This is a genomic window from Exiguobacterium sp. s143, from assembly GCF_018618895.1.
In the GTDB taxonomy this organism is placed as follows: domain Bacteria; phylum Bacillota; class Bacilli; order Exiguobacteriales; family Exiguobacteriaceae; genus Exiguobacterium_A; species Exiguobacterium_A abrahamii.
Window position 1 is genome coordinate 502,244 of the sequence record NZ_JACSMX010000001.1, and the last position, 57,671, is coordinate 559,914.

The 57,671-nt window shown below is 45.0% G+C and carries 59 protein-coding genes and 1 tRNA gene (2 of these 60 running past the window's edge); 16 read left to right on the forward strand and 44 right to left on the reverse strand.

Translation table 11 applies throughout. The features are described 5' to 3' along the window. A protein-coding gene (locus KNQ03_RS02905) for a putative bifunctional diguanylate cyclase/phosphodiesterase (protein ID WP_371743233.1) crosses the window boundary here: on the reverse strand, positions 1–861 show its start. 981 nt of this gene lie to the left of the window's left edge; the window shows 861 of its 1,842 coding nt (coding positions 1–861); it begins with the start codon at positions 859–861; the stop codon falls past the left edge of the window. Between the two features lie 145 nt (positions 862–1,006). On the opposite strand from KNQ03_RS02905, the gene KNQ03_RS02910 reads away from it, so the two are divergent. Beyond that, positions 1,007–1,636, forward strand: a complete 630-nt coding sequence (locus tag KNQ03_RS02910; RefSeq protein ID WP_214723505.1) for an FMN-dependent NADH-azoreductase — start codon at positions 1,007–1,009, stop codon at positions 1,634–1,636. Here KNQ03_RS02910 and KNQ03_RS02915 read toward each other — a convergent pair. From KNQ03_RS02915 to KNQ03_RS02940, 6 genes are all read right to left on the reverse strand, one after another. Further along, positions 1,633–2,508, reverse strand: coding sequence for a helix-turn-helix domain-containing protein (locus KNQ03_RS02915; RefSeq protein WP_214723507.1), 876 nt, complete (start codon positions 2,506–2,508; stop codon positions 1,633–1,635). The two genes, KNQ03_RS02910 and KNQ03_RS02915, sit on opposite strands and share 4 nt — an antisense overlap. Before the next feature lie 28 nt (positions 2,509–2,536). Continuing rightward, positions 2,537–3,403: a helix-turn-helix domain-containing protein gene (locus KNQ03_RS02920; RefSeq protein ID WP_214723509.1), complete on the reverse strand. Its 867-nt coding sequence runs from the start codon at positions 3,401–3,403 to the stop codon at positions 2,537–2,539. 38 nt (positions 3,404–3,441) lie between these two features. Next, positions 3,442–4,323 (reverse strand): helix-turn-helix domain-containing protein, encoded by an 882-nt coding sequence (locus KNQ03_RS02925; protein ID WP_214723511.1) that lies wholly within the window; start codon positions 4,321–4,323, stop codon positions 3,442–3,444. Positions 4,324–4,406: 83 nt separating this feature from the next. Further along, positions 4,407–5,291: a helix-turn-helix domain-containing protein gene (locus KNQ03_RS02930; RefSeq protein ID WP_214723514.1), complete on the reverse strand. Its 885-nt coding sequence runs from the start codon at positions 5,289–5,291 to the stop codon at positions 4,407–4,409. Positions 5,292–5,304: 13 nt separating this feature from the next. Beyond that, on the reverse strand, positions 5,305–6,192 hold the full coding sequence (locus KNQ03_RS02935; RefSeq protein ID WP_214723516.1) for a helix-turn-helix domain-containing protein: 888 nt from the start codon (positions 6,190–6,192) through the stop codon (positions 5,305–5,307). 89 nt (positions 6,193–6,281) lie between these two features. Next, a tRNA-Thr gene (locus KNQ03_RS02940) sits at positions 6,282–6,352 on the reverse strand. A 437-nt stretch (positions 6,353–6,789) separates the two neighbouring features. Between KNQ03_RS02940 and KNQ03_RS02945 the strand changes: the two genes are divergently transcribed. After that, on the forward strand, positions 6,790–7,965 hold the full coding sequence (locus KNQ03_RS02945; RefSeq protein ID WP_214723518.1) for a MalY/PatB family protein: 1,176 nt from the start codon (positions 6,790–6,792) through the stop codon (positions 7,963–7,965). 260 nt (positions 7,966–8,225) lie between these two features. Then, positions 8,226–9,698 carry a sodium/proline symporter PutP gene (gene putP, locus KNQ03_RS02950; RefSeq protein WP_214723520.1) on the forward strand — a complete coding sequence of 491 codons (1,473 nt, stop codon included), beginning with the start codon at positions 8,226–8,228 and terminating at the stop codon, positions 9,696–9,698. Between the two features lie 56 nt (positions 9,699–9,754). Here the strand turns inward: putP and KNQ03_RS02955 are convergent, their stop codons facing one another. After that, complete coding sequence (locus KNQ03_RS02955; protein ID WP_214723522.1) at positions 9,755–10,546, reverse strand: class I SAM-dependent methyltransferase; 792 nt, start codon at positions 10,544–10,546, stop codon at positions 9,755–9,757. A 41-nt stretch (positions 10,547–10,587) separates the two neighbouring features. After that, the gene (locus KNQ03_RS02960; protein ID WP_023468579.1) at positions 10,588–10,902 is read right to left on the reverse strand and encodes a hypothetical protein; all 315 of its coding nucleotides are present in this window, start codon (positions 10,900–10,902) and stop codon (positions 10,588–10,590) included. 204 nt (positions 10,903–11,106) lie between these two features. Between KNQ03_RS02960 and KNQ03_RS02965 the strand changes: the two genes are divergently transcribed. The 3 genes from KNQ03_RS02965 (at position 11,107) to KNQ03_RS02975 (ending at position 12,829) form a co-directional block, all read left to right on the forward strand. Next, on the forward strand, positions 11,107–11,589 hold the full coding sequence (locus KNQ03_RS02965; RefSeq protein ID WP_064299696.1) for a GNAT family N-acetyltransferase: 483 nt from the start codon (positions 11,107–11,109) through the stop codon (positions 11,587–11,589). Positions 11,590–11,715: 126 nt separating this feature from the next. Continuing rightward, positions 11,716–12,414, forward strand: a complete 699-nt coding sequence (locus tag KNQ03_RS02970; RefSeq protein WP_029341956.1) for a queuosine precursor transporter — start codon at positions 11,716–11,718, stop codon at positions 12,412–12,414. A 58-nt stretch (positions 12,415–12,472) separates the two neighbouring features. Then, the gene (locus tag KNQ03_RS02975) at positions 12,473–12,829 is read left to right on the forward strand and encodes a PilZ domain-containing protein (RefSeq protein WP_195864839.1); all 357 of its coding nucleotides are present in this window, start codon (positions 12,473–12,475) and stop codon (positions 12,827–12,829) included. 236 nt (positions 12,830–13,065) lie between these two features. Here KNQ03_RS02975 and KNQ03_RS02980 read toward each other — a convergent pair whose 3' ends face one another. Next, on the reverse strand, positions 13,066–14,736 hold the full coding sequence (locus KNQ03_RS02980) for a glycoside hydrolase family 13 protein (RefSeq protein ID WP_214723524.1): 1,671 nt from the start codon (positions 14,734–14,736) through the stop codon (positions 13,066–13,068). Positions 14,737–14,960: 224 nt separating this feature from the next. Here KNQ03_RS02980 and KNQ03_RS02985 point away from each other — a divergent pair, with 224 nt between their 5' ends. From KNQ03_RS02985 to KNQ03_RS02995, 3 genes are read left to right on the forward strand one after another with little or no spacing between them, the layout of a single operon-like run. Beyond that, complete coding sequence (locus tag KNQ03_RS02985; RefSeq protein ID WP_064299693.1) at positions 14,961–15,578, forward strand: hypothetical protein; 618 nt, start codon at positions 14,961–14,963, stop codon at positions 15,576–15,578. 48 nt (positions 15,579–15,626) lie between these two features. Further along, entirely contained in the window at positions 15,627–16,421 is a 795-nt protein-coding gene (locus tag KNQ03_RS02990; RefSeq protein WP_214723526.1) for a thymidylate synthase, read from the forward strand. Further along, on the forward strand, positions 16,418–16,894 hold the full coding sequence (locus KNQ03_RS02995) for a dihydrofolate reductase (protein ID WP_064299692.1): 477 nt from the start codon (positions 16,418–16,420) through the stop codon (positions 16,892–16,894). Before KNQ03_RS02990 ends, KNQ03_RS02995 begins: the two co-directional genes overlap by 4 nt. 51 nt (positions 16,895–16,945) lie before the next feature. Here KNQ03_RS02995 and KNQ03_RS03000 read toward each other — a convergent pair whose 3' ends face one another. Together KNQ03_RS03000 and fumC are read right to left on the reverse strand one after the other, a co-directional pair. Continuing rightward, positions 16,946–18,463 (reverse strand): GGDEF domain-containing protein, encoded by a 1,518-nt coding sequence (locus tag KNQ03_RS03000; protein ID WP_214723528.1) that lies wholly within the window; start codon positions 18,461–18,463, stop codon positions 16,946–16,948. Between the two features lie 80 nt (positions 18,464–18,543). Further along, positions 18,544–19,938, reverse strand: a complete 1,395-nt coding sequence (gene fumC / locus KNQ03_RS03005) for a class II fumarate hydratase (RefSeq protein ID WP_214723530.1) — start codon at positions 19,936–19,938, stop codon at positions 18,544–18,546. 117 nt (positions 19,939–20,055) lie between these two features. On the opposite strand from fumC, the gene KNQ03_RS03010 reads away from it, so the two are divergent. Then, positions 20,056–21,360 carry a hemolysin family protein gene (locus KNQ03_RS03010; RefSeq protein ID WP_055968472.1) on the forward strand — a complete coding sequence of 435 codons (1,305 nt, stop codon included), beginning with the start codon at positions 20,056–20,058 and terminating at the stop codon, positions 21,358–21,360. A gap of 22 nt (positions 21,361–21,382) precedes the next feature. On the opposite strand, the gene KNQ03_RS03015 is transcribed toward KNQ03_RS03010, so the two are convergent. The 3 genes from KNQ03_RS03015 to KNQ03_RS17255 are packed head-to-tail and all read right to left on the reverse strand — an operon-like array spanning position 21,383 to position 23,938. Next, the gene (locus tag KNQ03_RS03015; RefSeq protein ID WP_064299690.1) at positions 21,383–21,784 is read right to left on the reverse strand and encodes a reverse transcriptase-like protein; all 402 of its coding nucleotides are present in this window, start codon (positions 21,782–21,784) and stop codon (positions 21,383–21,385) included. After that, positions 21,777–22,736, reverse strand: coding sequence for a CobW family GTP-binding protein (locus KNQ03_RS03020; RefSeq protein ID WP_023468590.1), 960 nt, complete (start codon positions 22,734–22,736; stop codon positions 21,777–21,779). Before KNQ03_RS03020 ends, KNQ03_RS03015 begins: the two co-directional genes overlap by 8 nt. Positions 22,737–22,747: 11 nt before the next feature. Then, positions 22,748–23,938 carry an HD domain-containing protein gene (locus KNQ03_RS17255; protein WP_214723532.1) on the reverse strand — a complete coding sequence of 397 codons (1,191 nt, stop codon included), beginning with the start codon at positions 23,936–23,938 and terminating at the stop codon, positions 22,748–22,750. Positions 23,939–24,078: 140 nt separating this feature from the next. On the opposite strand from KNQ03_RS17255, the gene KNQ03_RS03030 reads away from it, so the two are divergent. Then, on the forward strand, positions 24,079–24,564 hold the full coding sequence (locus KNQ03_RS03030) for a hypothetical protein (protein WP_064299688.1): 486 nt from the start codon (positions 24,079–24,081) through the stop codon (positions 24,562–24,564). Positions 24,565–24,833: 269 nt separating this feature from the next. Here KNQ03_RS03030 and KNQ03_RS03035 read toward each other — a convergent pair whose 3' ends face one another. The 11 genes from KNQ03_RS03035 to yvfG form a co-directional block, all read right to left on the reverse strand. Continuing rightward, a complete protein-coding gene (locus tag KNQ03_RS03035) occupies positions 24,834–25,400 on the reverse strand; it encodes a deoxycytidylate deaminase (RefSeq protein ID WP_064299687.1) in 567 nt (188 codons plus the stop codon). A 47-nt stretch (positions 25,401–25,447) separates the two neighbouring features. Next, on the reverse strand, positions 25,448–26,656 hold the full coding sequence (locus KNQ03_RS03040) for a toxic anion resistance protein (protein ID WP_149427564.1): 1,209 nt from the start codon (positions 26,654–26,656) through the stop codon (positions 25,448–25,450). Then, positions 26,643–27,386, reverse strand: a complete 744-nt coding sequence (locus KNQ03_RS03045; protein ID WP_050677413.1) for a 5-bromo-4-chloroindolyl phosphate hydrolysis family protein — start codon at positions 27,384–27,386, stop codon at positions 26,643–26,645. Before KNQ03_RS03045 ends, KNQ03_RS03040 begins: the two co-directional genes overlap by 14 nt. A 251-nt stretch (positions 27,387–27,637) precedes the next feature. After that, positions 27,638–28,981, reverse strand: a complete 1,344-nt coding sequence (locus KNQ03_RS03050) for a sodium-dependent transporter (protein WP_214723534.1) — start codon at positions 28,979–28,981, stop codon at positions 27,638–27,640. Between the two features lie 170 nt (positions 28,982–29,151). Continuing rightward, on the reverse strand, positions 29,152–30,024 hold the full coding sequence (locus tag KNQ03_RS03055) for a diacylglycerol/lipid kinase family protein (protein WP_149427566.1): 873 nt from the start codon (positions 30,022–30,024) through the stop codon (positions 29,152–29,154). Further along, positions 30,021–31,538: an ABC transporter permease/substrate-binding protein gene (locus KNQ03_RS03060; RefSeq protein ID WP_214723536.1), complete on the reverse strand. Its 1,518-nt coding sequence runs from the start codon at positions 31,536–31,538 to the stop codon at positions 30,021–30,023. Before KNQ03_RS03060 ends, KNQ03_RS03055 begins: the two co-directional genes overlap by 4 nt. After that, positions 31,535–32,266 (reverse strand): ABC transporter ATP-binding protein, encoded by a 732-nt coding sequence (locus KNQ03_RS03065; protein WP_050677660.1) that lies wholly within the window; start codon positions 32,264–32,266, stop codon positions 31,535–31,537. Before KNQ03_RS03065 ends, KNQ03_RS03060 begins: the two co-directional genes overlap by 4 nt. Before the next feature lie 183 nt (positions 32,267–32,449). Next, positions 32,450–33,085, reverse strand: coding sequence for a 3D domain-containing protein (locus KNQ03_RS03070; protein WP_251140230.1), 636 nt, complete (start codon positions 33,083–33,085; stop codon positions 32,450–32,452). A gap of 685 nt (positions 33,086–33,770) precedes the next feature. Next, the gene (locus tag KNQ03_RS03075; RefSeq protein WP_023468601.1) at positions 33,771–33,980 is read right to left on the reverse strand and encodes a hypothetical protein; all 210 of its coding nucleotides are present in this window, start codon (positions 33,978–33,980) and stop codon (positions 33,771–33,773) included. 60 nt (positions 33,981–34,040) lie between these two features. Next, positions 34,041–34,652: an NUDIX hydrolase gene (locus tag KNQ03_RS03080; protein WP_133207477.1), complete on the reverse strand. Its 612-nt coding sequence runs from the start codon at positions 34,650–34,652 to the stop codon at positions 34,041–34,043. Continuing rightward, positions 34,649–34,870, reverse strand: a complete 222-nt coding sequence (yvfG, locus tag KNQ03_RS03085; RefSeq protein WP_023468603.1) for a protein YvfG — start codon at positions 34,868–34,870, stop codon at positions 34,649–34,651. The genes KNQ03_RS03080 and yvfG overlap by 4 nt, the downstream gene beginning before the upstream one ends. Positions 34,871–34,958: 88 nt before the next feature. Between yvfG and KNQ03_RS03090 the strand changes: the two genes are divergently transcribed. Both KNQ03_RS03090 and KNQ03_RS03095 read left to right on the forward strand, forming a co-directional pair. Beyond that, the gene (locus KNQ03_RS03090; protein WP_214723540.1) at positions 34,959–36,533 is read left to right on the forward strand and encodes an FAD-dependent monooxygenase; all 1,575 of its coding nucleotides are present in this window, start codon (positions 34,959–34,961) and stop codon (positions 36,531–36,533) included. Between the two features lie 33 nt (positions 36,534–36,566). After that, positions 36,567–36,884 (forward strand): hypothetical protein, encoded by a 318-nt coding sequence (locus KNQ03_RS03095; RefSeq protein WP_023468605.1) that lies wholly within the window; start codon positions 36,567–36,569, stop codon positions 36,882–36,884. A 44-nt stretch (positions 36,885–36,928) separates the two neighbouring features. On the opposite strand, the gene KNQ03_RS03100 is transcribed toward KNQ03_RS03095, so the two are convergent. The 7 genes from KNQ03_RS03100 to recU form a co-directional block, all read right to left on the reverse strand. Then, entirely contained in the window at positions 36,929–37,483 is a 555-nt protein-coding gene (locus KNQ03_RS03100) for a hypothetical protein (protein WP_149427570.1), read from the reverse strand. 130 nt (positions 37,484–37,613) lie between these two features. Beyond that, complete coding sequence (gene gpsB, locus KNQ03_RS03105; RefSeq protein ID WP_023468607.1) at positions 37,614–37,928, reverse strand: cell division regulator GpsB; 315 nt, start codon at positions 37,926–37,928, stop codon at positions 37,614–37,616. Between the two features lie 5 nt (positions 37,929–37,933). Beyond that, the gene (locus KNQ03_RS03110) at positions 37,934–38,494 is read right to left on the reverse strand and encodes an SLOG family protein (RefSeq protein WP_149427571.1); all 561 of its coding nucleotides are present in this window, start codon (positions 38,492–38,494) and stop codon (positions 37,934–37,936) included. Next, positions 38,491–39,675, reverse strand: coding sequence for a ribonuclease H-like domain-containing protein (locus KNQ03_RS03115; RefSeq protein WP_251140231.1), 1,185 nt, complete (start codon positions 39,673–39,675; stop codon positions 38,491–38,493). Before KNQ03_RS03115 ends, KNQ03_RS03110 begins: the two co-directional genes overlap by 4 nt. A gap of 17 nt (positions 39,676–39,692) precedes the next feature. After that, a complete protein-coding gene (locus KNQ03_RS03120) occupies positions 39,693–41,957 on the reverse strand; it encodes a DEAD/DEAH box helicase (protein ID WP_050677424.1) in 2,265 nt (754 codons plus the stop codon). Positions 41,958–42,060: 103 nt separating this feature from the next. Continuing rightward, positions 42,061–44,727 (reverse strand): PBP1A family penicillin-binding protein, encoded by a 2,667-nt coding sequence (locus tag KNQ03_RS03125; protein ID WP_214723544.1) that lies wholly within the window; start codon positions 44,725–44,727, stop codon positions 42,061–42,063. Between the two features lie 20 nt (positions 44,728–44,747). Continuing rightward, positions 44,748–45,374, reverse strand: coding sequence for a Holliday junction resolvase RecU (recU, locus tag KNQ03_RS03130; protein WP_035396916.1), 627 nt, complete (start codon positions 45,372–45,374; stop codon positions 44,748–44,750). Between the two features lie 74 nt (positions 45,375–45,448). On the opposite strand from recU, the gene KNQ03_RS03135 reads away from it, so the two are divergent. After that, entirely contained in the window at positions 45,449–45,751 is a 303-nt protein-coding gene (locus KNQ03_RS03135; RefSeq protein ID WP_023468613.1) for a DUF1798 family protein, read from the forward strand. A 175-nt stretch (positions 45,752–45,926) separates the two neighbouring features. Continuing rightward, positions 45,927–46,841 carry a DUF3800 domain-containing protein gene (locus KNQ03_RS03140; RefSeq protein WP_023468614.1) on the forward strand — a complete coding sequence of 305 codons (915 nt, stop codon included), beginning with the start codon at positions 45,927–45,929 and terminating at the stop codon, positions 46,839–46,841. Between the two features lie 188 nt (positions 46,842–47,029). Here the strand turns inward: KNQ03_RS03140 and nth are convergent, their stop codons facing one another. The 10 genes from nth to panB all read right to left on the reverse strand — a co-directional run bounded on the left by nth (position 47,030) and on the right by panB (position 56,528). Further along, entirely contained in the window at positions 47,030–47,686 is a 657-nt protein-coding gene (nth, locus tag KNQ03_RS03145) for an endonuclease III (protein WP_149427574.1), read from the reverse strand. A 4-nt stretch (positions 47,687–47,690) separates the two neighbouring features. Next, a complete protein-coding gene (locus KNQ03_RS03150; RefSeq protein WP_023468616.1) occupies positions 47,691–48,269 on the reverse strand; it encodes a DnaD domain-containing protein in 579 nt (192 codons plus the stop codon). Between the two features lie 75 nt (positions 48,270–48,344). Further along, entirely contained in the window at positions 48,345–49,634 is a 1,290-nt protein-coding gene (asnS, locus tag KNQ03_RS03155; protein ID WP_174316766.1) for an asparagine--tRNA ligase, read from the reverse strand. Positions 49,635–49,663: 29 nt separating this feature from the next. Then, positions 49,664–50,845, reverse strand: a complete 1,182-nt coding sequence (locus tag KNQ03_RS03160; protein ID WP_214723546.1) for a pyridoxal phosphate-dependent aminotransferase — start codon at positions 50,843–50,845, stop codon at positions 49,664–49,666. Positions 50,846–50,859: 14 nt separating this feature from the next. Next, on the reverse strand, positions 50,860–51,327 hold the full coding sequence (locus KNQ03_RS03165) for a hypothetical protein (RefSeq protein ID WP_214723548.1): 468 nt from the start codon (positions 51,325–51,327) through the stop codon (positions 50,860–50,862). Further along, a complete protein-coding gene (locus KNQ03_RS03170; protein WP_012370646.1) occupies positions 51,324–51,494 on the reverse strand; it encodes a YpmA family protein in 171 nt (56 codons plus the stop codon). The genes KNQ03_RS03165 and KNQ03_RS03170 overlap by 4 nt, the downstream gene beginning before the upstream one ends. Positions 51,495–51,556: 62 nt before the next feature. Next, the gene (gene dinG, locus KNQ03_RS03175; protein WP_149427575.1) at positions 51,557–54,370 is read right to left on the reverse strand and encodes an ATP-dependent DNA helicase DinG; all 2,814 of its coding nucleotides are present in this window, start codon (positions 54,368–54,370) and stop codon (positions 51,557–51,559) included. A 105-nt stretch (positions 54,371–54,475) separates the two neighbouring features. Continuing rightward, on the reverse strand, positions 54,476–54,859 hold the full coding sequence (gene panD / locus KNQ03_RS03180; RefSeq protein ID WP_029341994.1) for an aspartate 1-decarboxylase: 384 nt from the start codon (positions 54,857–54,859) through the stop codon (positions 54,476–54,478). A 2-nt stretch (positions 54,860–54,861) separates the two neighbouring features. Next, on the reverse strand, positions 54,862–55,692 hold the full coding sequence (gene panC / locus KNQ03_RS03185; RefSeq protein WP_149427576.1) for a pantoate--beta-alanine ligase: 831 nt from the start codon (positions 55,690–55,692) through the stop codon (positions 54,862–54,864). Next, positions 55,689–56,528 (reverse strand): 3-methyl-2-oxobutanoate hydroxymethyltransferase, encoded by an 840-nt coding sequence (panB, locus tag KNQ03_RS03190; protein WP_050677432.1) that lies wholly within the window; start codon positions 56,526–56,528, stop codon positions 55,689–55,691. The genes panC and panB overlap by 4 nt, the downstream gene beginning before the upstream one ends. Before the next feature lie 88 nt (positions 56,529–56,616). Here panB and KNQ03_RS17160 point away from each other — a divergent pair, with 88 nt between their 5' ends. Beyond that, positions 56,617–56,739 carry a hypothetical protein gene (locus KNQ03_RS17160; RefSeq protein ID WP_256429275.1) on the forward strand — a complete coding sequence of 41 codons (123 nt, stop codon included), beginning with the start codon at positions 56,617–56,619 and terminating at the stop codon, positions 56,737–56,739. Between the two features lie 37 nt (positions 56,740–56,776). Here the strand turns inward: KNQ03_RS17160 and KNQ03_RS03195 are convergent, their stop codons facing one another. Next, on the reverse strand, positions 56,777–57,671 hold the 3' portion of the coding sequence (locus KNQ03_RS03195) for a biotin--[acetyl-CoA-carboxylase] ligase (RefSeq protein WP_149427577.1). The gene runs 77 nt beyond the window's last position; 895 of the gene's 972 nt are visible here — the last part of the coding sequence; the start codon falls outside the window, past its right edge; the stop codon is at positions 56,777–56,779.

Here is a 57,671-nt window from a genome sequence, read left to right on the forward strand (position 1 = left end):
ACAAAGAGTTCGTGCATCGTAATGGTTTGGAGCATGCAGTAAAAAAGCACTTCCGCTCGCTTTCGCAATCGTACAATCCGGAAAGCGATTCATTAACCGACGACCAATGATGTGCAAAGTGCGGTCACCTGTCCGGTAACCAAAAGCATCATTGACGGTTTTAAAATCATCCAGATCAACAAGACAAATCATGTCGCCTTCTCGTTTTTTCTTGTCCACTTCTATGACAAAAGAAGAACGGTTCGACAAACCTGTCACAGTATCCGTAAATGCTTGTTCTTGTAAACGTGCTAAGTAGTCAATATTACGTTCAAGACGGGTGACGTATTGATTATGGATCAATAAACTGATGATCGTCGCAATTAAGATAAGTCCAATTCGTGCGATATGATCAGATGCAAACATCGTAACGTTTTCTAATGAAGGAGTTTGATACCAGATATAGAGTAGGGAGATCGTCGTGATGCTCGTTGCGTATAACAACATCGTTCGGTTAATAACAACAAGAGACGCTAAAATGAAAAGTAGTGCGCATGCCCAAACGGACTGAACGCCTCGATCAATGAATGGATAATAAATATAAGGAATCAATAAAAAAATACTCGACATCATATGTGGCTTCAATCGATCCGACAATGTACTTTTACCAATGAAATATTGCACGATTCCAGCACTTGCAATGACGATTGCTCGCACCCAATCGGCTCCATCTAAACCGGAGCGACTAAATATATTCGCCACAATGTATAAAACGGCACCACAACTCGTCAACACAAAAATGATCATCCCGAACAACTGATAATTTGCCCGAATTTCTCGATGATATTGCAGACTATCGGAAGAACGTCGCTGTGTATTCACCGCCATCCCCTCTTTCTAGTTCCTGTCGTTTATTTTCCTTATCAGAACCAAAATAAAACCTGAATTTTCTAAAAATAATAAAATGTGGAGAAGTCATGATTTTGAGCAGAATGGGAATAGATAAGTATAGAAAGGAGTAATGTTTATGTCACATTTACTATTCATTGAAGCGAACGATAGCACACATCAAAAAAAAGGCATTAGCTCTGAATTGAACGATGCCTTTTTGAACGCGTATCGCGAATCACATCCGGATGATACAGTTACGGTTTTGAATTTATTCGAAGAACGTCTTCCCTTCTTCGACTTGAAACTGGCGAGCGCAGCAGGTCGTCTCTTTAAAGGCGAGGAATTAACTGGAGAGGATGCGACACATGCTCAGCGACTTCAGGAATATTTAAACGGGTTTTTAGACGCCGACAAGGTCGTCTTCTCGTTTCCAATGTGGAACTTGACGGTTCCAGCACCACTGCACAATTATATGGATTACCTTGCCCAAGCTGGTCAAACGTTTCGTTATACGGCAGAAGGTTCGATCGGACTTGTTGAAGACAAACAAGTGCTGTTGATTCATTCACGTGGTGGTGATTATTCGACGAAAGAGAAAGCATCGAGTGAACACGCTGTTCGCTACATGCTCGATCTATTAGCATTCTTTGGCATTGAAGATGTATCGACTGTCATTCTCGAAGGACATCAGCAATACCCGGAACGTGCAGCTGAATTAATCGAACAAGCACTGCAAGAGTGCCAACAATTCGGTCGTGAATTTTAAGTTGGGAAGAGAATGTACTCTGCATGTTCTTCAAGAAGCAGTTTTTCATGAAGTGGCATATCAAATGCACGAAATACGGAATAGGCCATCGTAAAATCACGTTGGATAGCAGAAAGATCTCCATTCAATTGTTGAGTGAAATATCCTCGCTGATAATAAAAGTGACCTAAGAAATGAGCATCTTCTATTTGAAGACTCTCTTGAATACCTTGTTCGGTGATTTTTAGACCGGCAAGGTATTTTTTTTGCATTAATAATTGTTGTCCATAATTATATAAAATCTTGATGCGAACTTTTTTCAATTCAACGGATGGATAATTCGAATGAATCAATGTTTGAAAGATACTCTCCGCTAAATCGAAGTCACCGTGTTCAACATACAAATTTGCTATCGCCATCTGAATTCTTACATACAGAGTAGCTGATTCAAACCAAAGGTGTTCTTTTTTGAGTAATCGTCCGAGCGATTGAATGGCTTTTAGGTAGTGAAGTTGACCACTTTTTTCCTGAACGATGACTTGATAATATGCTACTAAATCACGAACTTCCTCAAAATCAACCGTTGAAAGAACATGTTCGATCATCTTTAAAGCATCAACGTATTGATTAGTCCGCAATAGTTCTGCTAATTGCTCGTCATACGTTTGAAAAACATCACTTCGTAAATGATCTTGAAACAACATCGACAATGGTACCTTTAATCGTTTTGCGACTTGTTGTAGCAAATCGATGGTGGGTGAATTTTTACCATTTTCGATTTTACTGATTTCAGCTTGGCTACAAATGCCCTCACACAATTCTGCTTGTGTAATCTTTTTTTCTTTTCGAAGCCGCTTGATTTCATAACCAATCGAGACGGGTAAGTGATCCATTATATCATCCTTTCTTTCACTTCCGTCCTCACATTTGAAAGTGGAGAAATTGTTTTTTACCTTTTAAGACTAACGCGGCATGATTCTCATTGCCGAAGGCAGTAAAAAGTGAATAGGCATGAGTAAACGCATCATGGATATCACACTTTGGATAATTCAATTCTTCATAGAAACATCCTCTTTGATAAAAGAAATGTCCTAACATCGCTGTATCTTTTCGTTCGACGGATAAACGAATTCCTTGTTCAGTAACCTGTAATCCTGTTTTAAAGTCATTTTGAAAATACAACTGTTGCGCATGATTATATATGATTTTACACTGTAATTTTTTAAGTGCATATGTCGAATAATCATACGATAATAATCCTTCATAGATTTTTCGCGCATATGGATATTGACCGTTCAAGTAATAATAGTTCGCAACCGACATTCGAATACGTAAATAAAGAACAGGATACTCTATTTCCATTTGGTGTTCATCCGATAAGCGAAGCAATTGGGAGATACATGTCCGGTAATCAATATCTTTTTTACCTTCGCGAGCGACCCATTCAAAATAATGAATCAATAATTGAACGGAAGGAGGAAGACTAGGTGGTAAACGTTTCATAAATTCTAGCATTTCATCATAACGACGTTGCCTAGAAAAGTCCGACAGTTGTACGTCATAGTCATGAAATAGCTTTACTTCATTTGAATCGATGAAGATTTGTCCCATTGAAATATGTAACTTTTGAGACAAACGTTGAACAAGATCGATTGTTGGCATTATTTTTCCATTTTCAATCTTACTTAATTCCGCTTGACTACATACATCCTTTGCCAATTCTTTTTGTGTTAAATTTTTCTCGATTCGTAGTTGTTTTATCTGTTTACCAAATGACTCGATACGCAACCTTTCCTCCTCCTTTCTTGTATTTTTTAGTCATGATCTTAGTCCAGTACAGATTGTAAATATGAACCTTTCGTTTTTAGAACGATAGTAGCGTATTGTTTCATCTGAAAAGCAGAGAATAATTCATACGCCATCGTATAATCATGTTTCATCTGCATAAAATTCGTATCCATCCGTTCATGAAACTCGCCACGTTGATAATACAAGTGTGCTAAGTAGGAAGTCTGTCTCAATTGTCGACTGAGCTGTATGCCTTCCTCGATGATACGAAGACCCTTTTGAGGCTGATCCATTTTATATAATAATTTTGCATAGTTATAAAGAATCTTTAGTCGTTCACTCTTTAGACCGCTGATTTCTGTAGTAATGCGTAATACTTCATCATATATTTTTTCTGCTTGTTGGTACTGTCCGCATTCCGCATATAAAATGGATAATGCCATCTTGATTCGAAAGTAAAGCACCGGATCTTTCACCCATAAATCCTCTTGATCCATCCATCGCGTAAATAAAACGGAGGTCGTTCGATAATCAACTTGTTTTTTTCGATATGCAATCACAATTTCATAGTAGGTCATTAATCGTCTTATTTCATCAGAAGATTCACTTACTGAGATTTTTTTCATTTCATGAAAACATTCATCGAAAGCATTCTCGCGTAGTAAGGTACTAAGTTTTTGATCAAGGATATTTACCTGCTCCAATTGATGTTCAGAATTGCTCTTTAATAATTCTGATATAGGAATACGAAGTACTGTTGCGAGTTGTTGTAATAATTCCACAGTCGGCATCGTCTTTCCGTTCTCGATCTTACTAATTTCAGCTTGACTACAAATCCCTGCACTCAGTTCTTTTTGCGATAACCCCTTCAATTGTCGAAAAAATTTGAGTTTCTTACCAATAGAATGTTCGTCCTTCATCTCATCACCTCTTTAAAATAAACGAGTTGCACTTTTCATGAAAAAACCTCCTTGTTTACCAAGAAGGTCACGTATCCTTTTTATTAATTCTCAAAAGTGAACAACATATACGACTCCTTCATGCGAAGAATCATTTTCTTTCGAACGTCGTGCTCAAATGCATGAAATAGTGCATAGGCGACTGAATATTGTTTTTGGAGTGACTTCTCATCCTCACCTAAGTATTCATCATAGTGAGCGAGTTGATAATAAAAATGACCGAATAGAAATGTATGATTATGCAACAAGCATAACTCATATCCTTTTTTGGCGATGACGATACTTTCCTCAGACTTCCCTTGGTACTCAAGGATCTGACAATGATTGAAGTAAATTTTCAATAGCGCATTTAGATGGGTAGTGGACTGAAGAACTTCGATTTCATTTTCTAATTCCTGATACACGGATTCCGTTAAATGAAATAAATCCTGCTCTGAATACATATTCGCAATTGCCATTTTGATTCGAATGTACAATTGAATGGACTGAGACCAGACTTCTTTTTCAATCAACAAGTTGCTGAGTAGGCTTGCTGCTGCCCGAAAATCGATTCGATTTTGCTTTAATTCAATGATCGTCTTGATGTAGCTTTTTAAAATGTCGATTTCGACGATGCTATCCTTTTCTTGCTGGTGAATTCGCTCTAACGCCTCTTTGTATTTCTCTTCTCGAAGCAAATCGGATAAGAAGCGATCTAGTTGAAAGAACTTTTCCTCATCGGTATGTTCTTGAAACAACAAAGAGATGGGAACTTGCAACCTTACAGCAAGTTGTTTTAATAATTCCACAGTCGGAGAATTTAACCCGTTTTCAATTTTACTAATTTCAGCTTGACTACATAAATCAACACATAGTTCTTTTTGAGTCATTTGCTTTTCGATACGAAATTGTTTGATTTTTGTACCAATCGATGAAGTTAAAGTATTCATCTCCATCGTTTATTCACTCACTTTCATTAATCGGAAATAAGAGGTGTTCAGAAAAATAGGTTTCAAGGATTTTTAGATAAGAGTGACTCTGAGTAGCAATGAAAAAAGAATAAGCGGTCGTATACGCTTCCTTTGTTTCTGATTCAGATCCTTTTAACGCCTCTAATAAAATTCCTTTTTGAAAATAAAACTGTCCAAGATACGTTAAATCCTGCAATTGTTTTGTCTCTTCGATGACCTTTTCAACTTCCTGCAGCCCTTCTTCGAATCGTTCAAACTCTACTAAATTACGTATGAAATTATACATGATCTTCATTCGAATTTTTTTATATTCTCTTGTTTGATAAGGTAAGCCTAATAGTTCCTTATAAATTTGATGGGCACGACTATATTCTTCGTGGTTCGTATACAGAACAGCAATCACCATCTGAATTCGTGTATAAAGAAGAAAGGATTTGTCTTTGACCTGTTCCTGTCTGACAACTTGTAATAAGGAGGCGATACATGTCCGAAAATCAATATTTCCTCTTTCATAGTCTAGTAATTCTTGGTGGTAGCGAATTAAAATTTGAGTTTCAACCGCATTATTAACGTTCTCATATTTTGCTAAGTCTTTTGCCATATCTGAATACGTTTTTTCACGCAAATGCCGAATCATTCGTTGGTCTATCTCATTTAACTTTTGTGATACGATTTCATCTTCAAAAAACAATGAAATCGGGATGCGTAATCTTCGACAAATCAGCTGTAACAAATCAATCGTTGGGGAATTTCGACCATTTTCGATTTTACTGATTTCAGCCTGACTACAAATTCCTTCACAAAGTGCTTTTTGTGTCATTCCTTGTTTTTTTCGTTCTTGCTTGATCTTATCACCAACAGAATGAATGACTGGATGCATAGAGGTCACTCCTCAAATCAAAAATATCGAACTCATGAAAAAAGTCTTCCGTTTCAAGTATATATCACTTGAGACGGAAGACGTGTCTATGCTTCCGGCGAGAATCGAACTCGCACTGCAGCATTACCATTGCTGAGGTCTGCCATTAACCTACGGAAGCTTGTAAAACCTAATTCTAGTATAACTTATAGAAAAAGACAAAACAAGAAGTCGATGCTTTTCAGCTCAACTTCTTGTCACTAATTTACAGTGTAGTTTTCGTTAGCGAGTTATCATAGACGACTAAAACTGAATAATGTTCATCCGCTTTAGACGCAACAAATGTTGAAAATTTTAATGTAATGATGGCGTTTGATCCGACCCCATTATTTTCAAAAAATTCATTTAGTCTCTCCTCTAATTCCTCAGGCGATCGCCCGACGACTACTTTAGAATGCAACATGATCATCACTCCGTTTCATTATGGTAGGTTCGAGTTTATTAATTGCCTGATCATATAAATGTTAAACCTTTATTTTTTCGACTTGCCCCACTCTCTCTCTATCCGCTATGGTGAAATGGAGTCATTCAACTATTGAAGAACAGGAGTGAAGTCTGATGGAACAAATCAATTTTGATGAAACGATCGAGAAACGAAATACAGGATCCGTCAAGTGGGACGGGCTCCCTTCGCTATATGGATCAGATGAGCTGATTCCGATGTGGGTCGCGGACATGGACGTCCGTCCACCCCACCATTTGACAGAACGATTGACTAGACGTGCTGCTACAGGTCATTTCGGTTACTCGATGTTTGAAGACGAAGCAAAACGAGCGATTCAACAATGGTTTCAAAAGCGATATGACGTCACAATCACTACTGATTCCATTCTCTACTCAAGTGGTGTTGTTCCAGGACTTGCACATACGGTCCTCGCACTGACGGAACCGAGTGATGAAATCATCATCCAGACACCTGTCTATCCTCCATTTCATCAAATCATTCAGTCTAATCAACGACAACTCATTGAAAATCCGCTTCTTTTAGACGGTGAGACGTACCAGACTGACTTTTCACTTCTCGAACGACAAATGCGAACAGCACGTATGATGATTCTTTGTAGCCCGCATAATCCAAGCGGTAAAGTCTATCCGAGAGAAGAATTACAACAAATCGTCGAACTCGCGAAGCAACATGATGTTTATCTTGTATCCGATGAGATTCATGCGGACCTCGTCTATACAGGTTCCGTGCACACGCCCATTCTCGGTTTGGATTATGAAAAACTCATTTTAGTGAGTGCACCATCCAAAACGTTCAATATTCCGGGTCTCTATGCGTCTTATCTAATCGTACCTGACATCTCGATTCGTCAACAGATCGAACGTGTCCAACAACGTCATTTCGTTCACCCGAATGCATTGGCTTCGACTGCGATTTCAGTAGCGTATGGTGATGCTATGAGTGAGCAATGGCTGTCACAATTACTTGTGTATTTAGAAGGAAATCGTGACCATGCCATCCGTCGGATTCGCCAAGAGATGCCAAAATTAGACGTTGTCATTCCAGAAGCAACTTTCCTGTTGTGGATCAACTTCAAAGCACTCGAACTAGATAGTAAAACACGAGCAGATTGGCTCGTCAAGGAGGCAAAAATCGCTCTAACGCACGGTTCTTCGTTCGGATCTGGTGGAGAAACATTTGAACGTTTAAATATCGGGTGTCCTCGTGCACAATTAGATCAGGCATTAGACCGTTTAAGCGCCGCATACCAACGGTTTTGGACCAATTAACATCACATAAATGATCCTAATTTATTAGGATCATTTATGTTTTATTAAATTATTCAGAACATTTCGAGTAGTAGAACTTTAACAGGGACTAAAACCGTCCCGACCCCTTAAGGCACTAGGCGTGGCGGCACTTTTCATGAAAATGAAGTGACTTGCAAAGTCGTTTTATCCCCTGTAAGGTGGGGAACATATCATTTGGCGAACAAGTCAATACATGCTTGATCGCTGAAAAAACTATTGCATTTGGAGGATTTAACTTTATGACGCAAGAATGGATTTCGATCATCCTGTATCTTGTTCTCATGTTGGCAATCGGTTATTTTGCCTACAAGCGAACGACGAATACAGAAGATTACATGTTAGGCGGACGCGATCTCGGTCCAGGTGTCACAGCACTCTCTGCTGGTGCATCGGATATGAGTGGATGGATGCTCATGGGACTTCCCGGCGCCATGTATGCAACAGGTGTATCAGCCCTTTGGCTCGCACTCGGTTTATTGATTGGATGTTACGTAAACTATATCGTACTCGCACCACGTTTCCGTCTCTATACGGAAATGGCAAACGACTCAATTACGATCCCTGATTTCTTAGAGAATCGCTTTGAAGACAAATCACGCGTGCTTCGTACCGTATCGGCACTCGTTATCATCATTTTCTTCACGTTCTACACATCAGCTGGAATCGTATCTGGCGGAAAATTGTTCGTCAGCTCATTTGGATTTGATTACCACTATGGTATGCTCTTGACGATTGCGGTCGTAATCGCCTACACACTTTTCGGCGGTTTTCTCGCAGTTAGTTGGACCGATTTCGTCCAGGGCTGTATCATGTTCATCGCACTCGTTCTCGTACCAATCGTCGCATTGACAGACGTTGGTGGAATCGATGGTGCCTACAATTACGCTGAAAAATTAGACCCTTCGTTGTTTGATCCACTTAAAGGAACAACGATTCTTGGAATCATCGGTTTCCTAGCTTGGGGACTTGGTTACTTCGGTCAACCCCATATCATCGTCCGCTTTATGGCGATTCGTTCTGTTAAAGATTTAAAAAGTGCCCGTCGCATCGGGATCGGTTGGATGTTCGTCTCTATCATCGGTGCGATGATGACTGGTCTTGTCGGGATCGCTTATTTCGAAGGACAAGGCAATGGACTCGGTGATCCGGAAACAGTCTTCATCCGTTTCTCGGATGTCCTATTCCACCCGTATATCACAGGATTCTTGATGGCTGCGATTCTTGCAGCGATCATGTCGACGATTTCATCACAATTGCTCGTTACTTCGAGTGCGTTGACAGAAGATTTTTATAAGACGTTCTTGAAAAAAGACGCATCGGATAAAGAACTCGTCCTGACAGGTCGAATTGCCGTTCTTGTCGTTGCCGTCATCGCAAGTATTCTCGCGTGGAACCCATCAGCGACGATTCTTGCACTTGTCGGTTATGCATGGGCTGGATTCGGTTCTGCCTTTGGTCCAATCATCTTGCTTTCTCTTTACTGGAAACGGATGACGAAACAAGGCGCACTAGCTGGTATTATCTCAGGTGCCTTGACTGTCATCATCTGGGTTCAACTCGGACTCAGTACGACGCTTTATGAAATGGTACCTGGATTCTTCACAAGCTTGATCTTTACGGTCGTTGTCAGCTTGATGACGAAACAACCGGTCAATGCCGTTCAGGAAACGTTTGAAGAGATGGAAGACGAATTAAAAGACGCAGTTCAATAATCAGCGAATTACAAAAAAGACCTCTGCCGAAACATCGGCAGAGGTCTTTTTTTGACTTACAATTCAATTACGCCATAATGCAACTTCGACGTCTTCCGCTTTGTTCGTTCGAACCCAAACCGTTCAAACAAGGGACTTTCATAATGTGCTTTTAAAACGATGCGCTGACGTGCCACACGCTTCGCCTCCACCATCGCTTCCTCGGATAAGGCTTCATAATTCGCAAGCGTTCGTAAAGCGTCGAGATGCGTCGATTCTTCGACGGTCTGTTCGAACATAGGATCAAAGTAGATGACATCAAAGGAATTATCCGGACATTCTTTCAAATAGGCGAGATGGTGTTTGACTCTCACTTCAATTCGTCGCATCGCTTGATTGATCGGTTCGTAGGATTCTTCCCACCGTTTTAATCCGTTCTTGACGACAAATGCTGTCTCAACCCGACTTTCTAACCCGATGATCCGCCCCCGCTCTCCGATGGCATGACTCATGACGATGGCATCTGCTCCAAGACCAAGTGTGCAGTCAAGCACACGCATCCCTTCCGATAAGCGTCCGATCGCAATGAGAGGGTCGCCTCCACCTGCATCAATTTGTTTGATGCGAAACACCGCACTCGAAGGATGGAAAAAGAACGATGTCGTCTCGCCTAATGGATATAAATCAAGCCGTTGTTTATCGACGACAAGCACCGGTAATCCTGTCTCCTGTTGCAAGTGTTCTATGCTTTTTTTCTGACGCACGACGTAGATAAAATGTATCGTCTCATCCGCTAACAACTGCTTCACACGATGATGCACGTCGTCAGTCGGACGAAGACATGTCGTCAGTCCAATGGTTGGTTTCATAATGTGTTCCTCCACAAAAAAATAAGCTAGCCGGAGCTAGCTCATTTCTTTTTCTTCAATAATCCTTCGATATCTTCAATCAATGCTTTTTTCGAAATCAGGTCTTCTTGCTTTTCCTGTTCGACTTTTGCATCGACCGTCGTCCGCTTCATGAGTGCCTGAAGCGTCTCATCAATGCTTGACTTCAAATGATCTCGGTCTTCTTTATTAAGGGAAAGATCATGTTGAACTTCATCCCCTTGTTCATCTAATTGGCGTAAGCGTTCCGTCAATTGTTTCGCTTCACGATTCAAGTCCGAATACAATCGTTCGATTTGCTCTAGACGCAATTTGATTCCGTCACGTTCTGTGAACACGTTTTCCAGCCCCTTCCAGTATGCAGTTGTCTACATCATTACTTTACCATATTCCGAGGTAATTAAAACAATCACAAGATGATTACAGAATGACTTTTTTTAGATTTCTTCCTGCGGATCGATTCCAGTTAATTTTTGCAATTGCACGGAGGGTATCGCTATAATGTAAACGAAGCATCAATTGGGATGAGGGAGGATTTTGTGATGGAATTGAGACGTCGAACATTACGTCATGTCGATCAAGCTGAGTATGATCATTTCTTGAAGTATGGCGAGCAAGCATATGGACTGACTCCGCAAGAAATCAAAGGGTATGACCATGAGCTTGGAGAAGAGCGGGCTTTTGATTCCGTCGAGCACAGTTATCCTGAAGATTATTACTTTGATATCGTTGAAGCAGATACGATCGTGGGGCGGGTTCTGCTCTTAAAAATGGGTCACTACTTCCAACTCGACTTCATGGTGTTTGATCCCTATACGCGTCGGGGTCTAGCTACTCAAGCAGTTGCTGAAGCATTGACGTATTCCGGGGTACTAGATCGTCACGAAGTACGCGCGCGCGTCCTTGAACAATCTCCACACGCTTCGTTTGCAAAACGCATTTTGGAAGCGAATGATTTTACGTCGACAGAGAACTATTACGTCAAAGGAAGACGTCGTCGGTACTCTCTGCAACGAATGGGCTAAAGACCGTCCGAAAGACCATGAAACTTATGGTCTTTTTTTAATGCCCCTCATCTCTTCATCACCTTTGACAGTTGATGAATTTCAGCGTACAATTTTCATCTGTATGAACAGAAAGGAGTACATCTCATGAACGAATGGTTATGGATCCCTTCCATTTTTTTAACGATGGGATTATTGATTTTCAGTTATTATTTATTTGGTAAGACAGGATTGTTGATGTGGATTGCCATCGCAACAATCATTGCAAACATCCAAGTTACACAAACCGTTGATATTTTCGGTTTCGTCTTTACGTTAGGGAACGTCGTGTATGGCAGTTGTTATCTAGCGACAGATATCCTCAATGAAAAATACGGAAAACAGGTCGCTCGTAAAGGCGTCTATATGGGGTTCTTCTCCCTGATCACGACGACCGTTCTCATGCAGTTCAGTCTCTTATATACACCACTTGCTGATAAGGCTGCACTCGAAACATCCGATTCCTTGCATTTATTGTTTGGACTTTTACCATGGATTGCTGTCGGTAGTCTTGCCGCTTATCTTGTCTCGCAACTATTCGATGTCTTTATTTATTCAAAAATCCGTCAGAAGACAGGCGAACGTAAGCTTTGGTTACGGACGACAGGGTCAACTGTATTAAGTCAATTGCTTGATACGTTGACGTTTTGTGCGATTGCCTTTCACGATATGCCCTTCTCCATCTGGTGGCAAATCTTCATTACGACGTATCTCGCGAAATTCGTTGTCGCTTGGTTCGCGACACCATTCATGTATTTAGCAAAACGTATCCATCCGACGAAACAATCGACAGACGCTGCTGCATGACCAAAAAAAACTAGAAGACTTGACGAAATTGTCGGATAATGGGATTGGAGGTGCCTACATGAAAATCAAACGGAATGAACCCTTTCGATATACGCTGAAAAAACCAATAACAGGTGAATTTCATTTATTGAAAAATGATCAGCGTACTCCTAATGGACTGATGAAAATTCATAATATCTCACCGAACGGACTAGCAATCAGCACAGAACTAAAACTTCCACTCCTCAAATCAATGAAAATCGTTGTTGAGTTCTCATTGATCGAGGGTCAAGAACCTTTGTGCATCGAAGGTCAGTTATTGCATGAGAAGCCAGTGGGGCCCGAAAGACTGTATGGCATCCGCCTCAATCCGTCAACGACTGATCGTGATACGATCATCGCTCAGGTTAAACAAGTCGCTCAATTGGAGCGATAATTTATAAGGAAAAGGTGGCAGATCATCATTCTGCCACCCTTTCCTTGTAAAAAAATGACGCGTCACACGCAACTTCTATAGGAACAGCGCATTTATGCGCTTCAAAGACAAACAAGACCCGCTTTCCTGCTTGAATGAAGCAGGAAAGCGGGTCTTGGTGTCTCGCCTGAGAAAGGGGCGTGAAAAGACGCGTCATTCTTTTTTTGAGTCAGCCCTCTGTTTTATGCCTAGATGAATCAACCTTCAAACGTACGGAAGACGATGGCCTCATAAGGTCGAAGTGTGAGTTCGTCGGTAACAACGGCCCCATCATAGTTTCCGATGACGCGGTCTGACGTATCATGCGTAGACGGAATATTCACATCATGATCCGCAAACGAACAGTAGACATACCATGTCTCCCCTTCAAGCGTTCGTGAGTAGGCGTATACTTCTGGATGATCTTCGAGTAAGAGTTCATAGCGACCATAGACGACGAGCTCATGGTCATGTCGTAGACGAATCAACTGTTGATAGTAATAAAAGATGGATTGCTCATCTGCAAGCGCCTGTTCGACGTTGATTTCCGGATAGTTCGGATTGACCTTCAACCATGGTGTTCCCGTTGAGAAACCAGCGTTCTCCGACGCATCCCACTGCATCGGTGTCCGCGCATTGTCACGTCCTTTGACATGGATGGAACGTAGTAGTTCAGCCGGTGATGCTCCTTGTTCCGTACGTTCTTTCCACATGTTCCGAATTTCGATATCTTCATAGTCCGCAATGTCTTCAAAAGCGACGTTCGTCATGCCGATTTCCTCGCCTTGATAGATATATGGCGTCCCTTTTAACAAATGCAATAATGTAGCAAGCATTTTAGCTGACTCGACGCGGTACGTCGTGTCATTTCCGAATCGACTGACGACGCGGGGTTGATCGTGGTTGTTCCAATAGAGCGAGTTCCAACCCGTCTCATGTAAGGCCGTCTGCCATTTTGTGAAGTTTTGCTTGAGTTTGAGTAAATCAAACGGAATGACGTCCCATTTCCCGTTCGGACCTGAATCGAGATCCATATGTTCGAACGTAAAGACCATGTTGACCTCTTTACGTGCCGGATCCGTGTAAAGGATGGCATCATCCGTCGTCGCTCCTGGCATCTCACCGACTGTCAGGACATCGTATTTACCGAAGGAAGCTTCGTTCATCTCGTGTAAAAACTCATGGACACGTGGTCCATTGATATAATGTTCTCCACCATCTCCATACAGTGCTCCTGGATGGACCGTCGCATCTGGTAAGCCGGGTGTCTTCGAAATCAAGTTGATGACATCCATTCGGAAACCATCAATCCCTCGATCCAACCAACGACGAATCATCCCGTACACATCGTGACGCATCTGCTCATTTTCCCAGTTCAAGTCAGGCTGCTTCTTCGAGAATAAGTGTAAGTAATACTCATTCGTTGTTTCATCATATTCCCAGGCAGGTCCAGAGAAAATCGATCCCCAGTTGTTTGGTAGCGAACCGTCTGGATTTGCCGGGCGCCACATATAATAATCCCGATATGGATTGTCCTTGCTTTGACGCGACTCCGCGAACCACTGATGTTCATCTGACGAATGATTGATGACGAGGTCCATGACGATTTTGATATCTCGTGCATGTGCCTCATCTAGAAGACGATCAAAATCATCCATCGTCCCGAATTCCTTCATGATGGCTTCATAATCACGAATATCATAGCCATTATCGTCATTCGGTGAATCATAGACAGGACTTAGCCAAATGACGTCGATACCAAGTGTCTTCAAATAATCCAACTTTTCGATGATTCCGTTCAAGTCACCGATTCCATCCCCATTCGAATCATTATAACTACGTGGGTAAATTTGATAAACGACACTATCATGCCACCATTTACGTTCCATCCTCAACACTCTCCTCTTTTATGTACGTAACGTGCTACATATTGAGCAAACGATTGCATCAATTTGTAAAAGCGCTTTCAATTATCACAACGTCATCTTAACATGTCCATGAGAGGTGCTCAAGCAAGAACCTTAACATATTTGATATCATGAAATATGAAATCCAAGTGTTTACTACATCCAAGATGATGGGAAAGAAAGGTATGAGAAAGGAGTGTGGACAAATGTATCGTCGATATTTGCTCTTCCTTGTCTGGGCGATTGCTATTGTCTTCATCTTATTATTTGGAAATAATCGTGTCTTTCCAGAAGGTTTCTTGATTTCGTTTTTACGTTTCGACCAAAGTCAATTTGATACATCCGCGTTAAGTTTATTTGCCTTACTCGGTATTTATCCGTTCGCTTTCTTTTTACTATTTCTAGATGAGAAACGATTCATGCGGCCCGGACCGCTCGTCGCAAGTATTGGATCGTTCTTCTTAGGTGCCTTCGTGTTGATGCCTTATGTCGCCCTCGCTATTCCAAGGAAAACGTTTCTTCCTTTTCGTCGTCGCGGGTGGATTCCTACCGTCGTCGCCTTACTTAGCGTCGTGACGACATTATTGCTTTGGATTGCTCTTGCTCGATCTGATTGGAGTATATTCCGCATCTACTTTGAGACCAATCAATTCGTTCGAACGATGACCGTCGATTTGTTATTATTCTACATTCTGCAAGTCTATCTGCTCCGGCGCATTCGTGTTCGGAATGCACAATCATTAGAGTGGCAAGACGTGATTCCGCTCTTTGGCTTATTTCGTTATCTATTCGCAAGACATTTACCGACATCCTCAAAATCTTAATTTATGTTACAATGAAATTTGGATTTTTCGAAAAGGAGATGTCATCCGATGGAACAATATCATGCACTTTGCGAACACATTTTGGAACACGGAACAAAAAAGGAAGACCGGACGGGAACGGGAACACTCAGCGTGTTTGGTCACCAAATGCGCTTCTCCCTTCAAGATGGCTTTCCTCTCATTACGACGAAAAAGTTACATATGAAGTCGATCATCCATGAGTTGATTTGGTTCATCTCGGGTGATACGAATATTCGTTATCTACAGGAAAATGGTGTGCGGATTTGGAACGAATGGGCAGATGAGAACGGAGATCTAGGTCCTGTTTACGGAGCACAATGGCGCTCTTTTCCACGTCCAAATGGCACGACGGTCGATCAGCTGGCACAAGTCATTGAACAGATCAAAACGAATCCGGATTCTCGTCGTTTGATCGTCAGTGCTTGGAATCCTGGACAAGTTGATGAGATGGCGTTACCACCTTGTCATCTCTTGTTCCAATTTTATGTCGCTGACGGAAAACTATCATGCCAATTGTATCAACGTTCAGCTGATGTTTTCCTAGGCGTACCATTTAATATTGCATCTTATGCGTTACTGACACATATGATTGCTCATGTGTGTGGACTTGAGGTTGGTGACTTCGTTCATACGCTCGGTGACGCTCATATCTATTCAAATCATATTGAACAAGTTAATCTTCAGTTGACGCGTACCCCGAAAAAATTACCGACGCTGCGCTTCGCTCGAACAGTCGATCGTATCGAAGACTTCCGCTTCGAAGACATCATCATTGAAGGCTATGATCCTGATCCGCACATTAAAGGTGTGGTAGCCGTATGATCACACATATCGTAGCGTATACAAAAAATCATGTCATCGGTCGTGACAATGCGATGCCTTGGCACCTTCCAGCTGATTTAGCTCACTTCAAACGTACGACGATTGGCAAACCGATCATCATGGGACGAAAGACGTTCGAATCCATCGGACGACCGTTGCCCGGTCGAGAGAACATCGTCATTACGCGCGATCAGACGTTTGCAGCCGAAGGTGTAACGGTATGGCATGATCTATCTGCTTTACAACCATACGTCGATTCAGAAGAAGAAGTCTTTTTGATTGGTGGTGGAGAGTTGTTTGCTCAAACGCTTCCTCTTGCTCGCCGCCTGTATGTCACTGAAATTGATACGGTTCTTTCTGGAGATGTACATTATCCCGAAATCCCATCTTCATTTCAGATTACTTCCGAAACACATTATGATGCGGTCGAGGGAAACGATTATCCGTTCATCATTCGTCGATATGATCAGTAACTAAAAAACAGCCACATTGCTCCGTATGACGGACAAATGTGGCTGTTTTTTTTAAGGAATTTGCATGATCCATTCAGCAATCCATTCCTCCATATCAGAATCGATCTGTGAGGTCATGATATAGTCTGTCGCACCGCATGATAACGCCTTGGCTAAACGATCGTCTTCTTGATCTGTCACGACCAAAGCATCAATGATCGATTCCCGTTGTTGTCTCCACTCCTCTAATCGTACAAAGTTCTCGCTTGCTAACTGATCGAGTGAAAGAATCGCCAATTGTATTGGCGACGTCCGTTGATCATCTAGCGGAATCACCTCAATATGGTATTTCGGATGATCCGGCATATCAAGCGTATGTACCTGTTTAAGGAATCCTTCCTCGACACGGATATAGACTGGTATTTTTTCGATCGATATCGCTGTCGAATAGGACACCACTTGATTACGACCATTACGTTTCGCTTGATATAGAGCTTCATCTGCCTCTGCTGTTGCTTGCGCCAGGGATGTGTGGAGATCAAAAGCAAAGGAGAGACCAATCGAAACTGTTACTTTTAATCCGTTCGCAAAAATATGGCGCTCGACACGCTCGCGAATTTTATTCATACTCGCAACTGCTTGCGGTACTGTTTCTGCTGAAAACAATAAGATGAATTCCTCACCACCGAAACGAATGAATTCATCATCGAGACGAGCGGCTTGTTGAACGACGGTAGCTAGTTCGGAGAGGACCAAATCCCCCGTTGGATGTCCATGTAAATCATTGATCCGCTTAAAATGATCGATATCAAAAATCGCTAACCCAAATGTCCGCTGTTCACGTTCGAGACGTGCTACGCGACGATCATAGGCACTTTGGAGGTATTTCCGGTTATAAGCTCCCGTCAGTTCATCGACCAAGATCGTCGAAGATACGACCCTTAATTTTCGTAATAGTCTCGCTAGACGAACATGTCGTTCTTCATTCGTCACTGTCTCATCCCAGTAGTCATCAGCTCCCATCTCATAGCTGACTTGACGAATGTCAGACCGGTTCGGACCTACGATGATGACGGGAACGAATGCTGACTCCATTTGTTTGATCAGTTTTTGAGTCAACTCTAAGGATTCCGCGATAGATGCATGGTCGATGATGACAGCATCCATAGCAATATCATGTGATATCGACAACGTGTCTTCCACCGAACTGAAGAATCGTGACATATAGCGCTCCTGTTCGAGCGATTTCTTCCATTTGATATTCTCAAGAAAACGTCTTGTCACAGTGACGACCAATTCTTTTCGAATCCGATTGGCGCGTGAGCGTTCAGACAACTGATCGACGATTGGCCGCAGTAATTCTTTAACGATCGGCTGAGTGATGACCGCATTCATTTGTTCCCACGTCGCTTTTTCCCGACTCACTTGATCGGCAAGTCCTTTAAACAGTTCCTCTCTCCCGAGCCCTTCAAGCCAGCTTGCTAATGCGAGCAATTCTGTCCGTGGCACGGTCGGCATCCGAAGTAACGTCTCCACCATGATGATCGTCTGTTGCAGTTGTTTTTCTATCCGTTTTCGACTCCGTTCCATCCAATCCCCTCTCTTTCCATACATCCGAAGAACCGTCCTCGGATAAAGAGAAAGCGAGGGAATTCCCCCGCTTTTTCAACTCACGCTTTTAAGTTCGGACGGACCATATCTGCTGGTACGATCCATTGATCATATTGTTCTTCTGTTAGTAGACCAGTCGCAAGTGCTGCTTCTTTTAAGGTTGACCCGGATTGATGCGCTGCCTTTGCAATTTTCGCCGCATTCTCATATCCAATGTGCGGGTTGAGTGCAGTGACGAGCATCAACGAACGTTCGACGTTCTCAGTGATGACGGACTGTTCTGGTTCGATTCCGATCGCACAGTGGTCATTGAACGAATGCAAGGCGTCTGTCAGTAAGCGAACGGATTGTATGAAGTTATACATGATGACCGGCTTGAAGACGTTTAGTTCGAAGTTTCCTTGACTTGCAGCAAAACCAATCGTCGCATCGTTTCCAAGGACTTGCGCAGCGACCATCGTCAACGCTTCACTTTGAGTCGGATTGACTTTCCCAGGCATGATTGAGCTTCCCGGCTCATTTTCTGGAATCGTGATTTCGCCGATCCCTGCTCGTGGACCTGATGCGAGCCAGCGAACGTCGTTTGCGATCTTCATCGCGTCCATCGCTAACGCTTTGACCGCACCATGCGTAAAGACGAGTTGATCGTGGCTTGTTAGGGCGTGGAATTTGTTTTCCGCACTCGTGAATTCATATCCCGTTTCTTCACTCATCTTTTGCGCAGCCAAATCACCGAACTCAGGATGTGCGTTGATGCCCGTTCCAACAGCCGTACCGCCGATTGCTAATTCCGTTAACGGATCAAGCGTCCGTTCGATCATTTGCTTCGAAAGTGCAAGCATCCGGACCCAACCGCTGATTTCTTGACCGAGTGTGATGGGTGTAGCATCTTGCAAGTGTGTCCGTCCGATCTTGACGATATCTGCAAACGTGTTCGCTTTTTCGTCAAGTGTCGCATGCAAAGCATCGATTGCTGGGAATAGTGATTCCAACAAGACTGTCTTCGCCGCTAAATGCATCGCTGTCGGATATGTATCATTTGAACTTTGTGATTTGTTGACGTCATCATTCGGATGAATCGTCGTCTCACTGCCTTGTTCTTTCAACTTGCGTGTCGCGACCCGAGCGATCACTTCGTTGACGTTCATATTTGACTGTGTACCTGAACCCGTTTGCCAAACGACAAGCGGAAACTCATCATCGAATTTCCCCGCGATGATCTCGTCACATACTTCAGCGATGACACCCGCTTTTTCTGCCTCAAGCACGCCTAAGTCGCGGTTCGCAAGCGCCGCTCCTTTTTTCAGGACTGCAAAGGCACGAATGACTTCAATCGGCATTTTTTCCGTTCCGATCTTAAAGTTTTCTAGACTACGTTGTGTTTGTGCGCCCCATTCCTGCGCTTCTGGTACACGAATTTCCCCCATCGTGTCACGTTCTACACGGTATTCCATAAACAAATTCCCCCTTTTGATTATTTCTCTTTTAGTTTAACGCAAAAGTAGACAGAATGGGAATGAGAGAGACAGTTTTGGGGAATAGTTTATTATCGAAAAAGGAGTGAAGATTTCATGTGGTTGATTAACTTAACGATTGTACTGCTTTTGATTCTAGCAAACGGTATTTTTGCGATGACCGAACTCGCTTTGCTTTCCTCAAAACGGTCGAAATTAGAGAAAGCAGCGAATGATGGCAAAAAGTCAGCCCATGTTGCGTTAGAGTTACTTGATCGACCAACCGATCTGTTATCGACTGTTCAAGTCGGCATCACGTTAATCGGCATCGTCAATGGTGCCTTTGGTGGTGCCGCTCTCTCAGGACCGGTCATCAAGTGGCTTGCTCAATTCGCGTGGCTCGCGCCTTATGCCAGTACGATCGGCTATATTCTAGTCGTAACGATCATCACCTATATTTCACTCGTCATCGGTGAACTCGTTCCTAAGCGTGTCGCCCTTGTCAGTCCAGAACGGGTCACGATGTGGCTTGCCCCACCGATGCGTTTTTTCTCGATTGTGCTTCGACCATTCATTTGGGTTCTAAGTAAGTCGACGAGTTCCATCTTCCGTTTGATTGGTCTGGATCGCCTGCAAACAGAAGACGAGACGGAAGACGAAGTCCGGCAATTACTGATTCGTGGTACGCAAGAGGGAACCTTCAATCGGTCTGAAGCGGAGCAAGTCTCTCGTGTGTTTGATTTTCATGATTTGTACGCTTACGAACTGATGGAGCCGCGTACCGTTACCGAATGGATTGACTTAGCGGATGACTCCGATACGATCTTACAAGAGCTCCGGCAAGCGCGACATCGAAACTTACCGGTTGGTCATGGTGACTTGGATCACTTCGTCGGTTTCATCGATGCGAAAGAGGTGCTATCAACGGAACGACCTGTTCAAGAACTTGAACGACTGATTCAATCACCACTGATCGTTCCCCGTCAATTAAAAGCAACCGTTTTGCTTGAACGGATGCGCAAAGAGACGGTATCAATCGCCTTTGTTCTTGATGAATACGGTGGTTTCCTCGGCATGATCACCTTATTTGACATCCTCGAAGCATTCGTTGGCGAAATTTCAAGCGTTGAGGAAGAACCGGAACTCGTCATGCGAAAGGATGGCTCCTTCCTAGCGGATGGTCTATTGCACATCGATGATTTAAAGCGGACGCTCGGTTATACAGAAGACTTACCCGGTGAACAGTTGAACGCCTATCATACGGTTGCTGGTTTGATTCTATATACGTTAGGTGATGTCCCCTCCCGTGGGAGTACTGTCGAAATTGGACCGTACCGGTTTGAAGTCGTTGATTTAGACGGACGACGCGTCGACCAAATTCTGATCGAGCGCATCGAACATGAACAAACACCCCTACCGTGAGGATAGGGGTGTTTGTCGTCAATCATGCTTCGTATAATCGTAACGCCTCTCGTGCGACACGATCTGCTTTGTTCTCCGACCGTGGAATCCACTTCACGAAAGCGAGTGGTAAGAGTTGATAACGTGCAAAGGCAGGATCAAAAATCGTCTGCGTTCGTTTGTTCTTGACGAATTCGCGTTCGACCGCGAGTGCAACGGCTTCTGAATCCGTCCGAAACGAAATGACGCTCTCGCCTTGTGCAATCAGTTCGTGCGCCCATTCGACGGCTTTCGCAAAAGCAATAAATTCTGCTTCATGATTATTGATCGCTTGAATTTGATACATTTTTTCCGTGACTTCGCCCTCGGAATTTTTACTGAAAAGCCCAACCGCCGCTTCATCATTTGAAGGACGGACCGTACCGTCAAAATAAAGTTCAACCATGTTCAATTGCCGCCTCGATTCCTTTTCGTATCGCTTGTTCATCTAGCCCTTTCCCAATGAAGACGAGCGTCGTCTTTGGTTGTTCGCTAAATGGTTCTCTGATTGCTGTGCCATAAATCATGCCAGTACCTTGTAAAATGACCTTTCGATCCGTATCTGCAAAATGAATGATTCCTTTATAGCGATAGAGATCTTCTGCATACGCTTCTAACACCTCACGTAGGACCATTCCAAATCGATTTCGGTTCAAGGGTCGTTCCTCGACAATCGTCAATGCCGTGAAATCCTCAACCGATTGATGAATCTGATCCGTTTGTTGACTGAGTCGTACTTGCTCTTCTTTTGGAAAATGGAACGTTTCAAACAGTCGGTCCGATTCAAGTTGAGCCTGTTCCGTTTCAATGATAGCTGCAGAAGGATTTCGTTCGCGAAGTAAAGCGGACAACGTTTCGCGCTTTGACTCGTCAATCAAATCCATTTTATTCAAGATCAGGACGTCAGCAAAGCCGATTTGTTTCACATTTTCTTGGAACGTCAGTTGACGTTCCAAGTGATACGCATCGATGACCGTAACGACACTTGAAATCTGATAGGACTGTTCAACAGCCGGCTCAAAGTAGAATGTCTGTAGAATCGGCCCTGGATCAGCAACGCCTGTCGTCTCAATCAATAATCGATCAAACGATAACTCCCCATCTCGACGGCGTTTTGCGATCCGTAGCAACGCATCCCGTAAATCACCGCGAATCGAACAACAAATGCAGCCATTCGTCAATTCGATCATCTCTTCGTCACTTCGTTCAATCAATGCTTCATCAATATGAACAGAACCTACTTCATTGACGAGCAAGGCAAACTTTTCTGTCGGTTGAGAAACGAGATGATTGAGTAGCGTAGTTTTACCGGCACCTAAAAAACCAGTAATGACGGTCGTACGTATTTTGTCTTGCATGATTTCACTCCTTAGCGTCCTTGTTGCTGACGCCATTTTTCTTTTCGTGCATCGAGTAGATCAATCGCATGAAGATACCAAGCATCTGTCGTTTGCGGCGTAACACTTGATCCCCACTCGCGTTTACCATGGTGTGATAATACCATATGCATGAGACGGTGATAAACAGCACGCGGTAATCGGATATCTTCTTCTCGAAGTGCTTGTTCGAGAACAAAACAACCATATGGCATATGACCCATCAATACACCGTCCGGATCAAGCGCAATACCTGCCAGTTCTTCCTCTTCTTCTGTTACGTGCAACAGTCTTGAAAAACGATCTGTCGATGCACCCGCATGCGTATACTCCCATAGCTTTCCGATGTCGTGCAATAAAATACCGAGCAACAACTCATTCGGATTCGGTCGTTGATCTAACAGAGCAATCCCTTTTGCCGCTTGATAGAGGGCATCAAAACTGTCATCCCAAGAAAATTGACGTATCTCTCGTTCAGCTGCTTGGAAGAGTTCATTTTTATGATCGGCTTCTGCTTCTTGAATACATTTGAGTAGCATCAAGTATGGTTGTTCACTATCACAAATTCCTCGACCAATCGTCATCATACAAGCAGTATGTTTCAGCAAACCACCGATATAGGCATGGTGATGAAACAGCGCAGCCGGTCGTGTTGAAAAATCCGCCCAGTACTGTCGCAGAATCGAGAGCGCGATTTCTTGGTAAGGAGAATCAAGTTGACCGACTAGTCCAAGCAACTGATCACGATACGTTTCAAGCGATTCATCTGCTGGTAATTGTGGTAGGAACTGCGTCGGTGAGGCGTCATGAATCGGAGTGACGCGCTGAACGGTCAATGACTTGTTTCCGGATTGCGGCGGATATTCCTCTACCTTTGCCTCGACCCGAACGATTCGTGTTTCGAGATATGGACGAAGTGCTTCTTCTGCCGTTCCTTGATTGATCCACTGTTTCCCCTTACAAGATCCAGCGGGCGAATTGAACGTGAACTGCAGCCATTCTCGTCCGGTTTGACCTGTGCGGATTTCACCCGAGGCAACGAGTAAAACTTCTTCGATTCGTTCACCCGAAACAAGCGTCTCTATCGAAAGTCCAATCGGTTGATTCGATTGATGGATGGAAAAAGTATCATTTTCATAAGAAGGCATCGTCACTTCCGGAAGTGCTTTGAATAATTGAATCACGTCATCTCACTCCTTTTTCTTCACTCATATCATAGCAGACACGATTTCATCACGACTACTAGCAAACAGATATTGTAAGCGTTTTCTAAATGAATTATGATGAAACTGGAAGTCCATTTTATGCTTAAGGAGGAGAAACGATGATTCGACCACTTACTCAACTATACAGTGAAGCTGTTGGCACACTCGATCAATGGACGGTATCCGAAATCGTGACCCGCGATCAAATTCGGCAAGCTGTCCAGTTGTACGATCCATATCAAATGCATACGTCATATGCTTTGGAACATTTGTTGATTCATGAATTGCGTGAAGCTTGTCATTATGTCCAAGAACAAGGGCTAACGTTGGCTGATGCGCAAACAGAGCTTCTCATCCTCTCTGCTTTCCAAAGTGATGCCGGCTATCAAGCAGAAGAAATTCAAGATATGTCTCCCACTGCAATCAAACGGCACTTGTCTTCGCTAGACGCCGCATTCAACCGACTATTACATCAACTATTCTTACATCAATCGCAACCAGACATCCTCTGTCAGCGATTCATGACGATCCTTTCAGGTGCGGTCGCCACAAAATGTGCAATCCGTGCTAAACGCCTCAAGGAAGCGACACTTGTTCATCCATAAAAAAAATCCTGACTCATGTGAGTCAGGATTTTTCATTCAACGACCTGGCATTCCAGCTCCTTGATTGGTTTTGTATGAAAATGCGGCGTTCCGCTTCGTCATATTCTATAGTCATCATGCCAAACTATTCAAGGTCTGTCAATTCTTTTCTAAAAAAAAGTGGACCGATTTTCGATTGAAAATCAGTCCGAATGGAAGAGTGAATAATTACCATGGCAATGCTTGATTTCATCATACAATGCAATGGAAGCGTTTACAACCCTTTTTCGTTAAATTTTTTCAAGAAAATATTCGTTTGCGAGTGGCAAGTGGATGACTTCGATTCCACTTTGTCGCATGAGATTCAATCCGTCCCCATATTCATAACCTGTCGAATAAACGACACGATCGATTTTAGAAGCGATGAGCGCTAAACTACACGCATGACACGGACTATGTGTGACATAAGCTGTTGCATGACGAGCGCTCGTCGAATCAGCTGCTAGCTTACCGAGCGCGTTGATTTCAGCATGAATCTCATGTTGCTTCGACCATTCATGGTGTTCTTCCTGATTTTCGCACCGATAAAAGAGAATCCCGTTTCGTTCAATCAATTCTTCAACAATCGGGTGGTCAGGACGCGATGTATAGAGAATACCATCTTGCTTTAAGTAAATTTCGTTGCAATTCACATGCTGACTAGGTGTTCCGTTTATTCCGATTGAAATCGGCTTTTCATCTTTGACGATGACACAGGCAACGGATTTTGAGGCACATTTTGAATGACGGTCTGCCATCATCCGTGCGAATAATAACCATGTCGTATCCCATTTCAACTGCTTCTCTTCATTATTCATTCAAACTCTCCTTTCATGAAGGAAAGGAACACGAAATGTCGTGTTCCTTAGTATGGTCGATTCGGTAATTCTCTGCTTTTTGAGGCGACTTCGATGACTTTTTGTTTCAATTCATTCTCCATTCGCTCTAGTTCATGCTCTGCGTCGCGGCGCTTTTGTTTTCCTTCTTGTTGGATGCGTAATGTCTCATCCAGTGTCTCGATCAAGTTTTGGTGCGCCACTTTTAACGATTCAACGGATACGATACCTTTTTCGTTTTCTTCCGCAATTTCAATCGACGATTCCTTCAGCAACTTCGAATTTTGCTCAAGTAACTGGTTCGTCGTATTGGTGACATCCTTCTGCATTTCAAGCGCTGCTTTTTGACGCGACAGACTCAAAGATAGGACAACTTGGTTCTTCCAAAGTGGAATCGTATTGACGACTGCTGATTCAATTTTTTCCGCTAGAATTTGGTTATTTTGTTGAATGACACGAATTTGCGGTGCCATCTGCAAGCTAATCGTTCGGGATAATTTTAAATCATGGATTTTCTTTTCAAAACGATCCGTCAATTGAATCAAGTCATTCAATTCCTGTAACTTCGTTTGATCCCGCGATACTTCAACTTCTGTTCGTAACGGTTCGATTTCATGTTGGCGAACGTGAGCGATTTTCGTCTCACCAGCCGCAATATAGACGTTTAATTCTTCAAAATAGCGCTTGTTCTTTTGATACATTTGATCGAGTAACGTGATGTCCTTCATCAATCCAAATTTTGATCGATCAAGATTGTGTACGACTTCTTCTAGATACGCACTCATCTTCTCGTATTGTAAGAAGTACGTCTCCGCTTTTTTCTTCGCCCGACCAATGACCGGTACGTTCGACCAGAAGCTCTTTTTTTCTTGGAGTGTATCTGGGTCCATTTGGCGGACACGTTGCATTAAGTCACTCAGCAATTTTCCTGCTTCCCCGCCGTCCTTCATCTTCACTTCACTTAAGACTTGATCAGAGAATTGGGATAGTTCACGCTGGACGGGCGCCCCGAATTGCATGACGGCATCCGTTTTTTGAAGATCAATCACCTGCAGTAGACGTTCAATCTTTTGTCGTTGTTCTGACGGAACATCTGAAGGAATCATCTCTTCTACTGGTTGCACAGGCATTTTCGGTGGTGTCTCTGCTACATTCAGATCGACCGACGGATCAGAAATCGTCGGTTGATCTTGCTCATCAGGCCATTGTTGCCATGTATCTTTATCAGAATGGGTCATGTCGGTAACTCTCCTCCTGTTTTCGTTGTTCAGTCTCTTGCGTCAACACCTTTTCAATCGTCAAGAGTTCCCGTTCTAAATCAACGGTATCCCCTTCAAGCAACAAGGTTTGTTGTTGCTTTAATTTTTGTCCGATCATTTTCAAGTTCGAAATCAATTGATTTTTCGTATCCAATTGAACTTGAGCACCACGGCGTTCCAAATCGGCATATTTTTCTGAAATTGACAATAAGGAATCCAGGTAGAACGTAAAGAAGTCCCGAACTTTTTTGACGTCGCGCGGACTTTCATATAACTCTTCGAACAAGACATGTGCTTCACGCGAAACGATTCGCATCTCACTTCTGATTTCACCATCTCGAATGGAGGGAACAATTTGATCGTACGTCTGGATTTTTGTGAATCCTTCTTCGATCGTCCGTTGCAATACTTGAAGTTCTAAATCATCCGTCTCTTCAAATCGGCGTGTCGCCCGTTCCGGTTTTAAAATGACACTTCCGACGAACTCGTCTTCGTCATCAAGTAGTAATTTCTTTTTCACATTTTTTCGCTTAATTTCGGTCGATTTCCGTTCTGTCCGATATCGTCGACCTGGTTTTGTTCGATAACCGCTCCAAATGAACCACAAACCAAGAGCGATGAAGATTCCCGAGAAGTTGAACGTATCGGCCAATTGTAGAAATACGAACATCATACCGATGGAACCAAATATCCACCATGAAGACTTCATGTCATCCCCTCTTCCTTCGTACTGATTCTTCTATCAGGTTTACGTGTCTTTATTTTAACATTACGTAACGTCTAACAAAAAGTTTCCCGTTTTTCCGAAATGTTACGCCTCGTGTATTTATATTTCAACATACTTTTAAAAATATCGCATCAGACCGAAGAATGAACTATCCGTTCTTTCTTTCGCATGATTCTTTTGACAACAAATAAGGTAGTCGACAAAATTGTCGACTACCCTAAAAAAGTGATCAATTATCCGAATAATGGCCATACAAGGATGATCAAAATCGCGATCGGACTCAAGTAACAAACACTCACACGCCACACAGGTACGATTTTTTTCATGAATGGACTCGTCACGAGTTCCTGTTCGACAAGAGTACGATCGAGCTTGTACCCAGCAAAAATCGAAATCAGTAAAGCACCAATCGGCATTAAAATATTCGAGACAAGGAAATCAACGCTGTCAAAGAACGTTTTCCCCATGAATTGAGCATCACTCAACATACCGAACGAGAGTGCGGACGGAATTCCGACGATCGCAATCGCAAGTGTCGCAAGCCATGTCGTCCGCTTTTTATCACGCGATGTCGCATTTTCCTTACGATCCGTTAATGAAGCAACAACGACCTCAAGCATAGCGATCGATGAAGTGATCGATGCGAAAGCAAATAGAAGGAAGAACAGTGTCAAGAACAACGAGCCAAACTGGATCTGACTGAAAACAGTCGGCAATACGATGAAAAGCAATGCCGGTCCTTCTGCAGGGTCAAGACCCGAAGCAAAAACAGCTGGGAAAATCGCGAATCCAGCTAATAATGAGACCGCGACATTCATCGCGACGATCCATGCGGCGGAACGATTAATCTCGCCACGTTCCTTCATGTAGGAAGCATACGTCAGCATCGCCGATACACCGAGCGATAAGGAGAAGAACGCTTGGCCAAGCGCACTCAGGACAGAAGTTCGGTTGAGGACCGAAAAATCAGGCTGTATGAAGAATTTAACACCTTCCATTGCACCATCAAGTGTCAATGATCGAACGACAAGGATGATGAAGCACACGAATAATAATGGCATCATGATTTTACTCATTTTTTCAATACCGGATTGAACACCACGTAAGACGATCCAACATGTCAAAGCGAGGAAAATCAATTGCTCTGAAATGACATATAACGGTGAGGCGGAAATCGTTCCGAACAATTCACCAAGCGCACCACTGTCCATCGTCGTCAGGCGACCTGTGAAACCAAGAATGGTATAAATCAAGACCCATCCTCCGATGACGCTGTAGAAAGAGAGCAACAAGAAACAGGCGATGACACCAAGTACACCAATGAATGTGAACTTCTTATGACCAAGTGCCGAGAACGCTTGAAGTGCTGTTTTTCCACTCGTACGACCGATTAAAAACTCGGCAATTAAAACAGGCAGTCCAAGTAATAAGGTAAACACAAGGAACAAGAGTAAAAACGCGCCTCCTCCGTTCGTTCCAGTCGTGTACGGGAATTTCCAGATGGCCCCCAGACCAATGGCGGATCCCGCTGCTGCTAAAATAAATCCAACTTTTGAAGCCCATGCGTTTCCTTTCATGGTGCTCCACCTCCTTTTCAAAATACTTTTTCATTGTACAGAAAGAATCTGTGAAAGTCATCCTTTATCAAATATTTTCTTTAAAGCGTCAAAGCATAACCGCATATATGTACTGAAATATAAAAAAGAAGGTCGTTTTTTATGACGACCTTCTCTTCATTCGTACTTTATTATTGTGTGCCTCCATACATGCGCAGGTACTCCGGCAACACTTTAACTGTAACCGGCGTATGGATGGCTTTCTCACCATCTGTATCAATGACTTTTGCATCTTTTGTTTTCAGCTGAAAACCACTCGTCAAGATATGTGTAAAGGAAGGATCATTGGCAAGACCAATTTTTTGAAGAATCACATCTCGAATGGTTGTCAAGTTTACTTCATCGACGATCACTAAATCAAGTTTCCCGTCATTATAGGCTCCATCTGATAAGTTCGTCTCGATTCCACCGAGTGATTCTCCGTTTGCCGCCAGAATGAGAACTGCTTCGCCGGTCATGTGACGACCTTCATCTAAAATCAGTTCATATTCGAAGGGTTGTGCTTCTAGACTTGAGCGAATCGTCGATAGATAATATCCCATCTTCCCGAGACGCGCTTTTTCTTCTGTATCGATGCCAATCGATGCCTCTGCGACAAGACCGACACCAAGGAAATTCAAGAAATAGCTATTTTCGACTTGTCCAAGATCGACCTGAACAACGTGTTGCATCGCGATTGCTTCCGCAGCAAGCCGAGGAGCCATCGGTAAACCAAGCGTTCGAGCGAAGTCGTTACAGGTCCCTCCAGGAATGATGCCAAGTATCGGGCGATCATCCAGTTTTGCGACCCCGTTGATTGTCTCGAAAACCGTCCCATCTCCGCCGATGACGACGACCGCATCAAATGCGGACGAATCTTCCGCAAATTGCATCGCATCTCCAGCTTGCTTCGTATTCTTGATGACGATTTCATCGAATAATATACTTAATGGTTCGATGACTTCTCCAAGTAACCCCGTGCCGTTTGTCCCAGCTGTCGGGTTACTGATCAGTAAAAGTTTCATTGAATGACGCCTTCCTTCTTCAGGTAATCACGAGCGACCTCATTCGCCGTCTTCCCGCCGTATGCGACAGCTTCATTCATTTTTGACATCTCTTCATCTGAAATTTTACCTGACAATTGCTCAAGTGCTTGTTTTACTTCTGGATACTCCTCGATCGTCTCTTGTCGCAGAAGAGGAGCTCCTTCGTATGGAGGGAATAGTTGCTGATCATCTTTTAAGACGACCATGTCGTATTTCGCAATCTCCGGATCTGTCGAATAGGCATCAATGACATCGATTTCCCCTGATTCGATTGCTTTATAACGCAATTTCGGCTCCATCGTGACGACCTTCTGGAAATTGACATCATATTTATCTTGAATCCCTTTATACCCATCCTGTCGATCCTTAAATTCTAACGTGAATCCAGCCGTCAACTGATTCGCGACCTGTTTTAAATCAGAGATCGTCTTCAAATCGTAGCGTTCTGCTAATTTCTTTGGAACAGCTACAGCATAGGTATTGTTATAGTTCATCGGTGGTAGCAAGGCTAAATCTTGTTTTTCAAGACCGGCTTTTGCTTGTTCGTACACTTCTTTTGCATCATTCGACTTCGGTTTTTCATTCGTCAAACTAGCGAGCACCGTTCCTGTGAACTCTGGATACGCATCGATATCACCTGACTCGAGTGCCTTGTAGACAAACGTCGTCTTCCCGAAGTTTGGTTTGACTTGTACCGTCAAATCCGTTTCATCTTCGATGACAATCTTATACATATTCATTAAAATTTCCGGTTCTACACCTAGTTTTCCGGCGACGACGAGATCTGGTCGTTCACTACGCCCGAACGCAAATGGTGCGGCGACGATCGCGACCATCAAGACGACTGCCGTCACGAGACGTGCTGTTTGTCGTTTACGTGTCGCTACTTCCGTTTGACGTAACAATCCATCAAATAAAAGTGCGAGGAGTGCTGCTGGAATCGCACCCAGCAATAATAGATAGTTATCATTGCGGTCAATCCCGAGGAGAATGATCGAGCCTAATCCCCCAGCACCAATCAAGGCAGCAATCGTTGCTGTACCAATGATCAGTACCATTGCTGTTCGAATCCCAGCCATCATGACAGGCAAAGCCAACGGGAGTTCGACTTTCCAAAGACTTTGCATCGGGGTCATCCCACACGCTCGTGCTGCTTCCTTGATCGAAGGATCGACTTCGGCAAGACCCGTGTAGGTATTACGAACGATTGGTAATAAGGAATATAAGACAAGTGCAATAATGGACGGGACTGTACCGATCCCGACAAGTGGTATCATCAGACCGAGTAACGCGAGTGATGGAATCGTCTGGATGACAGAGGTTACACCAATCGACCACTCACTCAGACGTTTGTTACGTGATAAGTAAATCCCAAGCGGAATAGCGATTACACAGGCAATGAGCAAGGAGATGACCGATAATTGAATATGCTCGATTAGCGCTTGAAGCAATTCAGTCTTCCGGTCTTGATACGTTTCGATCAATCCATTCATTCGACACTCCCCCTGACTTGACGCATGAACTCTTGAACGAATGGATCGTTACTGGCTAGTACCTCTTCCTTCGTACCGATGAAAGCGATCTCTCCAGCGTTCATCAGACAGATGCGACTGCCTAGTTTCAACGCTTCGTTCATATCGTGCGTGACAAATAAAATTGTTTTACCAAGCTCTTCGTTTAGATGCAACAAATCATTTTGTAATTGCTCACGTGAAATGGGATCAAGAGCAGAAAATGGTTCGTCCATCAAGATGACGTCTTGTTCTGCTGCGAGTGCCCGCATGACACCGACACGTTGTTGCTGTCCACCAGAGAGTTCACTTGGATATTTTTTCTTAAGTGATGTGTTTAACCCAGTCAACCGAAATAATTCATCGACTCGTTGTACTACTTTCTCCTTTTTCCACTTCAATAACTCAGGCACGACGCTGACGTTTTCCTCAATCGTCATGTGTGGAAAGAGAGCGATCTGTTGTAAGACATAGCCAATTCGCCGTCGAAGTTCATGCTCATTGATCGACATGATCGGTTCACCATCGATCCAAATTTGTCCTTCCGTATGATCAATCAATCGATTGACCATTTTCATCGTCGTTGTTTTACCGCACCCTGAAGGACCGATCAAACAAAAAATCTCGCCTTGTTCAACCGTAAAATTCACGTGTTGCACTGCCTTTGTTCCGTCTGCATACGTTTTGCCGACATCCTTGAATTCAATCACGAACCATCCCTCGTTTCCCGGTTTATTATCTTTGTAAAATTCCCCTTTCTTGGACATTCTAAAACCTATTCCGTCTACTCTTTCCCCTGTTTTCTAAATCCATCATCGAACAGATCGTTATTTTATTCTTCATCAAAACAAAAAGACGATGGAAACTATCCACCGCCTAACCGTAAACTTCTCTTATTCGAACGTCACCGTGACTTGACGGCGACCCCATTCTAAAGCTTCTTGTTTTGAACCGACAAGAAGATCCATGATTTTCCCGCGAATCGCACCACCTGTATCGAGCGCAATCGCATCGCCGAAACCTTCTACATGTACCTTAGTTCCAAGCGGTACGACCGATGGATCGACAGCAACGATGCGACGTCCTTCGTATGTAATCGTATTCGTGACGTCATAACCCGATGCCGTTAAGGCGCGACCATTATACAAACGGCTTCCATTGTTTTCTGGATTCGTCGTATACGCTGTCGTCTCAAACGTTTCCGTACGTTTTGTGGAACGGTCAGCGTTTGCTTGCGTTCGACTTTGTTTCTTTACCTGTCGTGCTTCCTTTTTGGCTTCTTGTGCTGCTTTTGCTTTTTGCTCTGCTTCTGCTTTTTGCTTAGCCAAGGCTTTTAGACGCGCTTGTTTTTTCGCCTCTGCTTGTTCACGCTTTTCTTGAGCAGCTTGACGTTTCATCTCTAATGGATTTTGTACGATCGTCTTCTCCGTACCGATCCCGATTTGTGCTGCCGATGCTTCATGATGCGGCAAAAGAATAAATATGAATCCCGTTAAACAAAGGGATAAAAGGAATGATGTTCGTTTCATGTTGATGCCAACCTTTCTCGCCGTTTTACGACCCGCACAACGTATCATGGTGACAAATAGTTTGAAAAGCGAACACTATGAATTGAAATATATCTGTCAAAAAGTAACGAAATGGTTACACGCTTACAAAAAACGCTCTCAATCGTTGTGTATCAACGTTTTTATATTTTGTAACCGTTCTGTTACGAATTAGTCTTTGTTACTTTTTTGTAATAAATGTATCTTTTCGATGTTTTCAGTCATTTTGTCCAATTCTTCAAAAATCAAAAGAATGTAGGATTTCATTATTATTCAGTCCGCTGGATGAACATAAAAAAACACACCAATTATGTGGTGTGCTGAGTTTGCAAACAAGGTGGTCCTGCGGAACCAGTTGTTCCAATATGATGGTGGTATGTTTTAATCGATGATGGTGATCTCTTTTACCCATTATGGGAAGTCTTCCTCCTTCTTCGTTTCTACTTTTTTATACCGAAAGAAAGAGGCGAGAAGCGTTTTGTTCAATCGAAATCGCTTCCTAGGGAAAAACAAGCAGGAGCGACCCTGCAACGAAGTGAAGCGGCGCAATGCTTGTCCCAGGAAAACGATTCGAGATGAACAAAAAAGCGCAATCTTTCTCGTTAAGAGAAAAATTACGCTTTGTCTTAAGTCTGAGCAAACCAATTATGTGGTGTGCTTTCATGTATTATTTCGTTTTGCGCTCTAGCAATTCAATCTCTGACTTTAATAAAACTTGTTTTTCAAACTCTAAGCCGAGTGCCTCAAAGTTTTTCGTGTGGGATACATCACCAACGACCGTATTTGTCAATACTGCCGTTACTTCCGCCACCCAGCCTTCTTTCGTTTTTACCATATCGCCAACGATATAATCGAATAACTCTTCTGTTTCTTCCATTTTACTCATCTCCTGACACGTTCAATTACAGTTAATCATATAAAATAACGACCGAAAAAGCTAGTCACGCGTCAATTGAGCTAAGAACTGGCGCAAGATTTTAGCAGTTAGTCCCCAAATCAGATAGTCCCCGTGCTCATAAAAATGCTCCGTGACTGTATACGTACGATCCAGATAGGCTTCTCGATTCGCCATTCGTTCGGTCGGCACTTCCTTACCAGGGCGAATCCGCCACTCCATATCTCCTTTAATCGGCTTTGAAGTCATCAATTCCGTTAATGACACAAGAAACACATGATCGACTTCAGCCGGCGAAGGATTAAAGTCTGTCGCATGGAGAATACCAAGATACGGATAAATGATCGACCGGTTCGGTGTCACGAGTGGTTCAAGCGTTCCAATCACTTCGATTTCAGAAGCACTGACATTTAATTCTTCAACCGTTTCGCGGACAGCCGCTGCTTTCGGTAATTCACCGCCATCGATCCGACCACCTGGAAAAGCGATTTCACCTGGTTGCGAACGTAATGTCTTAGCTCGTACTTGAAATAACAAATAGACTTCGCCATTCTGTTCAACTAACGGAACGAGTACAGCTGCCGCATGACGAGGTAAACGTTCTTCAGAATCTACGTAATGCTTTCGGATATCGGCTAAGTTCACCTGTTTCATCGCCCTTCTTGTGCAACGTGTTGGTACGCCTCTTCCAGATGGCGCATACGGACGATGAGATCCGCATTCTTAGCAATCCGGTCCGATAAAATCGATCCTGCTACCGTCTTGTAATAGGCGTTTAACGCATGTCGTTTCGTCAGATGTGCCTCATTCTGACGGATATATTCTTTAAAATTCGCAATCAATCGTTCTGTCGTAAAAAGTTGTTCGTTCACAAGTTTCATCCTTTCACACGTCAAGCGTGTCATCAATAGTTTAATGGTAACGAGTTTTGGCTAAGATGTAAATTAAGGGGGGTTATCCGTGAATAAAAAATTAGATGTCCTCATTATCGGTGCCGGACCAACCGGTTTAACACTCGCACTCGCACTCTCACGCTATGGATTATCCTTTCGCATCGTCGAACGTGCAAGCGGACCATCTGTCGTCTCAAAAGCGATCGGGATTCAAGCGCGTTCTCTGGAGTTGTTCGCAAGGCTTGGTGTTGCAGAAGACTTGATGGAGAATGCAATCAAAATCAATCAAGGAAACCTCTATGTCAATGGTGCATGGCAGGCAAAACTTGATTTTACGGATTTGAATACACCTTTTCCGTTCGTTACGCTGTTGCCTCAAAGTGAGACGGAACGGATTCTTGAAGCGCAACTCGCCCAATATGGACACGTAGTCGAGCGCGAAACAGAATTAACAGGGTTTGCTCAATTTCCAACTTTCGTTACAGCATCCTTACAACATAAAGGAGAAACAGAGACGGTCGACGCTTCCTTCATCATCGGAGCAGATGGTGCAAACAGTTTCGTCCGTCGTGAACTCGGGCTTCCGTTCAGCGGGAAGTCGTTCAAAGAATCGTGGGCACTGGCTGACATCGAGGTCGACTGGCCGCTCTCTTCTGAGGAAGTTCATATCTTTTTCTCTGATCATGGCGTTATCGAGTCGTTCCCTCTCCAGTCGAACTTGTTCCGGATTACCGGCAATCTAACGAGCGGACCTGTTCCGACCGACCATAAAGCGATTGATGACTTTTTACAAAATCGAGCAAAAGTACCGTTTGAGCTCAAAAAAGTCCATTGGTATTCGATGTTTCGTGTCCATAATCGGATCATCGAGAAATTCGGTCACCACCGGATTTATTTGATCGGGGACGCAGCACACATCAATTCACCCGTCGGTGGTCAAGGAATGAATACCGGAATTGCTGATGCGATGAACCTCGCTTGGAAACTATGGTGTGTCCATCAGTTCAAGGCGAGTTTTCCATTACTTGATTCTTACAGCGTCGAACGTCGGGAAGCGGCACAAGGGATCTTACGATCAACCAATCTTGCGACGGAACTTTTGCAAATCAATATTCCTTTTTTATTGCCCTTGCAGGAAAAAGTCATTCGAAATAGTCTTAAGATCGCACCCTTACATCATTTCGTGACGAACCGAATTGCACAGCTCAACAGTCACTACCCAGCGAGTTCGACCTTCGTCACACAAGGACACTTTAGTCCATTGACACCAAAACCAGGCGAACCGATGCCTTACAGTGAAGTCGTTCACCCGCGGACGAAAAAGAACGAACTATTGTTACGTCGTGCCGATCGGAATTTCTTATTACTACTGTTCTTACCAAAAAATGCAACCGATGATCTTCTTGAGCCATTCAAGGAACTCGCCTATACTTATCCCGATCTATTTGAGACAGTACCGATCCATCAATCCCTTAAAGAGGATGGTGTCGTCGATCAAGGCGGTGAACTGGCACGACGCTTTGGCATCAAGCAATCTGGATTATATTTAATTCGCCCTGACGGTTATATCGCGTATCGCCAACAAGGTTTGAAAAGTAAATCGTTCGCCCGCTATGTTGAACGTTTACTTTATGCGCGTTAACTCGGTATGATAGTAGGTGAGGTGAAGGCAAAGATGGATATACAGCTAGTTCGAACGGTTTTAATCATTCTTTTGGTCATTGCATTTCTCGTCATCGTCAGCAGACGAACGAAGGAAAACCTTCGATGGTCACTGATCGGGGAAGCATTTGGTGAAAAAGGAGAAGATTTATTAAAGGACGCTGCGCGACTCGAAGCAGCTGACTTAGAGATTCGAGTCGAACGCGGCGTCAAAACTTCGTTTTTATTCCGACGTTTCAGTAAAGACTTGGATGATCGCGTAGCGGTGTATGTCTTGAAAGAAGACTTGGATCAAGCTGAAGACATTCTTGCGTCTCGACCAAGACGATGAATTCAAACGAAAAGGCAGTGAAGCGAGCGCTTCACTGCCTTTGTTCATTCCTGTTGTTGCGCGAGATAAAACGCAACTTGTTTTCGTTCTTGCTCTTGAACAGGGGAGGATTTCTTAGAGACGATGAACGCCCGCACATCTTTAAAGCTGTGCCCCGTCGGGAATTTAATTCGTTCCGTCCGCATCTGTGGTGCATTCGGAAAAAGTGTAATGCCATGAATCGGAATGATGATCCCTTGTTCTTTTAGCGTTTTTCGAACCGCTTGAACGATTTGTTTCGACCGATGGATGGGATGAGGTGCAAACACTTTTCTTCCATGCTCAGCATCCGTGACATGACAAGATTCCTCTGTCATCCATTCTACGACCGCATCGTTTTGTAACACGAGGAACAATCCTTTTGGTCCGATTAGCGCAAAAGGAATGACTATCGTGTCAGAAAGACGAATCCGATCAAACAACATCCAATCAAAACGACAAACATGACGGATTTCATTACAGAGTGCATCCGTTTCACTCGTCGTCGTACTCACTTGTTTGCTTGCAAAAAAACGACGGCGCGGTGGTTGAGGAACAGAAGCAGTCATGACTTGTAACATGGTTCATCATCCTTTGTAGTATGTATTATTAGTTATCTTAACACCGTTTTCATTCAGATGACGATTCTTTCAAAAAGAAGGAAATCAAAAAAGACACTTCTGATCTGACAGAAATGTCTTTTTTGATGCGTCAATCTTGGTGCGGACGTCCGAAAACAGCCTTCTCTAGATTTGAAATACGACGTAACATGTCATAGTTCGATGAACTTGATACTTGTGGCTCCGCTTGCTCGACGCGGCGCTCTTCACGTTTTACCGGTTGTGCTGGTGCTTGTTTTAACGCCTCGTTCTCTTTCTTCAGACGTTCGATCTCACGTTCGAATCCTTCATAATCTTTAATGATTTGATCCAAATATCCATCGACATCTTCGATGACATAGCCACGGAGGCCGGTTTTGAATTCCTTTTTGTAAATATCGTCCGCTGTCAACAATGGCTTATACATCCTCTTCACTCCCACTGATCATTGTATTGTAATTCTTGTTCGAGCCAAGATAAATCATCTTGTGTAATTAAAAACAACTGATAATCGGATTGTTCCATTTCTATTCTAGCACGCTCTACTAAAAATTTCGCTGATCCTCCATGTTCTTCATCAAAAACCGACAATAATCCTTGGCTTTTTTGAATCATGAACTCGGTTTTATTACGTAACTGCGATGGATCCGTATACGGTTTCTGGCTGATTGCTTCGACGAAGTCAGCTTGTTCAAGAATGGAAAGGTACTGCGCTTGAACTGGCTCTTTCCAGCGTGCTTCCTGTTCCAAGAACGGCAAAAGAATACCGAGACGAATATGGGGATACTCTTCCTTTAATTCAAGTACGACCTCGCATGCCCAGATTTCGCAACCCGGTGAGCCATTCGTGATAAACCACTCTGTACCTCGATCCTCAATTAAGCGAATCATTCGCTCACGATATGCTGCCTTTAAAACCCGGATACCAGGGTGTTTTTGATCAAAGATACCTAGTTCATTGGGTTTGTATCCTGTGATGGCGACAACTTTCACACGTCACACTTCCTTTTCAACCGACGTCCTCGATGATCCAGCTCTGCCAAGATTCGTTCTTTTTTAGTAATTAACCAATGATGTCGCTCGACGTGTTGTCGTGCTCGTTCCGTATAATCATAAGCAAGCACTGGATCTTTTGCAATGTGCTCTGCCCACTTCGCAAGCTCAACGTACCCTAAATAACTGTCGCTCTTCAAGAAACAATCTCGAGCTTGTTCATGGTTCTTCATTTTTTTATGCAAATATCCTTGGCGCAACCATCCTTCTGCTGATAGTTCTTTGACTTGCTGAAAATGAGCGTGTGATCCTTCATGAATTCCGAGATCTGCCAGCCAAATCGCGATATTTTCTTGAATCGGAGAAGGCGCCTCTGCTCGATGTGTGACGAGTCGATTGCACGCATCATACAGTCCGACAAGCGTCAGACAGTCATCCAGATGATGTTGCAAGACCCCTGTCATGATATCCGGATGCTGGTGTTCGACGTACTGAAAGTAATGCATCGGCGCCAAAAATCCAGGTAAATCCCCTTCCCGTTCAAATCCGATTCGCTCTTCCATCGCTGTCAATCGATAGGAATCATACATTCCTTTAAAGATTCGTCGCGCGACATGAAGTAAATCGAGATGACCGACTTTCGGCAAACGCGGAACACGTTCCCGAACGAAGACATGACGTGTCTTGATTTGCGGCCAATCAAAACTTTTCCCGTTATAGGTCACAAAGCGGACATCATCTCCGATATCGTGCAGGAAGTGATGGTAAAAGGCAGCTTCAAAGTGCGCATGCGGTAAGAAATATTGTCGCATCAGCAATCCGCCCTGCTCAAAGCGCGCGAACCCGAGTAAAAAGATCGTCGTTCCGGTTCCTCGTAATCCTGTCGTCTCTGTATCAAAGAAAATGACCTGCTCGAGCGGGACATCTAACGCAAGCGGCGGATGCGGCAATTGTAAGGACTCATACACTTCAGCAAAGCTTCGGTCTCCATGTCGATCTGTTAATGCATATCGCTTGTCGATCCTGACGATCCACTCTTCTTCGAACGTCAAGATATCGGCCCCACGATCAATCCAGGCTTGCTGTTCGTCAGTCCACCCGATTGGTGTTTTCAGCGTCTCCACTTCAGGAGCGGAAGACACTTGATCCTCCGTTGCGGCGTCTGATGTAGATTTCAGCATACGTCTAAGACGATTTTTCATGATAGTTCCTTCTCCATTTCTGCTAACAACTGAATCGTTCGTTCTTTCTCGTCTGCTACGCCAACCATACCGATACAGGCAGGACAACCGTCCTGACACGGGCATGTGACGATCGAATCACGGGCGGCACGCAACATGACACCGCGTTGCTTATAAATCGACTCCGCGAGACCGACACCCCCTGGATAACGATCATATAGATAAACAGTTGGCTGTTGCGTGTGTGTCGCCTTGACTTGCGGCACGACGAAGACATCACTGGCATCACACATCAAATAAAGCGGTGCGACACGTCTGAGACTATTCGCGACCCCTTCTAACACTTGTTCGAGCTCTGTCGAAGAGCGTGCGTGATCGGGTAAAGTGAACCAAACACCTGTCGTATGAATTTCTCGTTCCGGTAAGTGAATCGGACCAGAGCCGATGTTCTCATGCGTACCGAACTTAATCTTCTTAAACATCGTTGCCATTCCGCGGACGCTGACATCTCCGCGCGCAACACTATATTCTCCCTCTGCATACTGTTCATCTTCTTCGAGCACGGAAAGGTCGACTGAAAAATTAGCATCCGTATAATAATCAACGTCCACGGCACGGACGAACGCTTTTTTCTCTTCAAAATCCAAATGCTCAACTTGGTATTGATCGGCTCCGTGAAGATAAATGGCCTCGTCATGTAACAATGTCATCGCACTAAACGTATCCATTTCACCGATGACTCGATTCGGTACCTCGGTCTGATCGACGATGATGACGTTCTCTTGATCACTCGACCGAAGCGATATTCCATGAGCCGGAAACGCATCGTTCATCCAATAAAATCGATCGCCACGTTCGTGCAGGACACGCTCTTCGACTAAGTATTCGAGGATATCTTCCGTCTCGAGAGTCCCAAATGATTCTCCTTTCGTAAAAGGCAGTTCAAACGCTGCACATTTGACGTGATCGACGGCAATGATCAGATTATCCGGATCAAGTCGGGCTGCTTCCGGGGATTGATTCAAGAATAACTCTGGTCGTTCTGCGACATATTGATCGAGCATACCGGAAGAAGCGACGAGAATGATTAGTGCATCATCTTGTCGACGTCCCGCACGCCCTGCCTGTTGCCAGAGCGAAGCAATCGTTCCCGGATAACCATTCATGATACAGACTTGCAGTTGACCGATGTCGACACCAAGTTCAAGGGCATTCGTCGAGACGATACCGGTGATTTCTCCTTGACGCAACCGTCGTTCGATATCCCGTCGCTCACTCGGCAAATAACCGCCCCGGTACCCTTCGATCGATCGAGGACCGAGTTCATGAGGATAGATGCTTCGTAGATACGTCAGTAAGACTTCAACGCGAACGCGTGACCGTGCAAAGACGATCGTTTGGAACTTTTTCTTGATGAAGCGCATCGCCAGTTGTTTCGTCTCAAGCGTCGCTGAACGTCGAATGCCGAGTTGTGCGTTGACGATGGGTGGTTGATAGACGAGAAAATGTTTACGTCCTGTTGGCGCACCGTTATCATCAATCAAACCGACTGTTTTTTCTGTCAGTCGTTCTGCTAGTTCCTGCGGATTGGCGATCGTCGCACTCGTCATGATGAAGACGGGATCACTACCATAATACCGACAAATCCGTCGCAGGCGACGAATGACATTGGCGACATGGCTACCAAACACACCACGATATGTGTGTAATTCATCAATGACGATATACTTCAAGTTCTCGAACAGTTCGATCCATTTCGTATGGTGTGGTAGGATGCCGGAATGTAGCATATCCGGATTCGTGATGACGATATTACCAGCTTTTCGTACTTTTGTTCGAATCGTCGGTGACGTATCTCCGTCATAGGTAAAACATCGGATCGGCGCCTCTAATTGATCGATCAATTCAAGTAATTCACTGTTTTGATCCTGTGCGAGGGCTTTTGTCGGATAGAGATATAATGCCCGCGCGTTCGGATGCTCGAGCAGGTGCGATAAGACCGGTAAGTTAAAACAATAGGTCTTTCCGGAGGCAGTCGGTGTGACGATGACCGTCGACTCTCCCGCTTGTACACGTTCAAACGCTAACCCTTGGTGACGGTACAATTGCGTGATCCCACGTGTTCGAAGAGCTTGTCGTAAACGCTCCGGGAGTCGTTCTGGAAAATCGACATAGCGCCCAGCTGTCGCTTCCATCGTTTTCATATACGTAATCCGCTCCATGAACGAGCGGTCCTGTTTCAATTCTTCGAGAAATGCAACGAGCGTTTGTTTCGCTTGCATGCCTTCACTTCCTTCCACTTCTCATTATACAAAAAAAGAGGCAAGACCAAAGAACGAACTACTCGTCTTTGGTCTTGTCTACTTTACAAGTGACGCTCCTTTATTAATCTTCAGAGTCATCTCCATTGTTATTCGGATTGTTGGTATTGTTGTTTCGTTCCGTCGAACCATTCGAATTGTTTTGCGCGTTTGCTCCATCATTCGAATTCGGTGCATCTGTTGCTGGTTCGTCCGTCGTCGGTTCATCCGTTGCCGGTTCATCCGTTGCCGGTTCATCCGTCGTCGGCTCGTCCGTCGTCGGTTCGTCCGTTGTCGGTTCGTCCGTTGCAGGTTCATCCGTCGTCGGTTCATCTGTCGATGGTTCGTCCGTTGCAGGTTCATCCGTCGTCGGTTCATCTGTCGATGGTTCGTCCGTTGCAGGTTCATCCGTCGATGGTTCATCCGTCGTCGGTTCTTCTGCTTCAGGATCGGTAACGGTTACCGTCGTCGAGACCGGACCAGATTCCTCTCCAGACGCTTTCGCTACGACTTGGAACGTTGACCGTCCTGGTTTCAAACCATTGATGGCAATTCGATTCGTCGTGCTCGTACCAATCGTCGATGTTTCACCGTCAGCATCTGTCATCGTCACTTCAAACGATACATCGTCATACCCATTGGCACGAAGCGCGGCGTCATTATAGTTCCAAGTCAGTTCACCGCTCTTTGTGTCTTCATCGTAAGATGCTTGTAATCCAGTCGGAGCGGGTACCGTCTTTTTTTCAACGACAGGTTCCTTCGTCCCTTTCACGTACAATTCGTTTCCGATACTGAGGACAGAACTAGGTTGTTCAAATGGTGCTGGCGTACGATCACGTGTCTTCGTGATGAAATCTTTCCAGATTTGCTGTGCCATCGTACTGTTGTACGGACCGCTAAGTCCGGCTCCATTGTTGTTTCCGGATTTCGTCGTCCCAGTCCAGACACTGATTGAGACATCCGATGTATATCCTGCGAACCAGACATCTTTATAGGCATTCGTCGTTCCTGTCTTACCGGCTGCATCAAATGACAATCCAGCACTCGGGAACGTACCACCTGGTTTTAAGACGTCACGCAACATGTCCGTCAACATATACGCTGTATAGTCTTCCATTGCCTTTTTCGATTTGATTGGTGATTTGATTTTCGATCCATCACTATACTCAATCGATTTGATGACGTGTGGCTTGATATAATCGCCACCATTACCAAGTGTGGCATACGCTCCTGCCATCTGTGTCGTATTGAAACCGTGTTTCATCCCACCAATCGCATACGCAGGCGAAATCGACTCATCATCTTTCATCTTTAAGCCAGATTTTTCAGCGAACGCCTCGACTGAATCACCGCCGATTTCTTGATACGTTTGGATGGCCGGTGTGTTTGCCGAGATTTTTAACCAGTGGCGGATCGTATTCGTGCCACGGTATCCATCATAATAGTTACCAATCTCTTTTCCGTTGACTTCTGTCGGTTTATCCGTCAATTGTTTCGCAGTCGACCACTTATCATTTTCGATCGCTGGTCCGTAAGCGAAGAATGGTTTTGCGGACGATCCCGGTTGATGCGGTTCATTCGCAAAGTTTCGTCGCGCTGTGCCTTTACCTGGATTTTTACCATCAACGACCGCAAGGATTTCTCCAGTTTGCGTGTTGACCGCTGTCGCAGCTGTTTCCGCATATTCCGGTAATTGAACGATTTGATCTTTCTTGATCGCTTCATTCATATAGTCATGCATCGGTTTATCGATCGAAGTATAGATCTTCAACCCTTGACCGTAGATGTCTTTTCCTTCTAAACCAAAATCATCTTCTAACTCTTTTGATACCATATCGAAGATGACGCTGTCGTACGATTCATCCTTCGTCGACTTTGGCGCCGGATTGATTAATTTTGAGATCGGTTGTTTGACTGCCTTGTCTCGTTGCGCTTGTGAGATGACGCCTGTCGTCAACATCGCATCAAGAACTTGTGTCTGGCGCCATTTCGTCAGTTTTGGATCTCCTTTAATTGGATCGTATGCTGTCGGACGTTGTGGCAGTCCTGCGAGCATCGCAGCTTCCGCGTAATTCAACTTATCAACTGATTTGTTGAAATAAGCTTTTGAAGCCGTCTGAATCCCAAACGAGTTTTGACCGTAGTAGTTTTTGTTCAAGTACATCTCTAAAATTTGATCTTTTGTATAGTCCTGCTCTAACCGGATTGCGAGCCATTGTTCTTGAACTTTCCGCGTGACCGTTTTATCGAAGCTAAGGAATGATTGTTTGACGACCTGTTGTGTGATCGTCGAAGCTCCTTCCGATCCGAAACCATCCGTCACGTTCGCGATGATGGCTCCGCCCAGACGACGGAAATCGATTCCGTTGTGCTGATAGAAACGACGGTCCTCAATCGAGATGAATGCGTCTTTAACGACTTCCGGTACTTCATCGATTGACACGTATTCTCGACTCGTTCCGCCTTTCGTAATCTCTTCCTTATTGCTCGCATAGATTTTCAATGGCAGAGCATCTCGAAGTTCTGTCTCATCGAGCTCAGGTGCCGTAGCAATCGCGTAAGCGGCAAATCCGCCTCCGACTAACATCATGACGATGAATAATCCGGTAGCGATCAGCAATAACTTTTTCCAAAGTGGACCTTTCCCACCGGAACCTCCACCTGACTTTTTCTTTTGGGGACGTTTCGTCCGTTTCATCTTTTTCTCAGATGACTTCGTCTCTTCACGACGTGCGACACGACTTCTTTCCATATGCTATCCTTCTCCTTCAATCAAAAAGTGTCTGAATTGAAATATAGTTCGTCCACTGCCTTTAAATAATCGATGGCAGGGTACGCGCCAGTCTCGACTTTGATACCGTCTCGTTCAATGACCGTCAGCGGAATTGATTTTCGTCCGCTTTCTAGCTGATCCCACCAGGGGAACACGTGCTCGACTGAAAGCACATATTGCACATTATACAGACTGAAACGAATGATGACAAAACAAATTCCTCCATGTTCGACACATTGACGCATGTGTGCGATTTGATGGGGGTGAAAATTTTTTATCGGGAAGGACGTTTTATTCGTCGTCTCCTTCGCTTCGAAATCAATATATTTTCCGCGATAAACACCGTTATAGTCCGTCGTCGACGGTTGCTTGAAATAGGCTTCCTTGACGACCGCTGCCGACCGTTTCGGATAATCAACTTGGACGATTTGTAACGGAGTGGGTTTCTTGTGAATGATTGCCCGATTATGGGTCAGGTAAAACGTATTACTTTCATTCAATAATTTTTCGAGCGTCATCCCTCGATTCGAAAAGGTGGAATCGGTTGATCGCGCCTTCTTGATTCGGGTTCCATGCGACTCGAGTGGCTTTTGAAATTTTTTACCGTTCGGGTAATTCAAAACGATTCCCCTCCTATCGCGTTTATTGTACCATGATATGTGATTGTACCGTATCGGCCGAGAGGAGTAGTTAAAAACCAATGACAATTGAACCGTTATTACAAGAGATTGAACGTATTTATCAAGAAGGACGTGCCGGAACCGAATATGACTTCAATCGAGACGTCGTACCGTTCGTTGAACGAGCGGATCAACTGATTGCACAGTGGCAAACGAATGCCCAAGATAGTCCTTACTTACGACCTAGCATGGTCGAAAGCGCCGTTGATCAATTGAAGCAAATTTCCGTCCAAGCATTTCAGCCGAAAACGAGTCTGAAGCGCTTCAATGAAACGATTAAATCCGTTCGTTATATCGATCGCTTGATGAATGGTGAAGAATAACGATTAAAAAACAGGAATTATCTTCCTTAAGTCGAACACCTAATCATACGAAGGAATGTTTCTACGGTTTCACTTATCAGGCTATAGCTTTTCAGCCGCCTAGCGTGTAAAGTGGCATCAAGAGCATTTCTTTCGAAAAGACTGTGTAATTATTGTGCAATTGGAGGAGATTCATTTGAACAAACGGGTACAATCGAACGTCAAAGGCGTTGACGTCAAAGGATTTCCTAAGAATTCGACCCCTGCCCCGAAGAAATACATCATGTTCGTCGACGAAACTGGGACACCGAAGGGTAATACACAATTCAACTTAACGGGTGTCTTGATGGAATATAAATATGCCATCGATTCGGATGAGACCGGTGAACCAAGTCCGCTTCGTCAACGTTTGATGGATTTTAAGGCAAAAGTTTTTGAAGATCCGCATATTCCCCTTCATTTGAAGGAGATTTTAAAAGCTGAGCATCCGTATGGTAAAGAAGATGGTATCACGATCGATATGTTACGTCATTTCTGGATCGCTTTACCAGAATTTTTAGTTGATATCGATTGTACGATCGTCAGCGTCGAAGTCGATAAACAGAAGCTACAAGACTTCTTCTCGACACCGAAGGATCCGTATGTCGTTGCCTTCGCCCATCTGATGAAGTCGTTTTATTCCTTCCTCGATGAGACAGAAGCAACGAGTGCGCGTGTCGTTCTTGAAAGCCGTGATGATTATCAAAACTTGCTCATTCAAAAGGCGTTCTTCGATATCTTCAATTCGGGAACGGTCCATCTCGACGTCGAAAAAAGCCGTCAAAAAATCAAAGGCTTCATCTTTGCTGAAAAAGACAGCGACCTCTACCAATCTGGTCTTGAGATTGCCGACTTGGTCTGCTTACCTTTATCTCGCGTCCGTCGTGGTGTCATCGAGGTAAAACCACGGTTTGTCCATTATGGGGACGAAAACCGGATTTTTAAAGCCATCAAAGATAAGATTTACATTCGACGCGATAGTCCGGACCAAGATTTCCGAAACTGGGGATTCAAAAAAGTACCGATCACGAAAAAGCGTCGTGAATGGTCCGATACTCCTTGGAATGGGTAATGACTCAAAAATTAGTCTCTATAAAGATAAGGGTGGCAGAATGATCTGTCACCCTTATCTAATAAAAAAGAATGACTCGTCTTTTCACGCTCTTTCCTCAGGTCTTGTTTGTCTCTAACAGCGCAAAATGCGCTTTTCCTGTAGGAGTTGCGTGTGACGAGTCATTCTTTTTTTGAGTCTGTCCCTTTTTAGGGTGTAGCTATTCCTTTTGTCCGTTTTTTCCCTTCTCGACACATGTCGAGTAACGGGCACGCTTCACAGTTCGGACGTTGTGCCTTGCAGTGATAACGTCCAAAGAAGATGAATTGATGATGGAGCTTTGACCAACGCTCCCGTTTGAAACGACGCATCAGTGTTGCTTCGACCTGCGTGACATTATCCTTCCAGCGACAGATCCCGAGGCGTTTCGAGACACGTTCGACATGTGTATCGACCGCAAAGGCCGGTACATCAAAGGCGACAGACAAGACGACGTTCGCCGTCTTGCGTCCTACGCCAGGTAAGGCTTCGAGCCCGGCGCGTTCCGTCGGGACTTCTCCGTCGTGTTGCGCAAGGAGCTGTGCCGCAAGCGCCTTGATGTTTTTGGCTTTATTCCGGTACAATCCAAGTCGTTTGATTTTGTCCTCGATTTTCTCGACGGGTGCCGCAGCAAGCGACGCAGGATCCGGATACGCTGCGAACAACCCAGGCGTCACCTGATTGACAAGTACGTCGGTCGCTTGTGCACTGAGTGCAACCGCTACGACCAGTTCAAACGGGTTGCGATGAATCAACTCACAAAATGCATCTGGAAACATCTCTTCTAACGTTGCTTCAATCCGATCGATTTCTGCCTTTCGTAACATTTCCTTAACCTCCCCGCCCTGCGAGATCCTCAAGCGTCTTGATCCCTTCACGTTCCCACGTCCGTAAAATTTGATTGATATAGGTCATTTTGCGGACATTATGATAGACCGCTTCTCGAAGTGCGGCAAGTACTAGCTCTTCCGAAATGTTCTCGATCGTCAACCACTGAATGATCTGCTCCATCTGAAACGGTGACATCATCCCGAGTTCCCGCTCGAATTGTTGGAAGACGGACGGATTGATCGTATCAAAGTTCGGTGCTTCCTGTTCCGGTGGTGCCATCAGCTTTTCGTAAAGCGGAACAAGCGAATAACGTTCAGACCCGTTGACGTTCTCCATTGCCAGTAATCCTTTTTGTAATAAACCGAGTGTCGTCTCGATCGTTTCCGTCTCGGATAGTCCAAGTCGATTACTTAACTCTTCCGGTGACGGCATCTCCATGCCTTCTGCCCGGCAAGCAAACAATTGACCAATTAACGTGAACTCGACAAAACTGATGCCTAACCGTTTTGCCTCGGTGAACAATCGTTTCGGTAAGACGACCGTCCCTTCCTCGAATAATTGCACTAAATTATGATTCATCGTATTTCCTCGATTCTCTAGTCTAAACAAGAAATCGACCCGTCGAGACGATGGGTCGATGTTTTTCCTTACTGCTTATGGATAGAGGCGGTTTAGCAAACGTGGGAACGGAATTGTTTCCCGAACGTGCTCGACACCTGTGATCCAAGCGACTGTCCGCTCTAAACCAAGACCGAAGCCACTGTGTGGAACAGAACCGTATTGGCGTGTTTCGAGATACCATTTATAAGCACCTGTCTCGTCAAGACCATGTTTCTTCATCTCAGCGAGGAGTTTTTCATGATCTTCTTCACGTTGTGAACCACCGACGATTTCCCCGTATCCTTCAGGGGCAATCAAATCATCACACAAGACGAAGTCTGGGTTTTCCGGATCTTCCTTCATGTAGAACGGTTTGATTGCTTTTGGCCAGTGCGTGATGAAGACAGGACGTGCGAAGCTGTTTGCGATTGCTGTCTCGTGTGGTGCACCAAAGTCATCGCCGAATTCGATATCGTCGAATCCTTGCTCCTTGAGCATGTCGATTGCTTCCGTGTACTTGACGCGCGGGAACGGTGCTTTAATGTTTTCAAGGACCGTCAAGTCACGTCCAAGCAACTCAAGTTCCGCACGACAGTTTTTCAGTGCTGATTGCACAAGGTGCGAAACATAGTTTTCTTGGACTTCGAGGTTCATCTCGTGATCGTGGAATGCCATCTCAGGCTCCATCATCCAGAATTCGATCAAGTGACGACGTGTTTTTGATTTTTCAGCACGGAACGTTGGACCGAACGAGAAGACCTTTCCAAGTGCCATTGCTGCCGCTTCCATGTAAAGCTGACCCGATTGTGAAAGGTACGCATCTTCATCGAAATATTTCGTGTGGAACAATTCTGTTGTTCCTTCTGGTGCGCTACCTGTCAAGATTGGCGGATCCACTTTGATGAATCCTTCTTGGTTAAAGAATTCGTACGTTGCACGAATCAATTCGTTCCGAACGACCATGACCGCATGCTGACGCTTTGAACGCAACCAGAGGTGACGGTTATCCATCAAGAAGTCCGTTCCGTGTGCTTTTGGTGTGATCGGATAATCGATTGCTTCATGGATGACTTCGATTTTTGAAATTTCCATTTCATGACCGATCGCTGTCCGACCGCCATCTGATTTGATGACACCTGTCACCCATAGTGATGATTCCTGCGTTAAGCCTTTTGCTTGTTTGAATAAGTCTTCGCCGACTGTTTCTTTGACGACGACACCCTGCATGAATCCAGAGCCATCCCGAAGTTGGAGGAAGGCGATTTTACCGCTTGAGCGTTTGTTTGCTAACCAACACCCGATCGTCACTTCTTCTCCTACATATTTGTTTACATCCCGAATCATTGCTTTCAACAGTCAACATCCTCTCTCTATTAAACGGCTGTATGTGCCGTGATGAATCCTTCAATCCGGTCGAGTGCCTCTAGGACACGTGCCGGATCCGTCGCGTAAGATAGGCGGACATAGTCCGGTGCACCAAATCCTGAACCTGGAATCAAGGCGACCTTCGCTTCAGATAAAACAGCTGTACACCAGTCATCGACATTATCGAATCCACACATCTCGGCAGCTTGCTTTGCATGTGGGAACAAGTAGAATGCCCCTTCTGGCTTCAGACACGTCAATCCTTTGATTTCAATGAGTCGTGCATAGATTTTCTCAAGTCGTTCCTCAAAGATGACACGCATCGCTTCGACCGGTGCATCGCCTTCTGCATACGCAGCAACCGATGCTGCTTGCGCAATCGATGTCGGGTTCGACGTCGAATGGCTCGCTAAGTTCGTCATCGCTGAGATGATCTCTTTCGGTCCGATTGCATACCCGATCCGCCAGCCTGTCATCGCATGGGACTTCGAGACACCATTGATGATGACCGTCCGTTCGCGCATCTCTGGCAAGGACGCGATCGAGATATGTGTCGCACCGTTATAGAGCAACTTTTCATAAATCTCGTCACTGATGACGAGTAGATCGTGCTTGATCGCAACATCTGCTACCATCTCGAGTTCTTCTTTCGAATAGACCATTCCTGTCGGATTCGATGGTGAGTTCAAGACGAGTGCTTTCGTTTTTGGGGTAATGTGTTGTTCGAGCAATTCCCGTGTCACTTTGAAGCGAGACGATTCGTCCGTTTCTAAAATGATTGGTACGCCGTCACTAAGTTTAATCTGCTCTGGATAACTGACCCAGTATGGTGCCGGGACGATGACTTCATCGCCTGGATCGAGAATCGCTTGGAACAACGTTGATAGTGCATGCTTTGCTCCTGAAGCGACCATGACTTCTGAGCGTTCGTATGGCATCCATAAGTCACGGCGTGTCTTTTCGATGATCGCATCCTTCAAGGCAACCGTTCCGCCAGACGGCGTATACTTCGTATCGCCCGCTTCTGCTGCCTCGAATGCTGCTTGGATGATGAATTCCGGTGTATTGAAGTCGGGCTCTCCCGCACCTAAACCGATGATGTCTTGACCTTCTTCACGTAGTGCCTTGGCTTTCGCTGTGATGGCTAGCGTCGTAGATGGTGTCAATTGTCGTACGCGTTTCGATAACATGTCGCCCACTCCCTTTACTTGATTCGTAATCGTTTAATGAAAGAACCTTCTTGATACGTGTAATACGAATAATCATAACCTGTTGTCGTCTTTGAAACGATCTCGATGACAGCACGATCCTCAAAGCCGTACTTAGCAGACACGATGTCTCCTAGTTCCGGATGATCCGCGATGACAGTCTTGATAGCAATACCATCAGCAACTAGTCGTGTCTCGATCGTTCCTTTTTTCGGAACGAACGCCCGTACCGCCTGTCCGTTCTGCTTCATCGTAAAAACGACATATTGGCGTTTCCCGTTAAAGACAGATTCAAACCGGACGTCCGTCGGTTTGAGTTCTTTTTTCAGACGCGCCTCTGCTTGTTCGGCGACGCTTTGTTCCCGGTCTTTTGCCTCAGCGATCGTCACCTGATAAACGGCGGTGCCAAGTACAGTCAAAAGGATGAGTGCACTTAGCAGACCAAGCGTGATTTTCCACTTCATGTGCGGTAGATGGTAAAGACCATCTGCTCCTTGTCTTTTTCATCGAGAGCAAGACCGAACATTAAATCTTCCGTTTTCAGTGTCCGATTCAACAAGTCGACGATTTTATACGTATCGTCATGGCGGTTCACTTTGACGGTCGCAAGTGTTTCAATTTTTGAATCCATCTGTATGTCCTCCCTCATTTTTCTCTATCTATTATAATGCGATAGGGTTTATCTGAATAGACTTAATCGCCATCATTCAAGAACAATTCTAGTTCTGCCGTCAGTTCATCAAGCGGTTTTGATAAAACAGGTACTTTCGGCAGACTCGTGACGAACCGTTTTCCATAACGCGTCGTCTCAATCCGGCGATCAAGTACGAAGACGACACCTCGGTCGTTCGTCGTCCGGATCAAGCGACCAAAGCCTTGCTTAAAGCGAATGATCGCTTGCGGTAAGCTGTATTCGAAAAATGATGATTTCCCGAGTTTTTCGATCCGTTCCGAGCGTGCCTGGACGATCGGTTGATCTGGTGGCGCGAACGGTAGTCGGACGATGACGAGACAACTGAGATCATCTCCTGGGATATCGACCCCTTCCCAAAAGCTAGCCGTCCCGAACAAGATACAGGCGTCGAGTTGCTTGAACTGTTTCATCAGTCGTTGCCGTGAACCTTGCGTGACCCCTTGCGAGAGTAACGTAAACCGGTCAGGTAGTAACGGCTTCGTCGCTTCATGCGTCAGTCTTAGCAAGTCATTTGAGGTAAACAAGACGAGCATCCGTCCTTCCGTCACCTCTGCGATTTGTAAGATGGCTTCCGCAATCGTCTCTGCGAATTCCGGCAATGGTACATCCTGTAGGAGCGGGAGATCCGTCGGAATCATCAATCGCACGTTATCAGCATATCCGAACGGCGACGGAACGACGAAACGACGTGTCTCGAACGCATCGAGCCCTAAACGGTTCTCAATGAACTGGAACTTGTTCGAGACAGTCAACGTCGCAGACGTCAGGATACACGTCCGTTTCGAAAAGACGTCGCGTCGCAATCGTTCTGAAATGTCGATTGGTTGTGTGTAGACCCGTGTCAGTTTCCGGTTCTTAACGGACGTCTCGATCCAAGATACCGTCTCATCGTGCGGGGCAAGCATCGTCTCGAAGATGGCGAGCTCCGCTTCTTCGATTTGTGACGTGATCGCTTTTAAATCCGCGACGAGTGAACGTTCGCGATAACTCATCTGCTCCCGGTGTTCATGGAACAGTTTATGAATCGCCCGGATTGCTTGACGCAAACGCCGCAACACCAATTCAACCCGCTTGGCACTTTCTTGGACGGCACGCATCGAACGGTCGAGTCGCTTGAAGCGAATGCTGACCATTCCTTCCCGTCTTGCTTTGCGGGAAGCCAGTTCAAGCCCGTACGCTTGAATGATCATCAATAGACCGTCTGCTTCTTCGAGTAACGTCGTCAGCGCCTCATCGACCGTCTCACTATGGGCTTCGACCATCTCGGCGATATCCCATTCTTCCGACAGATCGAGCAAGCGGTGTAATAATTTTTTATCGGACGAATACCCGAGTTGTCGGAACAGACGATCAAACGTATGTCCATCAAAGACGAGACCAAAATGATGGCTCGCGACTTCTTCGATTTGGTGTGCCTCGTCAAGAATCAACGGACTTCCTTTCGGTAAGACCCCTGCTTCGAACTGCAGGTCACTAAACAACAAGGCATGGTTCGTGACGATGATCGTCGCATCCTTTGCTTGGCGAATCGCATGTTGGAAGAAGTCCCGGCTGTACCACGGGTCAAATCGTCCGAGCTGCGATTGGCTATCAGACTGGATCAACTGTTTAATGCCGATATTGCCTTGCGCTGCACCGCCTGGTAAGCTGACTTCTTCTAAATCTCCCGTTTCCGTCTCCGTCAACCAGACGAGCAGAATCGCTTTTGCGAGCGTGAAGTTATAAGCATCCTCTTGATCATTCAAGAAAAATTCGAATTTCCGTAAATCAATATAGTTACTTCGTCCCTTAAGCAATGCAATCTGGACCGGCGCATCGAACAGTTGACGCAAGAGCGGTAAATCACGCGCGAACAGTTGCTCCTGCAATTGAATCGTGTGCGTACTGACGACGATCGGGACTTCATGTTCGAGCGCGTAATGCGCTGCCGGAACAAGATAACCGAGCGATTTCCCGGTTCCCGTTCCCGCTTCGACGAGTAACGGCGTTTCTTGATCGAGCGATTGATAGACATGACGCATCATCTCGAGCTGCCCACGTCGCTCTTCGTATCCTTCGAATAGACGAGGGAACGTCACGGCATTCAATTCATCAACGAATGGTCCGAACGGTTCAAGAACGGGCGGATGCGTTAAGCGTTCGATCGTCTGACGCTTTTTCAAAGCGATTTTTCGAAAACGATCAAACTGTGAATCCTCCTCGATGCCGACTAAACGAATCGCATGGTCGATTTCCTCTTCGATGGCACTGAACAGGCGTGGTGATAAACGTCTTAAGTGCTTCAATGTCTCAAGCGGCAACGTATGTAGTCGTTTGAGTAGTTCAAGCAACAATTCAGCCGTCGCCGAAGCGTCACTCCCTGCCCGGTGCGCTTCTTGATGGGCAAGGTGTAATGACTCTGACAGATGCGACAGCGCGTGGCTTTCTGCTGTCGGAAGTAAGATTCGTGCGAGTTCGACCGTATCGATGACAGGACCTGTGTACGGCAAGTATCCTTCCTCTTCTAACGCATCGTTTAAGAAGTTTAAATCGAACTGCACATTATGTGCGACGAAGACACCACCATCGAGCAATGATAAGACACGCGGTGCGATGACATCGAATGTCTCGGCCTCTTTGACATCCTCATCCGTGATGCCCGTCAACTGGGAAATGAACGGAGGAATCGGTTGGGTCGGACGCACGAAGGCAGACAATTGTTCTGTCAACTGTCCATCTTCAATGACCGCCATGCCGATCTCAATCATCTCATCGCCAGCCTTTATGGAATGACCTGTCGTTTCCAGGTCGACTACGACGTACTTTTTCTTCAACACTGATCCTCCACCTTTTATCCATCCTCTCCATGACCGGATGGCATTTCATTCTTCATCTTAACAAAAAAAGAGACCCGCTGACATGATCGGGTCTCTAAAATTTCATAAGATCGTGTGGGCGATTTCTTGAGACAACATTTGTTTGATGTCGTTCTGTTCATTTAGAACAGCCACTTTTGGAACATGTGTCGCGATTTCTTCCGTCGATAGTTGTGCGTACGCCATGATGATGACCTCATCTCCGACTTGGAAATGGCGAGCTGCCGCACCGTTCAAACAGATGACACCTGAACCACGAGCACCTTTAATCGCATACGTTTCAATCCTTGCACCGTTCTGATTGTTCGTCACTTGGACTTTTTCATTTTCAAGAATCCCGACAGCATCGAGTAAATCTTCATCGATCGTAATCGAACCAACATAGTGTAAGTTTGCCTCGGTGACCCGAGCTTTGTGTAGTTTAGCGTGCATGAATGTGCGTAACATCGTCATGCTCCTCTCGTATATAGTAAATTATCGATCAAACGTGCCGATGCAAACTGCACGGCGACAGCTAAGAGAATCGTAGTCGTTTGTTCCGTAACGGGTCCTAGTGATGGATAGTCGACGGCTTCGACGTAATCGATTGTCGTCCCTTCGAATTGAAGTGCTTCGCGCGTCCGATCGAGAACCGTTTCAACAGGCACCCCTTGATCGAGTGCTTGTTTCGCTTGTTGCAACGCCTGCTGGATGCCCGGTGCTTGCGCCCGCTCTGTTTCCGATAGATAGACATTGCGTGACGATTTTGCTAGACCATCCGCTTCGCGAATGATCGGGCAACGGACGATCTCAACCGGAACAAAGTAATCAGCGACATACGCTTCAATCAATGCGAGCTGTTGTGCATCCTTTAAACCGAAATATGCACGGGTTGGACGGACGACGTTCAATAGTTTGCTGACGACCGTCAACACACCATCAAAATGTCCTGGTCGTGATGCGCCGCATAAGACATCATCACCGGAGCGGACCGTAACACGAGCCATATCCAGCGGATACATCGTCTCGTTCGTCGGATAAAACAGATAATCGACCCCTTCTGCCTCCGCGATCTTCTGATCGCGTTCCGCGTCTCGTGGATAACGATCCAAATCTTCGTTTGGTCCGAATTGTGTCGGGTTGACGAAAATACTCAAGACGACGACATCGTTCTCTTGTCGTGCTTGTTTGAGCAAGGAGGCATGCCCTTCATGCAAGAATCCCATCGTCGGTACAAAACCGATTGAACCGGCTCCCGCTAAACGTTCGCGTAACGTCTGGACGTCCTGGATGATTTTCATTCTTTAGTCCCTCCATAAAGCGCACCAATCAGTTCTTCGTCCATCTGGAACGAGTGTGCTAGTTCAGGGAAGGCACCGGCTTTGACGTCTTTGACGTAAGCAGCGATCGCTTCCGTTCCTGAAGTATTCCAATCCGTGTACGCTTTGACGAACTTCGGTAAACGACCGACACCATACGTCAAGATGTCATGATAGACAAGTACTTGACCGGCGACGTCTGCACCGGCACCGATTCCGATGACCGGAATCGAGAGGAGCTCTTGAATGCGTTTCGCGAGCGGATGCGGCACACATTCGAGGACGAGCATCTTAGCTCCGGCACGCTCTGCTTCCAAACTGTCTGCAATCAGTTGTTCGGCTGCTTCTAATGATTTCCCTTGGACTTTGAATCCTTCAAGGACACCAACGGATTGTGGTGTTAATCCGAGATGCGCGACGCAAGGCATCCCAGCGTCCGTCAAACGACGAATCGTCTTTAAGATCTCCCCTGCCCCTTCCAGCTTCAAGGCATCTGCCTGCGATTCTTGGAAGATACGCGCCGCTGATTCAAGCGTGCGATCAAATGAACCATGATAACTTGCGAACGGCATATCGACGATCATGAACGTCTGTGGTGCGCCGCGGCGTACCGCGCGCGCATGATGAACCATGTCGTCGACCGTGACAGCAATCGTTGAATCATAGCCGAGGATGACGTTCCCGAGGGAATCGCCGACGAGCAACATATCGACTCCTGCTGCTTCCGATAGTTTTGCTGAAGGATAATCATACGCCGTCAACATGACGAGCTTCTCTCCAGCTTGTTGTTTTTTGAGTAATGGACCCATTGTGTGCATCGTGTTCTCTCCTTACGTGTGTAGGGAGGACAAAAGGAAAACGCCTTCTTCTCCAAAATAAATGCATGCGGAAAAGAAGGCGGAATAATTGAATATCGTCCTTCTGTCCCTGTCCGTTAAGATCAAGGCAGTTGAAACAGCTAAAACTGGCACCTGTCAATTCGGTATGGTTCCGGCAAGCGGATACCATCCGTGGCTTTATTATACATGACGGGAAAAGCTCTCTGCAAACCGTCTGATTCAAACCTTTATTCTTTTTCCCAGTAAATCAGCTCTGCCGAATGGAAACGGGTCTCCCCCGTTTCCGTCTCAATCCGAATCGTGCCCGTCTCGTCAATACCGAGCAATGTTCCGGAAGCGGTCATCTGACGTGTCCGTAGCGTCACTCGTTCATGTAAGCGATCTGCGAGTGTTTCCCACTCCGAGACGAAAGATCCGAATCCTAGCTCGAGCCACTGCGTGTATAGTCGTTCAAATCGATTCAAGAAAGTCGCGACGACCTCCGCACGTCGGAAAGTTCTTCCTGATTCTCGGACGAGCGAGGTAGCACGGTCCTCGATCCCTTCCGGAAACTGCTCGTGATGCACATTGATGCCGATGCCAATGATGACTGAACTGATCCGATCCGCCTCGGTCTGCATTTCCGTCAAAATGCCTGCCACCTTACGACCGTTGATCAAGATGTCGTTCGGCCATTTAATCGTAACTGGAACATCGAATGTCCGAAGAGACTGTGCAAGTGCAATACCTGCTACGAGCGTTAATTGACCTGCTTGGTGCATCGGTACATCTGGTCGGACGAGTAGACTCATCGCGATGCCCTCATTTTTCGCCTCATGCCACGTTCTCCCTAGCTGTCCGCGTCCATTCGTCTGGTGATCGCATACGACGAGTGTTCCTTCCTGCGCTTGCTGTTGCGCTTGCTCATGTGCAATCCGCTGCGTCGTGTCCAGTTCTTCGAAATGAAGGATGTGGCGACCAAGACGTTCTGTCGTTAACCATTGTTCAATCGCAATCGGTGTCAGCAAATCGCCTTCATCGACTAATTGATAGCCTTGTTTTTTATTCGAGATGATCTGGTATCCTTCTTCCTTCAAAGTTTGCATATGTTTCCAAATAGCGGTACGTGAAATATTTAACGTC

What these genes read in the sequence shown, in the direction of transcription:
- KNQ03_RS03135 (WP_023468613.1), top strand. Translation starts at nt 45,449, where the DNA reads ATGACAATTGAACCGTTATTACAAGAGATTGAACGTATTTATCAAGAA.
- fumC (WP_214723530.1), bottom strand. Translation starts at nt 19,938, where the DNA reads ATGGAATACCGTGTAGAACGTGACACGATGGGGGAAATTCGTGTACCA.
- KNQ03_RS02925 (WP_214723511.1), bottom strand. Translation starts at nt 4,323, where the DNA reads ATGAAGGACGAACATTCTATTGGTAAGAAACTCAAATTTTTTCGACAA.
- KNQ03_RS03055 (WP_149427566.1), bottom strand. Translation starts at nt 30,024, where the DNA reads ATGAAACTTTTACTGATCAGTAACCCGACAGCTGGGACAAACGGCACG.
- KNQ03_RS03115 (WP_251140231.1), bottom strand. Translation starts at nt 39,675, where the DNA reads ATGCTGAAATCTACATCAGACGCCGCAACGGAGGATCAAGTGTCTTCC.
- KNQ03_RS02995 (WP_064299692.1), top strand. Translation starts at nt 16,418, where the DNA reads ATGATCACACATATCGTAGCGTATACAAAAAATCATGTCATCGGTCGT.
- KNQ03_RS03095 (WP_023468605.1), top strand. Translation starts at nt 36,567, where the DNA reads ATGGATATACAGCTAGTTCGAACGGTTTTAATCATTCTTTTGGTCATT.
- KNQ03_RS03015 (WP_064299690.1), bottom strand. Translation starts at nt 21,784, where the DNA reads ATGGTTGAACTTTATTTTGACGGTACGGTCCGTCCTTCAAATGATGAA.
- gpsB (WP_023468607.1), bottom strand. Translation starts at nt 37,928, where the DNA reads ATGTATAAGCCATTGTTGACAGCGGACGATATTTACAAAAAGGAATTC.
- KNQ03_RS02945 (WP_214723518.1), top strand. Translation starts at nt 6,790, where the DNA reads ATGGAACAAATCAATTTTGATGAAACGATCGAGAAACGAAATACAGGA.
- KNQ03_RS03030 (WP_064299688.1), top strand. Translation starts at nt 24,079, where the DNA reads ATGATTCGACCACTTACTCAACTATACAGTGAAGCTGTTGGCACACTC.
- KNQ03_RS03070 (WP_251140230.1), bottom strand. Translation starts at nt 33,085, where the DNA reads ATGAAACGAACATCATTCCTTTTATCCCTTTGTTTAACGGGATTCATA.
- KNQ03_RS03020 (WP_023468590.1), bottom strand. Translation starts at nt 22,736, where the DNA reads ATGCAAGACAAAATACGTACGACCGTCATTACTGGTTTTTTAGGTGCC.
- panD (WP_029341994.1), bottom strand. Translation starts at nt 54,859, where the DNA reads ATGTTACGCACATTCATGCACGCTAAACTACACAAAGCTCGGGTCACC.
- asnS (WP_174316766.1), bottom strand. Translation starts at nt 49,634, where the DNA reads ATGATTCGGGATGTAAACAAATATGTAGGAGAAGAAGTGACGATCGGG.
- KNQ03_RS02970 (WP_029341956.1), top strand. Translation starts at nt 11,716, where the DNA reads ATGAACGAATGGTTATGGATCCCTTCCATTTTTTTAACGATGGGATTA.
- KNQ03_RS03035 (WP_064299687.1), bottom strand. Translation starts at nt 25,400, where the DNA reads ATGAATAATGAAGAGAAGCAGTTGAAATGGGATACGACATGGTTATTA.
- KNQ03_RS03010 (WP_055968472.1), top strand. Translation starts at nt 20,056, where the DNA reads ATGTGGTTGATTAACTTAACGATTGTACTGCTTTTGATTCTAGCAAAC.
- KNQ03_RS03100 (WP_149427570.1), bottom strand. Translation starts at nt 37,483, where the DNA reads ATGTTACAAGTCATGACTGCTTCTGTTCCTCAACCACCGCGCCGTCGT.
- nth (WP_149427574.1), bottom strand. Translation starts at nt 47,686, where the DNA reads ATGTTACGAAAGGCAGAAATCGATCGGATTGAAGCAACGTTAGAAGAG.
- KNQ03_RS03125 (WP_214723544.1), bottom strand. Translation starts at nt 44,727, where the DNA reads ATGGAAAGAAGTCGTGTCGCACGTCGTGAAGAGACGAAGTCATCTGAG.
- KNQ03_RS03120 (WP_050677424.1), bottom strand. Translation starts at nt 41,957, where the DNA reads ATGCAAGCGAAACAAACGCTCGTTGCATTTCTCGAAGAATTGAAACAG.
- KNQ03_RS02975 (WP_195864839.1), top strand. Translation starts at nt 12,473, where the DNA reads ATGAAAATCAAACGGAATGAACCCTTTCGATATACGCTGAAAAAACCA.
- KNQ03_RS02915 (WP_214723507.1), bottom strand. Translation starts at nt 2,508, where the DNA reads ATGGATCACTTACCCGTCTCGATTGGTTATGAAATCAAGCGGCTTCGA.
- KNQ03_RS02965 (WP_064299696.1), top strand. Translation starts at nt 11,107, where the DNA reads ATGGAATTGAGACGTCGAACATTACGTCATGTCGATCAAGCTGAGTAT.
- KNQ03_RS03000 (WP_214723528.1), bottom strand. Translation starts at nt 18,463, where the DNA reads ATGGAACGGAGTCGAAAACGGATAGAAAAACAACTGCAACAGACGATC.
- KNQ03_RS03165 (WP_214723548.1), bottom strand. Translation starts at nt 51,327, where the DNA reads ATGAAGTGGAAAATCACGCTTGGTCTGCTAAGTGCACTCATCCTTTTG.
- KNQ03_RS03150 (WP_023468616.1), bottom strand. Translation starts at nt 48,269, where the DNA reads ATGAATCATAATTTAGTGCAATTATTCGAGGAAGGGACGGTCGTCTTA.
- KNQ03_RS02930 (WP_214723514.1), bottom strand. Translation starts at nt 5,291, where the DNA reads ATGAATACTTTAACTTCATCGATTGGTACAAAAATCAAACAATTTCGT.
- KNQ03_RS03060 (WP_214723536.1), bottom strand. Translation starts at nt 31,538, where the DNA reads ATGAATGGATTGATCGAAACGTATCAAGACCGGAAGACTGAATTGCTT.
- KNQ03_RS03040 (WP_149427564.1), bottom strand. Translation starts at nt 26,656, where the DNA reads ATGACCCATTCTGATAAAGATACATGGCAACAATGGCCTGATGAGCAA.
- KNQ03_RS03170 (WP_012370646.1), bottom strand. Translation starts at nt 51,494, where the DNA reads ATGGATTCAAAAATTGAAACACTTGCGACCGTCAAAGTGAACCGCCAT.
- putP (WP_214723520.1), top strand. Translation starts at nt 8,226, where the DNA reads ATGACGCAAGAATGGATTTCGATCATCCTGTATCTTGTTCTCATGTTG.
- KNQ03_RS02955 (WP_214723522.1), bottom strand. Translation starts at nt 10,546, where the DNA reads ATGAAACCAACCATTGGACTGACGACATGTCTTCGTCCGACTGACGAC.
- KNQ03_RS02935 (WP_214723516.1), bottom strand. Translation starts at nt 6,192, where the DNA reads ATGCATCCAGTCATTCATTCTGTTGGTGATAAGATCAAGCAAGAACGA.
- panC (WP_149427576.1), bottom strand. Translation starts at nt 55,692, where the DNA reads ATGAAAATCATCCAGGACGTCCAGACGTTACGCGAACGTTTAGCGGGA.
- panB (WP_050677432.1), bottom strand. Translation starts at nt 56,528, where the DNA reads ATGCACACAATGGGTCCATTACTCAAAAAACAACAAGCTGGAGAGAAG.
- KNQ03_RS02980 (WP_214723524.1), bottom strand. Translation starts at nt 14,736, where the DNA reads ATGGAACGTAAATGGTGGCATGATAGTGTCGTTTATCAAATTTACCCA.
- KNQ03_RS03050 (WP_214723534.1), bottom strand. Translation starts at nt 28,981, where the DNA reads ATGAAAGGAAACGCATGGGCTTCAAAAGTTGGATTTATTTTAGCAGCA.
- KNQ03_RS02985 (WP_064299693.1), top strand. Translation starts at nt 14,961, where the DNA reads ATGTATCGTCGATATTTGCTCTTCCTTGTCTGGGCGATTGCTATTGTC.
- KNQ03_RS03080 (WP_133207477.1), bottom strand. Translation starts at nt 34,652, where the DNA reads ATGAAACAGGTGAACTTAGCCGATATCCGAAAGCATTACGTAGATTCT.
- KNQ03_RS03045 (WP_050677413.1), bottom strand. Translation starts at nt 27,386, where the DNA reads ATGAAGTCTTCATGGTGGATATTTGGTTCCATCGGTATGATGTTCGTA.
- KNQ03_RS03075 (WP_023468601.1), bottom strand. Translation starts at nt 33,980, where the DNA reads ATGGAAGAAACAGAAGAGTTATTCGATTATATCGTTGGCGATATGGTA.
- KNQ03_RS02990 (WP_214723526.1), top strand. Translation starts at nt 15,627, where the DNA reads ATGGAACAATATCATGCACTTTGCGAACACATTTTGGAACACGGAACA.
- KNQ03_RS02910 (WP_214723505.1), top strand. Translation starts at nt 1,007, where the DNA reads ATGTCACATTTACTATTCATTGAAGCGAACGATAGCACACATCAAAAA.
- KNQ03_RS03160 (WP_214723546.1), bottom strand. Translation starts at nt 50,845, where the DNA reads ATGTTATCGAAACGCGTACGACAATTGACACCATCTACGACGCTAGCC.